This window comes from Gordonia sp. KTR9 (genome assembly GCF_000143885.2).
Classification (GTDB): domain Bacteria; phylum Actinomycetota; class Actinomycetes; order Mycobacteriales; family Mycobacteriaceae; genus Gordonia.
The window spans coordinates 5389845-5441391 of record NC_018581.1 but is presented as its reverse complement, the minus strand read 5'-3'; the positions used below and the strand labels follow the sequence as shown (position 1 = coordinate 5441391).

Genomic DNA, 51547 nt, shown 5'->3' with positions numbered 1-51547 from the left:
CTGGCCTCCTGGTCCGGAAAACTACCAGCGTTGACGAGACTGGTGACATCGGCGCCGGGAGACCGTCTCTTTCCACAGGGTTATCCACACCTGTGTACAAAGGTGACGACGAGCTGGGGACTTCGGTCTGAAGCCAGGTCCCGAGGAACTTCGTCGACGGGACGGGTGGCCGACGCTGTGAGTGAACGTAACAGAGGTCGCGGAGGGTCACAAAGCGATCGGGACGTTTGACTCGAATCTGCTGAGAATCTTGCTTTCGTGGCCCAGAACACACTGGTCGGGAGCGGTGTCGGCGGGGTGACGACGTCGTTTGATTTGAACGCTCGGTGTCAGTAGTCTCGACTGGTCATCCAGGTTGCGGATTTGCGCGGCGATCTTTCATGTTCGCCGAGTCATCACCGACACCAGTTCGGCACCGTCCTGGATCAACAGACCAACGACAACATGTGGGTCATGCCCGGGTAACCGGTGTGTGCCCACAGCGAGCACAAGGAGTCACCGTGGCCAAGGGCAAGCGTACTTTCCAGCCGAACAACCGTCGTCGCGCACGCGTGCACGGTTTCCGTCTGCGCATGCGGACCCGCGCCGGGCGTGCCATCGTCAGCGGCCGCCGTTCCAAGGGCCGCGCGAAGCTCACCGCCTGATCGTCGGCTCTCACCGGATCCCGGTTGCGGATCCGGTCAGCTGTTCGATGACTGCGCCCCTTCATCGGATCTCACGGGGATCCGACTTCTCTCGCACCCTCAAGTCCGGTGCGCGGGTGAACAGTCGTGACTTCGTCGTCCATCTCGCGATGGTCGGTCGTCACTGGCCGGACCCTCGAGGTCTGCGTCGCGACGTGGCGATGTCCGGCGGCCCCTGGCTCGGCCTGGTCGTCAGCAAGTCCGTCGGCAACGCGGTGACGCGCCATCTCGTCGCTCGTCGTCTGCGCGCGGCGTTCGCGGGTGCGTCACAGCTGCTTCCCGACGAGACCTACGTGGTCGTCCGCGCTCGTCGCAGCGCGGCAGATCGATCCAGCGACGAGCTCGCAGATCAGCTACGTGACGCGTTCACGAGCAGGCGGGTAGCCGGTCTGGCCGACGCCGTCTCGGCTCCGGCCGACGGGGCGAGGTCGCAGCGATGAGCGGCACCTCCGGCACCACGTCGTCGTCTGAGCCCCACGTCGGGTCGGCGGTGATCCACCCCGACCCGTCGATCGGACGCGGTGCTCGCCTGGTGCGCGGATTGCGTCTGCTCCCCAGCCGCACCGTCATCTTCCTCATCGAGCTGTATCGCACCTGGGTCTCCCCGATGCGCCTGCCGTCCTGCCGCTTCGAGCCCACCTGCTCGGGATACGCGGTCGAAGCACTCGACCGGCACGGCTTCTTCTACGGCTCGGTTCTGTCGATCATCCGGCTCGCCAAGTGCGGGCCGTGGCACAAACCCGGTTACGACCCGGTCCCCGAGCGCGGCTTCGGAGACCTGTGCCGCGACCTGTGGAATGCGGTCACCGGCACACACCGACCTCGAAACCATCAGCACGCGTCCGGCGAGACGCGTGCCCTGTGAGTACAACAAGTGAGGGGTAACTGACCCGTGCTCGACTTCATCTATTACCCGGTCTCCGGGATCATGTGGGTCTGGCATTGGCTCTTCAGCCATGTCACGCCCGACTCCCCCGGTGGCGACGGGATCGCCTGGGCACTGTCGGTGGTGTTCCTCGTGTTCACCCTGCGCGCGATTCTCTACAAGCCCTTCGTGAAGCAGATCCGCACCACGAAGAAGATGCAGGAGATCAACCCGCAGCTCCAGGCGATCCGCAAGAAGTACGCCAAGGATCGGGTCAAGATGACCGAGGAGATGCAGAAGCTCCAGAAGGAGCACGGGTTCAACCCGCTGCTCGGCTGCCTTCCGATGCTGCTGCAGATCCCCGTCTTCATCGGTCTGTTCCACGTGCTGCGGTCGTTCAACCGTATGGGCACCGGCATGGGCCAGCTCGGTATGAGCGCCGCGGAGACGCGTTCGCAGGGCAACTACGTCTTCAGCGCCGAGCAGGTGCAGAACTTCCTCGACGCCCGTCTCTTCGGTGTTCCGCTGTCGTCCTACCTCGTCGAGCCGGCGACCGAGTTCCAGGCGTTCGTCGAGCCCGGGTCCCCCATCGACTTCACGCGTCCGCAGATCGCGTTCGTCGTCGTGCCGATGATGATCGTCGCCTCGATCGCGACGCACCTCAACTCGCGGGCCTCGGTGGCCCGCCAGCCGGAGGCCGCGCTCGAGAACCCGCAGACCCGGATGATGAACAACCTTGCGCTGTACATCTTCCCGATCGGCATCCTCGTCACCGGTCCGTTCTTCCCGGTCGCCATCCTCCTGTACTGGATGAGCAACAACATCTGGACCTACGGGCAGCAGCACATCGTCTTCGGGCACATCGCCAAGGAAGAAGAAGAGGCCAAGCTTCTCAAGCAGGAGAAGCTCAAGGCGAATGCGCCGAAGCCGGGCGTGCGACCCGACCGCAAGAAGCGCCCCGCGGCCACGAGCGGCAACGGCGCCGAGCCGACGGGTGTGTCCCTCTCGAAGGACGGGTCCGCGGACAAGTCCGGCACCGATGGAGTCGAGCCAGAGGTGTCTGCGCCCGACGACGCAACCGCGGCAGCAGCGGACACCGGGGTGGGTGCCAAACCCAAGCCGGGCCAGAAACCGGCGCGCCCCGGCCCCGGCGCCGCACCGGGTAAGAAGCAGAACCACAACCGCGGAAGCCGTTCGACCGCCAAGCGCGGCAACAAACGCGGTGGCAAGCGTTGACCGCCCCAGACTTGTTCGATGAAGCACAGAAGTTAGGTGAATGAGATGACAGCAGAGACTGCAACTCAAGCCGGTACAGATGCCGAGGCATCGGCCGTGGCCCAGACGGAGGATCAGTCCGACGACGCCGCACAGACCGTCGCCGGTGACGGGGCTGTGGTGGAGAACGACGCCACCGAAGCGGACAACGGCGCGGACGACGCCGTCGAGGCCACGTCGGGTGAGACCGATGACGCCGCGGATATCGATGACGAAGACTCGGATGACGACTCCGATGAAGACGATGACGAGGACGAGGACGACGAGGACCGTCTTGTCGAAGAAGGCGAGATCGCCGGTGACTACCTCGAGCAGCTTCTTGACGTCCTCGACTTCGACGGCGACATCGACCTCGACGTCGATGGCGACCGGGCGGTCGTCAGCATCGACGGTGGCGACGATCTGACCAAGCTCGTCGGCCGCAAGGGCGAGGTCCTCGACGCGCTTCAGGAGCTGACCCGCCTCGCGGTGCAGCAGGCGACCGGCGAGCGCAGCCGCCTGATGCTCGACATCGCGCGCTGGCGCTCGGATCGCCGCGATCGGCTTGCACGCCTCGGTCGCGAGATCGCCGAGCGGGTGCTGGCGTCCGGTGAGCGCGAGGCGCTGGATCCGATGACTCCGTTCGAGCGGAAGATCGTGCACGACGCGGTGGCCGTCGTCGACGGCGTCGTCAGCGAGAGTGAGGGCGCGGAGCCCAAGCGTCGCGTGGTGGTCCTTCCCTCCTAGTCCGCACTTCCCTCCCCGCGGAGGCGATCAGGCCCCGACCGATGGTCGGGGCCTGATGTGTTTCCGGGACCGGACTCGCGGGGGTTGGCAGGCTGTCACGGAGAGTTACATGGTTGTTGTTTCACGTGAAACAGGGTGGCTCGGAGAGGCGCCGATCTGTTGTCCGTCCTCGTGGCCCGTCGTCGCGAGGGACTCTCGGCTACCGGGGTTCTATTGCCTCAGCGCTACCCGCCGCCCGATCGCGCTGCCCGCGGGCCGGTTGCGGGCGTTGTCCTGACGCGATGCGGTGAGTGGCCAGGCTTGGGTTCTTGCGGACGCCGGCGGGACCATCAACTTCTCTGGCAAGGGTTGGTGGGGCCGTGGGTACCGCGGGAGCGAGACTTCGGCGCGTCCCGGTCAGGTGGAGATGTGTTCCGACCGCTGTAGTCGCCGCTGCCCCGTTGGGCACCTGGCCACCGTTCGTTCGCACGAACCAATGCCGCCGAACCACCTCAGGGCGGCGGCCGAATGCGCGAGCCGGAACCTGCGCTGTGGATAGGTGTCCTCGGCGGGGCCGGCCCAGGTCCTGTGAGCGGTCGCGGAGCAAGGGCTTCTCGTCGGCTCGCGGGCGCGCTCGTAGAGGTCGAACGCGCGTGACTGCGGTCGGCGCGGAGGCGAGCGGTACGGTCGGTGACTCTGGTGGGCCACGCGGACAGCGTCGCGATGATCCGGGCCGCATCGCCGATCCCTCGACCGTCGGAGAGCTGCGTCCGCTCTCGAGAACCCGAGCCCCACGCTTAGCGCCGCGCGGCGAGGGCGCTGAGGGTGACCGTCCTCGGTTCGCGCCGCTGATACATGCGTCACTAGATCAGGGCGGCGTGGCTGTCACGACAGAGCTGTTCGGACCGGGGCTGAGACTGAGACCGCTTCTGGCGAGGTGGCGTCTACTTACGCCGTGCGATGGATCGCCTGCCCGGCTGGCTCCACCGAATAACAACGATGTTGTTTCACGTGAAACAGCGCCCGGACGTCCGATGTGTACCGACCCGACGGGCGCATAGGTTTCACGTGAAACACTAGATACCGAGTCCCACCCGAACGGAGGCGAAGTGCCGTCTGACGCACAACCCGAGCACGAGCACGATCTGGATGCGTTGGCGGTTCCGCCGGCTGCGGCCGCTGACATCTTCGGCGAGCGGTTGAACCTGGCGGTCGACTACTGGCGAATCCTCGCAACCGATGGAATCGATCACGGCCTGATGGGTCCGCGGGAGGTACCTCGCTTGTGGGACCGGCACATCCTCAACTGTGGAGTGCTCGGTGAGCACATCTCGGACGGCGCGCGGGTGATCGACATAGGCAGCGGTGCGGGACTGCCTGGAATCCCCCTCGCCATCGCGCGCCCGGATCTGTCGGTCACGTTGATCGAACCGCTGCTCCGACGCAGCACGTTCCTGGAGCGCACGATCGCGGCGCTCTCGCTCGACAACGTGACGGTGGTTCGGGGGCGCGCTGAAGAGAAATCTGTTCGTGCCGCAGTCGGCCTGGCGGACGTGGTCACGTCTCGGGCGGTCGCTCCCCTGGAGCGACTGTCGAAGTGGTCCGGTCCCCTGGTTCGCCCGGGCGGTCAGATGATCGCGATCAAAGGTTCGTCAGCGGCCGAGGAGATCGAGCGTGACCGCGCGATCGTGGGCCGCTCTGGAATCACTGACCTGACGGTGCGCGCGTGCGGTGATCGGTTCCTCGAGACGCCGACGACCGTGATCGTCGGGACGAAGAACGAACGGTCGCGGAGCGGCCGCTCCGGACGACGCTGAGGAGGCGATCGGATTGGTGTGGAGTCCGCGGAGGGCGCAGAATAGGAGGCGTTCTGTCGGCACCTCTGAAGGTGCTGCAATCGACGCTTCCGCGGCAGTGGGATCGGCGGCTCCAGCCGCCGACGGTACTGGCGCGAGTCCTTACGAGGTCGGTCAAAGGAGTCCACGCGTGGTCGATCAAGACCCGAATGTTTCACGTGAAACCTCGGCAGGGGGCCGCCCCGGTACGGACGGACAGCCGTTCGCCGACGCCCCTATCGCCATGGCTGCGGAACGCGCGAGCCAGGTCCTGACTCCGGGGGGCGCCGGGCAGCTCCCGAAACCTCCCCATACCCGAATCATGACCGTTGCCAACCAGAAGGGCGGGGTCGGAAAGACCACCACCACGGTGAACCTGGCAGCGGGTCTCGCACTTCGCGGACTCCGGGTTCTCGTCATCGACCTCGACCCGCAGGGCAACGCCAGTACCGCACTCGGCATCGATCATCGCGCGCAGGACATCGCTTCGGTGTATGAACTGCTGCTCGGTGAGGTGACGCTGAAGGAAGCGATTCAGGAGTCGCCGAGTCAGCAAGGTCTGTTCTGTGTACCGGCGACGTTGGATCTGGCCGGAGCCGAGATCGAGCTGGTCTCGCTCGTCGCCCGCGAGAACCGTCTACGTAATGCGCTCGCCGATGACATTCTCGCTGAGTTTCAGATCGACTACGTATTCATCGACTGTCCCCCATCGCTCGGGTTGTTGACCGTGAACGCGATGGTGGCCGCTCGTGAGGTCCTCATCCCGATCCAGTGCGAGTACTACGCACTTGAAGGGGTGGGACAGTTGCTGCGCAACATCGAGCTCGTGCAGGCACATCTCAACCGCGAACTCCACGTCTCCACGATCGTGCTGACGATGTACGACGGCAGGACGAAGCTGGCCGATCAGGTCGCCGAGGAAGTGCGTCGCCACTTCGGCGACAAGGTCCTGAGCACGATCATCCCCCGTAGCGTCAAGGTTTCGGAAGCACCGGGATACGGGATGACGATCATCGAATACGACCCAGGCTCCCGTGGTGCGATGAGTTACCTCGATGCGGCGCGCGAGCTGGCACTGCGCGCGTCCCGGGAAGCGTCGGCGTGAGCCGGTTCGTCGACGGTTCACGTGAAACGCTGACCGAGCACCACCACCGCGAAAGGGAGTACCAATGAGCCAACGGGACACCGCTCAGCGTCGGGGCGGACTCGGTCGTGGACTGGCCGCACTGATTCCGACCGGACCGGCCGAAGACCAGTCGGACGCCCCTCGCCTCGGCAACGCTGCGGCCGATGTGGTGATCGGCAGGGGTCCGACGGCTCCGACCGGCGACGCGAAGGACTCGTCGACCACCCCCCCGACAGCTGCGGGAACGCAACCCCTCAGCCCTGAAGAGGCGGGCGCGGTGTACCGCGAACTCCCCCCGAAGGAGATTCAGCCGAACCCGAGCCAGCCCAGAACGGTCTTCGACGACGAAGCCATGGCCGAGCTGGTGCACTCGATTCGGGAGTTCGGGCTCATGCAGCCCATCGTCGTGCGACGCCTCAAGAAGCCCACCGCCGACGGAATCGGCTATCAGATCGTCATGGGTGAGCGCCGTTGGCGGGCAAGCCAGGAGGCCGGGCTCGAGGCGATTCCCGCGATCGTCCGCGAGACACCTGACGGCGACATGCTGCGGGACGCATTGCTCGAGAACATTCATCGAGCACAGCTCAACCCCCTCGAAGAAGCGGCGGCCTATCAACAGCTGCTCGAGGAGTTCGGTGTCACGCACGAGGAGCTGGCTACACGCCTTGGTCGCTCCCGGCCACTCATCAGCAACATGATCCGGTTGCTCAAACTGCCGATCCCGGTCCAACGACGTGTCGCCGCGGGGGTGTTGTCGGCCGGCCACGCCCGTGCACTCCTCTCCCTCGAGACCGGGAGCGACGCGCAGGAGGCACTCGCCGCGCGAATCGTCGCCGAAGGTCTGTCGGTACGGGCGACGGAGGAGGCGGTGATGCTAGCCAATCGTGGAGATGGGCCCGACGCCAAGTCACCGACTGCACCGAAACGCCGTCCGATGCAGATGCCGGGACTGCAGGATCTCGCGGAGAGACTGTCCGACAGTCTGGACACCAGGGTTACAGTCAGTCTAGGGAAGAGAAAAGGCAAGATCGTGGTGGAGTTCGGCTCGGTCGACGACCTGGAACGCATCGTCCAGTTCATCGATCCGAAGAAGTGAACTCAGGCGCGAGATTTTCGGTACCACCTAGACGCGGAAGTAATGTCACTGTGACGATAGACGAACCCGACGGGCAAGTTTCCATCGAAAGGTGTTGTTGCTCAGACACTTTGGTGGTCTCGGGCGCGTTCACCCGGAGTGCGCTGACATGAGTGTGTCCGTCACCCGCTTGGATCTGGAATCTTTCGCCTCACTCCCCCAGCACACACGCAAATGTGTCTTCTGGGAAGTCGAGCCGGCGACCGACACCAATCGTGCCGCAGGAATGACGGCGGCGGGCTTCAGCGACTTCGAGCCATACGAGAGCGAGTTCGACAAGGAAGCGTGGATCTCGGGTCTGCTCCTCGACTGGGGTGCCTGCGGTCAGGTCGCGATCGAGTCCGGTACGAACAGTGTCGTCGGCACAGCGTTCTACGCACCCCCGAATCGAGTTCCTCGATCACAGCACTTCCCCACCTCGCCGGTCAGTCACGACGCAGTGCTGCTCACCAGCATCCGTACCGAGCCCGGTTTCGACGAGGTGGCCACGATCCTGCTGGACGCGGTACTGGGCGATCTCATCCGGCGCGGTGTCCGTGCGGTCGAATCATTCGGACTGGTGCGGAACGGGACGGGGACCGACCTGTTCGAATCAGCCGGCGGTGCAGCAGGACTGGCCGATGAGGTCGAGTTCTGGTCGGATGAGGCCATCGCCGAAGTCACGCGCGAGATCCTCGACGATCCGCAATCCGATCTCTGCACGTCCTGTATGAACGATGCGTCGTTCCTGAAGGACTCCGGATTCGACGTCGTGTCGTCGCATCAGCGATTCCCGCGTTTCCGGCTCGAGCTCGACGAGGGTCTCGGCTGGAAGTTCGAAGTCGAGAGTGCGCTGCAGAAGCTGGTGGTCATGGCCCAGATCGATCTGGCCGGCCGGCAGCAGACGGCGGTCCCGGTGGGAACCGGGCCGCGTCCGATCAGCGAGCGCCGTTCTCCGCTGCCAGCAGATCTGCGAAAGTGTAGGTGCCCGTAGGACGATCGTCCTGGTCGAGCAGGTACAGCCGTTTCACGGCGACGACGATGGCGTCTGCGATCACGTTGCGCCAGTTTGAATCCCCAAGCACCGCAGCGTCGTCGGGGTTGGTGATGTATCCGATGTCGATGAGGGCGACGGGCATCTTCGTGAGGCGTAGAAGGTCCCAGGTGCGCTCGTGGGTTCGGCAGTCCGTCAACGGCGTCCGCGCCGCGATCTCGCGCTGGATGAAGCCGGCGAGGTTACGGCCGATCGTCGAATACGAGTTGTTGTTGCCGAAGTAGAACGACGCGACGCCATTGGCGCGCGTGTTCCGGTAGTGCCCACACCGCAACGAGATCATCAGGTCGGCGTCCATCAGGTTGGCGACACGAGCACGCTCGTCGTCTCCGGGACGTCCACGCCCGTCGTGGGAGAGGAACGTCTGCATCCCCGTGGCGGCCATGCGACCTTCGAGGCGAGCACCCAGGTCCCAGAGCAGTTCGGACTCGCGGTCGGCGACCTCATCGGTCGACAGCGCGTGAAGTCCGCCGGATCCGGGGTCGATGAGAATCCGCTTGCCGGACAACTGGGGTCCGGATCGTCGGACATGTTCTTCCTCGCGGATGGCGTAGGGAGAACCGCCGGTCACTCGCGTACCGAGACGCTCGAGCGAGCGCAGCGTGGCCGGGCCGCAGATCCCGTCGGAGGCGAGACCGTACTCGCTCTGGTACAGGCACACGGCGTTGTGCGTCGTCAGCCCGAAGACGCCGTCGACGAGAGAGGTGAAGTAGCCGAGATTCTGCAGCCGGCTCTGCAGGGTGGCGACGTCGTCGCCGACCATGGGCGCCGACAGCTGATACGACAGCACACGGGCCCCGAGACGGTAGGACGCCTCACGCAGAACCCGGTAGGTCGCCGGCCCGACGATGCCGTCGACGATCAGGCCGCGTTCCTGCTGGAATGCACGGACTGCCCGGTCACAGGCTTCGTCGAAGACGGCGTCGGGCGGATTCCACCCGTTCGTCGTACTGCCGTTTGTGGCGCTCGAGGTTCCGTCGGCGGGCAACAGTCCGCGTCCGACCAAGATGGCGCGGATCTCGGCTACCGCCGAGCCGTGATCACCAAGTCGGAACACTGGCATCTCGTCACCCCTCGTACGAATCGCGGCAGGTGCGGTTCTGCGCGATGTGCGATGTACGCGAAGCGGTACACCGTTCAAACGTCAGCCTGCATTCTCGCAGCTGGACTTCACTACACCAAACTGCCCGCGGTCGGATCGTCCCGGCTCAGAGCACAGGGGTCTCGGGTCGAGACCACGGCCGACACTACCAACGCGAACAGTCCGCGGGTGGAACGGCAGCGTCGTTCACCCGTCGGACTGTCGCGACGATATGGAGATAACGGCAGGTCGTCAGGCCGACTGGCCGACGATCGAATCCAGCTCTCGGAGCAGGGCGGCCTTGCCCTTGGCGCCGACGATCGTCTTCACCGGCTGACCCTTGTCGAACAGGATCATGGTCGGTATCGACATGATCTGGAAATCACGCGCGGTCGACGGGCTCTCGTCGACATCGAGCTTGGCGACGGTCAGTTTGTCGGCGTGGTCACGCGCGATCTCCTCGAGGACCGGGGCGACCATGCGGCAGGGCCCGCACCAGGTGGCCCAGAAGTCCACCAGGACCGGCTTGTCGGCGCCCAGAACGGCGTCCTTGAACGTGGTGTCGGTGACTGCAACGGTGTTTGCACCCATGATGTGACCTCCTTGGTCGAACCGGGCTGTGATGCCCGGGTGGAATGTGGTGTGACGCCTCAGGCGTGTGCCTGAACTGCGTCGATCTCGGAAACGGCGGCCGCTTCGGCATCGTCGACGGTGAGGTCGGCCGCTTCACCCTGCTCGGCCAGCCAGCGCTCGGCGTCGATGGCGGCCGAACATCCACTGCCCGCGGCGGTGATGGCCTGGCGGTACGTGTGGTCGACGAGGTCGCCCGCGGCGAACACGCCGGGCAGGGAGGTGAGCGTCGTACGTCCCTGAACCAGGACGTAGCCCTCGGGATCCAGATCGACCTGCCCGCGGACCAGCTCGCTGCGCGGATCGTGGCCGATCGCGACGAACATGCCGGTCACGTCGAGAGTGCTGACCTCGCCGGTCCGCGTGTCCTCGACCTTCAGGCCGGACACCGACCCGTCGCCGACGACGGAGTGGACGGCGGCGTTGGTGACGAAGCGGATCTTGTCGTTGGCGCGTGCGCGCTCGAGCATGATCTTCGATGCCCGGAACTCGTCGCGGCGGTGGACCAGGGTGACGCTTCGCGCGAACTTGGTGAGGAAGGTGGCCTCTTCCATCGCCGAGTCGCCACCGCCGATGACGGCGATGTCCTGGTCCTTGAAGAAGAATCCGTCACAGGTCGCACACGCCGACACTCCGCGCCCGAGGAGTTGCTGCTCCCCCTCGACGCCGAGGTAGCGTGCCGCGGCACCCATGGCGAGGATGATCGCGCGGGCCCGGTAGACCTCGCCGCCGACCTCGACCTCCTTGATCCGGCCGGACAGCCGAACGGTGTCCACGTCCTCCATGCGCAGGTCGGCGCCGAAACGGATCGCCTGCTCGCGCATCTCGTCCATCAATGCGGGACCCTGGATACCGTTCTGGAAACCGGGGAAGTTCTCCACCTCGGTGGTCGTCATCAAGGCGCCGCCGAACTGGGTGCCCTCGAAGACGATGGGAGATAGCTCGGCGCGCGCGGCGTAGATCGCTGCGGTGTACCCGGCAGGACCAGATCCGATGATGATCAACTCGTGGATCTGCTGGGTCTCTGGCTGGCTCACTTGTCCTCCGTGCTGTGGGTTGAGCGAGACCCGCCCAGTCCAGGCGGGTCACGGCTGCTTCAACACCAGGGTAAGCGGAGATGTTCCCAGGGACGCGCTACGTACCCCGGCCGGTCCGCCCCCAGCGTGTGGACACATCGGTCACCCGCCGACGATGCCGCGCGAGATCAGCGCCGGGTTTCCGAGGTCACAGTCGAGGCCGACGATCAGTGCGTCGAAACGTCCCGCGATGCCGGTCGAGAGGAGGATCGCAGCGGCCCCGGAACCGTCGACGAGGATGCGGCCGGAACCCACGATCACGACATCGGCCGAGACACGATGGGCGGCGGTACAGCGGCGGAGCGCCTCGACGGACCCGAATGGTGCGCCATCGGTCCGGCCGAGAACCGCGAGTGCGACCGCGACGTCGGCGGGCCCGCTCCCGGCCGGGGCCGACGACGACTGTGCTCGAGGTGTCCGGTCGGGAGTCGCGTCGGAATCCGAGACCAGCCGCAGGACTCCGAGGGACCCGGCCGCCACGACGACGACCGCGGCGGCGGCCACGAGCATGCGGGTGGCCGTTCGGCGGTGGGTGCGTGCGGACGGATCGCCGCTCCGGCGCCCGCGGCGTGCGGCGGCCAGGTCGACCGGTGCGGGTGCCTCTCGTCCCAGCGCGGCGAGAGCGGCCGCGACGTCGTCACGCACGTTGTCGGGAACGGGAGCCGGGGCCGGTCCGGCGGCGCGCAGGTCGAGGGCGGTGCGGTCCAGGGCGGCCAGGACCGATTGCGCAGCAGGGTCATCCGCGATCTGGGAACGAATGTGGGCCGCCACGTGGTCGGGCAGCGCACCGGCGTGGAGGTCGGCGAGGATGTCCGCCGAGTACGGCGGATCGGGCAGATCACTCGTCTCGTGGTCATCGGGTCCCCGAGGGGTCATGGTGTCAGTCTTCCATTCCAGGGGTCGCGGGCGTTCGTGGTGTTCGCGTCGGGTCGGCGTCGGATACTTGGACGCGTGCCGCCCCGATTCGGTTCCCCCGTGATCGCGATCGGCCGGATCGCGGACGACGCCGTCCGGTGGGACCGGTCAACCGTCACGCAGATGGCCGAGGACCTGCGCGAGCTTGAGACGGCCACGCGCGCATCGACTCTTGATCGTGCCCTCGGCGACCCCCAGGATCGTCGCCGCCTCCGCGACCGTGTAGCCCTCGATGTCGACGGCGACGATGGCCGCTCGCTGGCCTTCCGGGAGGACGTGCAGGGCACGCCCGATCGACACCGACAGGTCGACCGCGGCGATGTCGTCGGTGGTGGCGGCGATCGACGCCACATCCCACTCCGGGAGCGGCACGGTCCTGCGAACCCGGTTGCGCCGGATGCGATCGAGCCCGGCATTCACGACGATTCGATGAAGCCAGCTCGTCACCTTTGCATCGGACCGGAAGTCATGCGCGGTCCGGTGGGCTGCGAACAGGGCGTCCTGTAGGGCGTCGGCGGCATCCTCGGGATTCTGGCTCGTCCGCAACGCCACGGACCACAGGTACTCGAGGTGTCGGTTGATCAGATCAGAGAAGGCGTGTGGGTCACCGGCGAGGTGGGCGTGCAGGAGTTGCTCGTCGGTACGCGTGTCGGTCGCGTCGTTCCCCCCGGGCATGGGCTGAGAGTAGTGGAGCCGACACCGGGTCATCCGATGGAGCGACGCCTGTGCACAGATGCCCGTGAAATGCGGATTCTTCCTCAGGTCGCGCCGGTCAGGCCTGCAGGCGTGCCCGTACCGCGTCCATCTGTGACCGCAACTCGCCCTCGTCGATGACACCCCGGTCGAGCAGGGTGTGTGCCAGCGCGACGAGCTGGTTCTCCGGGTAGGGCAGGTCGGCGTAGATCGTCGACGACAACCGGTCCTCGTCGTCGCGTCGTTCGACCGCACCGGGGGTGTCCGCGCACGCCGCCGTGGAGTCGGCGACCCGGTCGAGTGCATCGCAGAGTCCGTCGAGGCTCGTCTTCCACGGCGGAACCGGGTTCTCCACACCGTATTTCGCCGCCATGCGGTGCCACACCTGGTTGCGCTCGACGATCTCGTCGAGCGGGCGATGGGAAGCGGCGTGTCCGTCGTCGGTCATGTGGCTACTCCCCCGCCGGGTGGACGGCCGGCCTGATGGTGGAGACGACGTTGGTGGTGACGCCCGGTTTCGGCAGGGCGACGCCGATGAGGCAGTCGCGGGTGATGATCTCCGACAACTGCTGCTCGGTCCATCCTTCGGTACCCTCGGGGCGCTGCGGCATCACCATGAACCGATGCTTCTGATTGGAGTCCTGTACCCGCACCGAGACGCCATCCGGGAGTTGAAGTCCGAACTCCGACAGTACTTGTCGGGGCCATCGCACCATCCGGCGACGGTAGTTCGGGGTTCGGTACCACTCGGGTGAGTTCCCCAGGATGGGACGCGGGTAGCACGAGCACAACGCGCACACGATCACGTGGTGCACGGTGGGGGTGTCGGCCAGGATCTCGAAAGCCGTGAAGTCACTGGGTGTTCCGAATCCGGTCGGTTCCAGCCAGTCGACTCCGACCTCCTTGCTGGCCGCCATCGGGTCGTCGAGTGCGAGCTTCTCGAACTCGGGATCGAGCCAGGCCCGGGCGACGAGTTGCGCGGCGGGCGTCGGTCCGATCTGCTCGGCGAACTCGGTGAAGCGTCGATGTTCCTCGGCGGTGAAGAGCCCCTTCTCGATGCAGAGCTCACGCAGCGCGATCTCGAGCACCTCGAAGTCGGTGATCTCGTCGACCATCGGCTTGACCGTACGGTCGTGGTCGTGGTCATAAGAGCCGTGGTCGTCGCTCATCGGTCTTCGTCCTCTCCATCGGCCGATTCGAGCCAGCGTTCGGGGATCTCGGTCTGCAGGGTGTCGTCGGCGGGCCCGGTGTAGCCGTGCCAGAGGTCACCCATGACGAACCGGATCACGTAGAACCACTCCGGTTGGGCATCGGAGAGACCCCAGGTCTCGTCCTCGGGCGCGGGGCTCTCGTACGCGACGGCGGCGACCTCGCCGATGGCCCCCCGGACGTATTCCGGTGTGCGCGTGTACAGCAGGACGGGAAGCTCGCGTACTCGGACACGGTCGCCGATCGCGAATGCGGCGTCGCCCGCCCGTCCGGCGTAGATCTGCGGGTCGCCGACCCCGATCGCGTGGCGGTGATGGGTGTTCCGGGGAACGTCGGATCCGTCGCCCACGCTGCGGGGCCGGGCTTCGAGGCGCCGGCCCTCGAGCCCCCCGGCGTATCGCTGTCCGACGTCGAGCATGCGCTCACTGAGCTCACCGAGCGCGATGTGGTGTTTCTCGACGAGAATCCTCGCGACGGCCAGCAACCATCGTCCGTAGTAAGGGATTCCGAGATAGACGGCTCGACCGACGTCGACGTTTCCGATTCGACGCCGCTCCTCGGACAACCAGATCCCGCGCCAGGCCAGCACCTCACACATGACGTAGGTCATGTGCTCCCATTCCTCGTAGGCCTTGCCCTCGTAGGTGATCGGGGCGTCGGGCTCACCGCCGACATCGTGCACGGGCTTCATGTAGGCGACGAATCGGCTGTGATCCAGGAGATCGGGCGTCGGCGCATCCGGCAGCTCGGGATACGAGGACTTCAGTCGCGCAACGAGATCGAGTTGCCTCGCACGTTCTTCGGCAGTGCTCACCGGACACCTCCCGGACCCCATGTCCGATATTGTCGAGCGCAGTTGCGGGAGAATTTACACGCAGTCAGCAGGATCCCGAGGCGTTTTCTCCGACCCCGGCGGCACCCGGCGAGCCCGGTGTCCCCTGAGGTGTGAGCGAAGCGAGCGCCCCGTGCCCCCTGAGGTGTGAGCGAAGCGAGCCTCGAAGGGTCAGGTGAGGAGCCGGCCGTAGGCCGCGACGAAGAGCTCCACGCACACGTCGAGGATCTCGTCGAGTGCGAAGCGCTGCGCGTCGGACTCCCCCGCGCCCGCGACGTACCAGTCGACGAGCAGCTGGGTGACCGCTCCGACGAGGCCCACCGACGCCAGTCGCTCGCGGTCGGACGGCGGTCGCGCACCACGGGCCAGCGCCAGGATGAGTGCCGCCCAGTCGTGGATGGCGCGCATACGGACACGTTCGATCTCCGGGGACACACCCACCACTTCGACGAGCATCACCCGTGCGCGTCGGGGATCGTCGGCGAGGCATGACATGAAGGCGCCCAGGGCGGCACGAGCGACATCCGGAACACGTTCGGCAGCAACGCCTTCCGAAGAACCCAGGAATTCGGGATCGGCGTCGGCGATCTCGGCGGCGGATCGTACGGTCGCCGCCCGGACGAAGGCCACACAGTCGTCGTACACGGCGACGAGCAGATCGGCGCGGTCGGTGAACGACTCATAGAAATATCGCTGCGTCAGCCCGGCGTGGTCGCAGATGCCCTTGACCGAGACCTTGGCGTACCCGTCGGTGCCGAAGGTGTCGAGTCCGGCCGCGATCAGAGCGGCGCGACGACGTTCCCGGCGCTGCGTCGGGTCGGCCCCGCCATACCGACGCCCGGGCGAATTCTCCGACGGCGATGGCAATGGCTGCGTCGACGGGGACGGCTCCGGCACGGACGCCACGCGATCTCCCTCCGACTCTTTACAGCGCTACTTCTGACACGTTACCTTGTCAGAACGAACTGACATGACGTCGTGTCAGATGAGGTCGTGAGGGGTACACCTTGCTGGAGTTCTTGCCGGAGCCGATGCGTGAGCCGACGGTGCTCGCGATCCCGTTCTTCGTCACTCTGCTCGCCATCGAATGGTTCGCCGCGGCCAAACTGGAGCACGACGAGCACGCGCTGACCGCGGACGGTGCCGCCGAGTCGGACATCGCCGGACGACCCGGGCAGGCGCCGCCGGGCGCCTACGACTCCCGGGACGCGCGGTCGAGCGTGTCGATGGGATTGGTGTCGATCGTGACCAGCGCCTTCTGGAAGTTCCTCGGTCTACTGCTGTACACCGCACTGTTCGCCTATGTCGCCCCGTGGCAACTCCCCGCGGACGAGTGGTACACGTGGGTGATCGCGTTCGTGGGCGTCGACTTCCTCTTCTACTGGAGCCATCGCGTCTCCCACCGGGTCCGCCTGGTGTGGGCGACCCACCAGGCCCATCACTCCAGCGAGTACTTCAACTTCGCGACGGCCCTGCGGCAGAAATGGAACATCAGTGCTGCGGTCCTGATGTGGATTCCACTCCCCCTGCTCGGCGTCCCGCCGGCGCTGGTGTTCGCCGCCTATTCGCTGAACCTGATCTACCAGTTCTGGATTCACACCGAGCGGATCGGAACCATGTGGGCGCCCTTCGAATTCGTGTTCAACACACCGTCGCACCATCGCGTGCACCACGGCTGCGACCCCGAGTACCTCGACCGCAACTACGGCGGCGTCTTCATCGTGTGGGACCGCATGTTCGGCACGTTCGCCCCGGAAGTCCGGCGCCCGCGCTACGGATTGACCAAACCCGTCGACACCTACAACATCGTCCGCCTGCAGACGCATGAGTACGCGGCGATCGCGCGGGATGTCCGCGCCGCGGCGTCGTGGCGTGCCCGCCTCGGCTACGTCTTCGGACCACCGGGGTGGACGCCCCGCGATGTCGGACCGGACGCACCGGCCCCGGCGTCGACCCCGACGGCCGTCAACGGCTCGACGACGGCGGAACCGGCCGCCTGAGTTCGGCCGCGCGGCACCACGATCGGCGCGTCAGCCCGCCATCGTGATGCGAGAGATCTCGGCCTGGTAGCCGCTTCCCGAACTCGGCAGACTCGTGAGCCAGACCATCACGTATCGGGTGGTCGGCGCCTGCGCGATCGGAATCGTGGTCGACGCCTGGTCCACCTGGCCCGACGCCACCGTCGTGGTCCGGGCGAAGGCCGGGCGGGCCGACGGCGCGGTACGGATCTCGACACCGATGCCGGGCGTCGGACTGTCGATGGTGACCGACCGGACCGCGCGCTCCGTGCCGAGGTCGAACATGAGTCCCAGCCCCGGCTTGAGTCCGCCGAAATCCGGTCGGCCGCGGTAGTTGTCGGTCTGCCACGGCGGCGCGGCGCCGGTGATCACATTGCGCACGTTCGCCGAGTTGTCCGGTGTCTGCGCGGAGAAGTCGACCACCGACACCGATTGCAGCGCGATGGGCTGCGGTGCGGCCGGTGTCGCGGGGGTCGGTGGCGGGTTGGCGCCGGGCGTGGGCGCGGGTTCGCTGGTGGTGAGGATCGAGTCGATGTCGCTCGGCCCGCTGCTGCCCCCGAAGACGTTGGTGGCACCCACGATCAGCGCGATGACGATGAACAGCGCCAGAAGTCCGGCGCCGATCAGCAATGCCAGATTGCGGCGCGGCGGCTTCTCACCGCCGCCACCCAGACGCGGTGTCACCGTCACCGGCGGCGGGGCGTCGGCGTCGGTGATCGCCGGCAGCATGTCGGTGTTCAGGTCGACCACGGTGGCCTGATCGAGGACGTGCTGCACGGTGGCAGCGGTGCGGATGCCGCGGGATCCGTCGAGTGCGCGCGCGGCGACCGCCGAGATCTCGAACGGGATGTCGGGCTTGGCGACGCGCGGCTCGACGGGTTGTCCGTCGTCGCCGGGGGTCGCGACCGGAATCCCGCCCACGGGTTCGGTGCTGTCGGCGGTGGTGATCAACCGGGAACCGTTCGCCGGGTCGAGGGCCCAGCGGTTCAGCAGCAGCGCGTACAGCACGGCTCCGAGTCCGCGTACGTCGGACGCCTTGTCGTCACCGGCGAGGGTGCCCGGGAAGGCGAGAACAGCATTGCCGTCGTGGCTGATGCGGATGCGATCGGGATGGTCGATCGACAGCGCACCACCGGAGCGGTGGGCGATCTCGGCGGCCGCCGCGAGCGAACGCACCGCACGAGCGGCCCCGATCGGCGACGGTTCGGACCTCGCCACATCGGCCAGCGACGACCCCGGCACCCACTCGGCGACGACGATCCCGCCCGACGATCCGCGGACGACGTCGAGGACGCGTGCCACCCCGTCGGAGTTGATCTGGCCGAGACGCAGGGTGCGCGACAGCACTGCCTGGGGTCCCTGGTCGGAGATCCTCGCGCCCTGGCCGCGTTCGGGTGGCGGAGCCAGTTGCTCGGCGTCGACGAAGGTGAGCGCGACCTCGCGGTCGAGATTGATGTCCTGCGCCCGCCAGAACTGGAGTCCGCGGGTGCCGCCGTGTTGCTCCAGCAATCGGTATCGACCGCCGGCGACCGCCGCGCCGGGGACGAGGCGGGGTCCGCGGCGGCGTGGGCTCGACGAGTCGTCGGTGGTACCGGTCGTGCCGGTATCGGCAACGGCGGGAGTCGGGATCGGCGGAGTGGGTGCGTCGCCTGCTCCGGGCTCGGCGGGCGGCCCGGTGGCAGCAGTGGTGTCGATCTCACTGTCACTCACGCGACGGACTCCTCTCCTGCGGTATCTGATGTCGCGCGGTACCGGCGCGCGCTCCGGGATGGGACGCACATCCCGCGTCGCGCCGATGGCGCCACCGGAGTGTACGGAGTACGACTGCCACGTCGCGGTACCTCTGTCGAAGCGGCGCAGCACCTGTACCTGACCAGAGTACGGGAGCGATTCGTCGCCGGTGACCCGCGGAAACTGAACTGTGATCGCCGGTGACTGTTCACGTTCGGGCTGCGGCGGCGGTGCGAGGGACGGGATGAACCGGCCGAGGAGTCGTCGTACCGCGAGTCCGATCGCGACGACGTCGGGCACGCGGGCCGCGGCGAGGCCCGCGTAGGTCACCGCGAGCACCACTGCCGCGGTCAGCCCGAGGTAGAGAACGGATCCCACCTTGCCCAGCCAGCCGATCATTTGGTCGAGGCCGGTCAGTTTCGCGACGGCCCAGACCGTCGCGGACACTCCGATCGAGACGGCGAGGGTGACGACGGACGTGCGTGCCACATCGGAGAGCCGTGCCCCGTGGAGCCGGCTGCGGAGCAGGAAATGACCGACGACGGCACCGACGAGATAGCCCAGGCCGTTGGACAGCGCGAGCCATCGCACGATGAGTTCGGGATCGTCGAAGAGCACCGGCCCGAGGTAGGACGACGCGACTTTCACCACCGTGATGCCCAGCGCGATGAATGTCGGGGTCCACGCGTCCTCGCGCGCATAGAACACGCGGAGCTGGACGAGTGTCATCGAGTACGGGATGAGCGTGAACGCGCCCCAGGACAGCACCGAGCCCAGCTGCGACGCGGACGCCGCGTCGAACTTGCCGAAGTTGAACACCGCGATGGCGATGGCCGGTCCGAAGAACGTCATGAAGGAGACGACCGGGACCAGCGCGACCATCGTGAGCCTGGTGGCCAGCGACAGGTCGTCGACGACGGCCTTGGTGTCGTCCGCGGTGGCGTTGCGGGACAGCCTCGGCATGATCGCGGTCAGGATGGTGACGCCCAGCACGCCGTACGGGAGCTGCAGCAACTGCCAATGGGTGAAGTAGATGCTGACGCCCGACGCGTCGGCCGACGACGCGATCCGGTAGGTCACGATCAGGCCGACCTGGAGAAGCGCGACGTACGCGACGATGGCGACCGCCATGTTCCCGAACTGGCGAAGCCGGGCATCGATGCCCCATTGGAGGCGGAGACGCACCCCTGACTTGCGCAGGAACGGCACCAGGATGAGCGCCTGCAGGACCACACCGGTCGTGCAGCCGATGCCCAGCACCAGGAGCTGCGGATCCGACATCCGAACGGGATTGAGTGTGATCTCGCCGGGCACCACCGCGTAGAGCACGAGCGTGCTGATCTGCACGACGTTGTTCAGGACGGGCGCCCACGCACCCGGCTTGAAGTGCCCGCGCAGGTTGAGGATCGCGATGAACAGCGCGGACAGTCCGTAGAACAGGATCTCCGGCAGCAGCAGGTAGGCCAGCGCGGTGGAGAGCTCGCGATTGACCTGCCCGTCTCCCAGATTGAGGTAGGTCAGCAACGGCGCAGCGATCACCGCCACCACCGTCGCGGTCCCGAGGACGACGACGGTGATGGTGAAGATCCGGTTGATGAACCCCTCCCCGCCGTCGGGGTCCTCGGCTTCGGCCCGGGCGAGCAGCGGGATGACGATGGCGGTCAGGACGGCACCGAGGACGACCTCGGCGATCATGTTCGGCAGCACGTCGGCGGCCTGGAACGCCGACGCGATCGCGGGTCCGAGCATCGCGAGGATGAGCACCGTGCGCAGGAAGCCGGTGATCCGACTGAACAGGGTGGCGATGGCGATCGACCCGCTGGTGCGCAGGATGCTCGAGTCTGAGTCGCGCGCCAGCCCGGTCGACGACGCCTTCTCGTCCGGCGCCTTCCCGTCCGACGCCGCGACGTTGGTCACCGGGCCGCCCGACGGCCGGTCGGGCGCGGGCGCGGTCATGACCCGCGTGTGGCCCTGAGCGGGTGACGCGACGGGTCGGGCCGGCGTGGGTGGGGGCGCTGCCGGCGCGGGCGGGCGGGGCGTCGGCGGACGGCCGGCCGAGGGAGCAGGCCGACCGGGTCGTGCATTCGCCGACCGCGGGTCGGCGGCTCTTGGCGTGTCGGTCCTCGGGTCGGGAGCTCGCGGCGGGGTCGATCGCGGGTTCGGGGAACCCGGCGGGATCCTCGTCGGGGGAACCCGGTCACCCGGTGTCCGGTCCGGCGGGATCCGTCGGGGTGCGGCGCGCTCGGGACGTTGGTGCGGCGCCGGGCCGGGTTTCCCCGACCGCGGCGCGCGCGGCTCATCGTTCCAGGTCACGTCGCTTCTGCCGCCGTCCTCGGGTCGTCTGATGTCGGTCATGAGGGGTCATCGCCCGGTTCCTCGCCAAGCATCCGACCCTCGCTCTGCAGGGTACGGCGTCGTTCCTGATACCCGCTTCCGGCGAGCATCCGCTCGAGTTCGTCGGGTTCGGGCCGATCGGCATCGGCGGGATCGGGCTGGCCGCGGAAACGATGCCACAGTCGGCGGGCGGTGAGCAGGACGAGCGCCGCCGCGGCGAGAATCGTGATGTAGAAGAGCGGTTTGCCGTAGGCGTTGGTGTGCACGGACAGACTGATCGACTCACCGAGCGGCACACCGGTGACCGTCGACAGCCGGATCTCGACACTGATCGCCTCGGACGTCTCCCCCTGTGTGGGCAGCTGGATCTGTCGGGTGCCGCGGGCCGGGATCTCGATGACGCCGAGGTCGCCGATCTCGATGTCGGCCGGCTCGGACGTGGTGATCCGGGCACGCACCGGCAGGGCGAGGTCGTTCTTCACGACCAGCAGCAGCGGACTGCGTTCGGAGGCCAGCGTGTAGCGGCCGCCGGGATCGAGGATCGTGACCGACTGGGCCATCCGATGCAGGGTCGACGACACCGCGTCGATGCGTTCGGTCTGCGTCCGTCGCAAGTGCGTGTAGACGGCCGAACCCCATGCGTCCGGCGAGCGGATCGCGCGCAACTGGTCCTCGCGCAGCGGGGACATGTAGCGCTCGGGGGTCGCGGCGACGTCCGCCGAGCGCACCAGGGCGCCCTCGAACTGCCAGCTGTCCTCGACATTGCGCCGGATCGATGCGGTCGCGTCGGTCGTCAGCACCGACCCGATGCGACTGATCGGTCCGACCCCGGGCGGGTCGATCAGTCGTGCCTGCTCGGGCGCGGACCCGAGTTCGGACACGAGCATCGCGAGCGGCGTCGGGGTCGCCGCACCGGACTCGAGCAGCAGGCGCGCGGTGGTGAACAGGGCTTCGGCGTCCGCGCCGGTCGGTGACCAGTACGTCGGCGGCACGAGAAACGCCGATCTGCCGACGACCGGGTCGCGGGGCGTCGGCCGGGCATCTGACCCCGCCGGATCGGACTCCGGAGCGGCGATCGCCGGATACGCCAGCGCGCCGATCGCACTCTGTCGCCGGCTCCCCTCGGACTCGTCGGACAGGTCGACGCGCTGATCGGGCGGCGTCAGCGCGGGGGTGGACGGTGCGGTACCGATGGCCGCGAAGGACGCCGTGACGGGTGCGTCGTAGGTCTGCGCCGCGAGTTCACCGATCCGGTAGCGGCCGGCGTCGTCGCGGCGACCGGTCGGTGCGACGGAGTTCGACGACACCGCGGTCGCGGCGAGTTGTGCGGCGGTCAGCGTCGCCGCGCCGTCGGAGTCGATGGCGCCGAGGGCCGGTATCGACAGACCGCGGACGCTCCGGACGCCGAGCACGGTGTCGACGATGTCGGCCGGCGAGCGCAGCGCGGCCTCGATGAGTCCGGCGTTGCCGATCCGGGACAGCGAGTTCAGGTCCGCCTGCGCATACGGCAGCGCCACCACGCACATCCGCTGTGCGGTCCAGCGCAGGGTGTCGAGCCAGCGGCCGGCCGCCTCGGCGCCGCTGCCCGGGCGGGTCGACGACCTGGGGTCGGCGGGATTGTCGGACACCTCATATCCCAGTGACATCGCGCGCACCGTGACGAGGAGGTCTGGGTCGATGGCGAGGCACATGCTGTCGGCGAGTTTCTCCGACCCCGGCAGGGCACCGGGTTCCGGGCTCTCCGACGTCTCGGACGGGGGAGCGTCCGACGCGACCGAATCCGACTTCGCGGGCGGGGGTTCGCCGACGACCTTCTGCAGGGAGGTCAGCAGCTCGTCGAGCCGCCCACCGTCGGCGACGGATCGCGCCAGGTTCTCGTTGATCAGCCGGACCGGTTCGGTGTTGCCGCCGAGCACACCGGGTGCGAGCTGCGGCGGCGCGGCCAACGGCCACAGCATCGTCATGCGCGCCGGACTCGACAGGTTCGCCGACACCGAGCCGTCCGGTCCCAGACCGGTGACCGGGTCGGTGTCGGAGTACTCCGTGGACGGGTCGACGTACCCGGCGGCCCGGGTGTCGTCGGGCGGCAGGGACAGTACCGGCAACAGCATCCGTGATCCCGCGACCTGCGCGGTGTCGCCGTACTCGGGGGTGCCGTTGACGTTGACCTGCATCGGGTACACCCCGGTCCGGGAGATGGCCAGGCCCTGACCGTCGGGACCGTTGCTCGACGAGAGCGCCATCGACATGCGGAACCCGACGCTCTCGCCGGGTGCGAGCGAGTCGGAGAGGTTCTCGAACGGACCGGCCACCGCGACCGCCGGATCGTCGTCGGCCAGATCGGTGCGCAGTCCGGCGGCGGACGCGACCGGGTCCCCGCGCTCGAGCCGGATGGTGAGGTCGGTGATGGACCGGTCGCCGACGTTGTCGACGCGGCCGCTGACGGTGACGACCGGCCGGCTCGTCGTGGTCACGATGCTCGGCGTCATCGAGTCGATCACGATGCGGGCGAACCTGCTCGGAGACTCCTGATCCGGCGTGTCGGAACCGGTGTCGGACCCGCTGGTGCTCGTCTCCGGTGCTGCAGACGCCGGTCCCGTCGCACCGGACAGGACCGTCAGACCGAGGACGGCCAGGACAACGGCCAGTGCCGCGGCCGCGCCGGACCGCGTCGCACGCGACAGCGCGCAAGGTCGGGACGAACGGGGTGCGGCGGAGGACGGGCGCGGGTCAGCCATCGCCTGCCGCTGGCCGTCGAGGACGGCGTCGGCGCCGACGAGGACGAGCCGGGGGCGGCGGCTCGTTACGGCGCTGGTTGCGCGCGGCGGCGGCTTTCTCATAGGCGTTGGGTTCGGTGCGAATGCTCTCGGCCTCGGACTGGGCCAGCCGGGTCGGGTCGGCGGCGAGTTCGGCGATCACGCCGCGGGCCATCCGGGCGAGTCGTCGCTCGTCAGAGTACGTGAGGCGACGCGGGAGCTCGTGCAACGGCACCCAGGCCACCTCGGACACCTCGTAGTCGGCGTCGGAGAGTTCGCCGCCGATGCACCGCAGAAGGTAGTGGTGCACCGTCTTGTGGATTCGACGCCCCTCGCTGACGAACCAGTAGTCGATCTTGCCGAGCGGGGCCACCACCGTGCCCTGGATACCGGTCTCTTCCTCGACCTCGCGGATCGCGGTCTGCTCGGCGGTCTCGCCGGTCTCGATGTGGCCCTTGGGCAACGACCACATGGTGCGACCCCGCCGGTCGACCCGGCCGATGAGCGCAGCCGACAACTGATCGACGGGGAGGTCGAGGTCGGAGATGACCAGACCACCCGCAGAGGTCTCGCGCACCGTCCGGAGCTTCTCGTTGCCCGCGCGGTCGGAATGCGCGCGCTCGGCGGCGGGACGCTCGGATCCGCGGTCGGTTCGCGACGCGCGTCGTCGTCCCTTCGACGCCTTGCCGCCGGCCTGAGCCGACCCCGCCTGGGCCAGGCCGGTCTTGGTCAGCTTGGCGCTGACGGCGACCATGTCCGAGGGCTTGGGTGGCGTGACGCGGGGCCGCGCGCGGTCGGGATCGACGGGGAGTTTGTCGACGGGTTCGGCCTCGACCGGGTCCGGGCATGCGGGATCGGAGGCGCGGGCGCGTGCGAGGTCGTTGGGTGTCGGGTGGTGCGTCGAGGGCGCCGGTTCGGAGGCCGGATTGGGCGAACCCGGTTTGTGGCCCGGCCGGGAACCCGCCTGAGCGGGATTCGGCTGTTTGTTCTTCGGCTGTGTATTCGAGGACTGCGGATGACCGCTCTGCTTGTGCGAAGCCGGGGTGTGCGCCGCCGAGGTACCTCGCGCCTCGGATTTGCGACGGCCCCGGCGTCGACGGCCGCGCCGGGCACGGCGGCCCTGGCCGGCGGGGTTCTGATCGCCCTGTCCGCCGCCCTCGCCGTGCGCACCCGACGAGACGCCGCTGACGTCTGAAGGGTTGGTCGAGGAATCGGTGGACACTCCACGATGCTAGCGGCTGGTCACCTGCAGTTTGTCCGGACGCCTCCCAGGACGCGTAGGTTGTGGAATCCCGCCTCGGGGGTGCGCCGGAGGTGTATGAGCGGTCGGCGACGAACTGTGCGGCGTCGTCGGCGCGGGTCACGACGGTAGGGTGACAAGCCGTGAACGACACATCCTCGTCCGGGGCGGCGGCGTCTGGGCCCTCACCGAATGGGGCGGTCCCATCGGACACGGCGCGCTCGGACGGGCGGACCGGTGCGAGCGACCCGGAACGGCGCACGCGCCTGCTCGCCTCCGCCGCGATCGCGCTGCGCGGACTCGACGATGTCCTCGTGCCCCTCGGCGAACTGTTCGAGACCGCGGGCCACGAGCTGTACCTGGTGGGCGGCTCGGTGCGCGACGCCGTCCTCGGCCGTCTCGGCAACGACCTCGACTTCACGACCGACGCGCGTCCGGAAGCGGTCTCCCAGCTGCTCCGGGGCTGGGCCGACGCGTTCTGGGACGTCGGCATCGAGTTCGGCACGGTCGGGGTCCGCAAGGGCGATCACCTGATCGAGATCACGACGTTCCGGGCGGACTCGTATGACCAGGTCAGTCGTAATCCCGAAGTCACCTTCGGCACCTCGCTCGAGGACGATCTGATCCGACGCGACTTCACCGTGAACGCGATGGCGGTGCAGATCGGTTCGTCGGGGGCCCAGGATTTCCGGGACCCGCTGGACGGTCTGACCGCGCTGCTGTCGGGGATCATCGACACCCCGGCAACCCCCGAGCAGTCCTTCGGCGACGACCCGCTCCGGATGCTGCGTGCGGTGCGGTTCGTCTCCCAGCTCGGATTCCGGCTCGCTCCGCGGGTGTGGCAGGCCATCACCGAGATGAACGGTGAGATCGATCGCATCACCGTCGAACGCATCCGCACCGAGCTGGACAAACTGATCTGCGGCGAGTTCCCGATCGAGGCGATCGACGCCATGGTCGAGACCGGTCTGGCCGAGCGGGTGCTGCCCGAGGTGCCGGGGATGAAACTCACCATCGACGAGCACCATCAGCACAAGGACGTCTACCAGCATTCGCTGACCGTGCTCCGCCAGGCCATCGACCTCGAGGACGGCGATCCGGACCTGGTGTTGCGCTGGGCAGCCCTGCTGCACGACATCGGCAAACCCGCGACGCGCCGCCACGAACCGGGGGGCGGCGTCAGCTTCCACCACCACGAGGTGGTGGGCGCGAAGATGGTGCGCAAACGGATGCGGACGCTGAAGTACCCGAAGGCGGTGGTGGCCGACGTCGCGCAACTGGTCTTCCTGCACCTGCGGTTTCACGGGTACGGCGACGGCGCGTGGACCGATTCGGCAGTCCGTCGGTACGTCACCGATGCCGGTCCCCTGCTGGACAGACTGAACAAACTCGTGCGCGCCGACTGCACCACTCGCAACAAGCGGCGCGCCCGGCGACTGCAGCAGAACTACGACGATCTCGAGCAGCGGATCGCCGCCCTGCAGGCGGCCGAGAACCTCGAGAAGGTCCGACCCGACCTCGACGGCAACGCCATCATGGAACTCCTCGGCGTGCCGCCCGGCCCGATCGTCGGCCAGGCGTGGCGTCACCTCAAGGAACTTCGACTCGACCGCGGCCCCCTGAGCCGCGACGAGGCGGAGGACGCCCTGCGGGAATGGTGGGCGGCCCGCGGCGGGAAGTGACCAGTCTGTGCCGACGGTGGACCCGCCGCGCTCAGCTCGCGGGTGCGAACACCTCGATCGCGTGGGGTACCGCCTCGAAGACGGCAGGCAGCTGTCCGACGAGGTCACCGTCGACCGACACAAGGGCCGGCGGGTCGCAGTAGAGTTCGACCTCCGCGCCGCGCATCGTCCGTACGTTCGGGCTGTCGATGTGCTTGCCCGAGAACACCTTCGGGAAGACGCGAGCGATCGTCCAGCGGGCCATCCGCGGCGGGGTCAGCGCGAGTGTCACGTCGAGCTGGCCGTCGGTGATGGAAGCCGCAGGCGTGATCTTCATACCGCCGCCGTATGACGTGGTGTTGCCGATCGCGGCGAAGATGAGGTCGGATTCGACGGCGTGGTCGTCGACGCGGACCTGGTAATGGCGCGACCGCAGCGCGAGAAGTTCGAGCAGTGCGGCGATCGTGTACCGGGACTGTCCGCGCGGGCGGCGCATGTCGATGGCCCGCGCGGTGACGGCCGCGTCGAATCCGGTGGCGGCGACCGTGCTGAACAGCGCGGTCTGACCGTCCGGGAAGCTGACGCGTCCGAGGTCGATCGCTCGCCGGTGACCGGCGAGGATGACCTCGACGGCGTCCGCCGGATCGAGCGGGATGCCGAGGTTGCGGGCGAAGTCGTTCCCGCTGCCGGCCGGGATGACGGCCAGTGGTTTGCCGGAGCCGATGGTGGCCTCGACCGCCAGACGCACCGTGCCGTCGCCCCCCACGACGACGATGACGTCGGTGTCTCCCCGGGCTGCCTTGCCCGCGAGGTCGGCGGCGTCGGCGACGTCCTCGCCGACGATGATCTCCACCTCCACGTCCCGGGCGCGCAGAAGTTCTGCGGCATCATGGGCTACACGGAGTCCTGCTCCGTGACGCGCGTACGGACTGGCCACGAGTGTGGCGTGTTCGATAGTCATATGAGTCGGCCCCCCGCCGTTCAAGTGATCCGTTACAGTGTTACACATCATGGCAATCCGTAACGAGGAGATCGGCGATCTCGTTCTGGATGCAGCACGGAGCTGTCTGCTGCGCAGCGGCGGACGCAAGGTGACTGTCTCCGAGGTGGCCCGACAAGCAGGCGTCAGTCGACCCACCGTGTACCGCCGCTGGCCCGACATCACCGAGATCATCCGCGCTCTGTTGACCCGCGAGGTCCTCGGGGTGGTCGAGGAGGCCATCGGCGGGGCCGGCGAACCCGCCGACCTGGAGGCGCTCGTCGCCCGGGTGGTGTCGGTGGTCGGCGCGCTCCGGGACGACGAACTGATCGCCTCGCTGTGGCGCGAGCAGCGAGACTTCATGTCGCCGTACGTCTTCGAGCGTCTCGGTACGAGCCAGCAGGGGATTCTCGCGATTCTCGCGGACATGCTGTCGGCGGGTCAGGAACGGCGTCAGGTGCGTGCGGGCGACGCCAAGCGCATGGCGGCGATGGTGCTGCTGATCGCGCAGTCGTTCCTGCAGTCCGGAGCGCTGGTGTCCGACATCCTCGCGGAGGGGTGGAGCGTCGAACTGCACGAGATGCTGGCCGGTTACCTTCGACCGGTCGGTCCGGGCGCCAACGGATGACGGCGTGAGTGCCGATGTCACGGTGGTGAGTTCCTGATGGCGACCCTGTCCGCCGCCACGCGCCGCCGTGCGCTGGACCGTCTCGCGTCCGATGAGGCCCTCGACCTGCTGGTCATCGGAGGTGGCGTCACCGGCGTCGGTGTGGCGCTCGACGCCGCCACCCGGGGGCTGCGCGTGGCTCTCGTCGAGAAGGACGATCTGGCAGCGGGCACCTCGCGATGGAGCAGCAAGCTCGTCCACGGCGGCCTGCGCTACCTGGCGAGGGGTGAGCTCCGGATCGCGCGCGAGAGCGCCATCGAACGTCACCACCTGATGACCGCCATTGCCCCGCATCTGATCGCCCCCCTTCGGCAGATCATCCCCGATCGCGGCGGCCGGCACAGCTCGATCATCCGTTTGGGACTCCGAACGGGGGACATCCTCCGACGCAACGCGGGTACCCCGGACTCGTTGTTGCCCCCACCCTCACGGCTGTCGGCGCTGGAGACGCTCGGCCGTTGCCCGGCCGTGTCGCCCGACGGCTTGCGCGGCGGGATCTCCGCCGCCGACGGTCAGCTCATCGACGACGCGCGGCTGGTCGTCGCCCTCGCGCGGACGGCCGCGGGTTACGGCGCGTCGATCTGCACCCGCGTCCGGGCCGACCGCGTGGACGGCCGCGGGGCCACCCTGACCGACCGGGAGACGGGCGAGAGTTTCGACGTCGGCGCCCGGATGGTCGTGAACGCCACCGGCGTCTGGTCCGGTGGCGTCGACGATGCCATCGCCGTACATCCCAGTCGCGGAACGCATCTCGTCATCGACGCGGCCAGGCTGGGGTTTCCCGACGCCGCCCTGATGAGCCCGCTGGGCACCTCGGTGTCGCGGTTCGTCTTCGCGATACCGGCCCAACTGGGACGTGTCTACGTCGGTATCACCGACGTCGCCGCGCCGGGGCCCATCCCGGACGTCCCGACGCCGGACGAGTCGGAGATCGACTTCCTTCTCGATGCGATCAATCCCGCGCTCGCGCGACCACTCGACCGCTCGGACATCGTCGGCACGTTCGCCGGTCTGCGACCGCTCGTCGACACCCGCGGCGGCCGTGACGCCGACGCCCTGGCCGATGTCTCGCGGCAGCACCACGTCGGTGTCCGCGGCGATGGCCTCGTCAGCGTCCTCGGCGGCAAGCTCACCACCTACCGGCGCATGGCACAGGACGCCGTCGACGCCGCGCTGGCGACCACCGATCTGTCCGCCGGAGACTGCGTCACGACCACGACGCCGCTGGTCGGGGCGCTGCGGAGTCCGCGCGAGCACGGTCTGCCGTCGTCGTTGGTGCAGCGCTTCGGCGGTGAGGCCCCCGCGGTCGTGGACGCCGCCACACTCGACCGTCCCCTGGACCCGATCGTCCCCGGCATCGACGTGACCCGCGCCGAGATCGAGTTCGCGATGACCCACGAAGGGGCTCTCGACGCCGACGACATCCTGCACCGGCGCACCCGGATCGGACTCGTCCGCCGCGACGCCGACGCGGCCCGCCCGGAGATCGAGCGGATCGTCGGCGAGGTCCTCGGGTGAGGAGTCCGGTGTCGAGGCGTTCCCGGGTGTGTCAGTAACCCATCGTGCGCAAGGTGTCGGCTACGCGGTCGAGGTCGGCTCTGCGCACGTCGAGATGCGGGCTGATCCGGAGGACCGGGTGCTCGGTCGCGAGCGGCGCGCGCCAGGTGTCGGCGGCGGTGACCAGGACGCCGAGTGAGAGCAACTTGTCGCGGGCGGCGGCGATGTCGTCGAACTGCCACCCGGGCGGCGGCGCGAGGGTGACGATCGCGGACGGCTCGTCGAGTGGTTCGAGCACCTCCCAGCTCGCGATGCCGTGGAGCCGTTCGCGGGTGGCCTGACCGATCTTCGCGAGTTCGCGGAAGACGCGCTGCTGACCGATCTCGAGCAGCTCGCGCACGGCGACACCGAGTCCGAGTCGTCCGGCGATGAACGCATCGGAACCGTCGATGTGGACCGGCCGCAACGAGTCTCGGCGTACCGCGACGAACCCGACGCCACGCGGGCCGGTGAGCCATTTACGGCTGGTGCCGTAGACCACGTCGGCGCCGGTGACGGTGGGGACGTGACCCACCGACTGCGCCATGTCCACCACGACGGGCACGCCGGCCCGGTGTGCGAGTTCGACGATCCGCGTGACCGGCTGCACCACACCGGACATCGAGCCGATGTGGCAGACGTGGATGAAGTCCGGCTGATCGAATTGCAGCATGTTCTCGAGTGCGTCGGTGTCGACGTGACCGTAGACGTCGCCGTCGGGCATCGTCCGTACCGCGTAGCCGCGGCGCTCGAACTCCTCGAGGTTGGGCCCGAATTCGTTCTTGGCCACCCACACCGTCGAGGTGACGGGGAGGCTCCAATGGGTGAGAAGGGCACGCAGCGCGGCACGGGCGCTCTCGCGGAAGACGATTTCGTCGCCGGTGTGGCCGATCAGAGCAGCGAGATTCCTTGTGTCGCGCGCGATCTCGTCGGCGCGGTCGTCAGCGGCGACATAGGAGCCGCGTTCGGTCTCCCGCCACAGGTGCGCGGTCATCGCGCCGATCAGCGCATACGACGAGCGGCCCGCCGAAGCAGAGTCGAGATGTGCCAGGGCTGGTTCGAGCCGGGCCGCGTGCCACTGCTCGCCGAGATCGCTGACATACATGGGCCACAACCTACCGGGTGGTCGTGTGCTGGGTCACCACGCGGGTGGTGTGGGTGACGCGCTGTCCGGGGTGTGTTCCGTCCCGGGGGAACCGGACAGGGTCCCGCTGCGTCCAAGAACCCATGGAGCCGGTGATCGAGTACTTCTTCGGGCCCGGCGACGGTTCGATGACGCGCTGGTCCTCGCCGGCCGACCTCATCCTCGGGGAGACACCGGGCGGGGGCACCGAGAATGCCGTCGCGCTCGACTTCGACGGCGACGGACGTCGTGACGACGCGATGTGGGACACCGACGCGGACGGTGTCGCCGATGTCGCCGCGCTCGACGTCGACGACGATGTCGGACCCGAGGCCTTCTACCGCGACTCCGGGGCCGGTCTCTGGGACCGGTTTGTCGACCGGTCCGAACTCGGCGAGCCGGTACCGCGACACGACGCGCCCGAGCGGACCACGGAGTCGCCGGCGGCGCACGTCACCCGGGTCGACCTCGACGACGATGGTGACCCCGATGCGGAGATCGTGGGAGCCGATCGGGGCGGCCGGATCGTCGGCGAACGCCTGTACGTGGATGCCGACTCCGACGGCGGTCACGATGTGGTGCTGGTGGATGTGAACGGAGACGGGGTCGCCGACGCTGCCTACGACCGACGGGATCCGCGGTTCACGCGGCGGGGTCGGTGACGGTCGTCCGCACCGTCGTGGGATCGGCGGACCAGTGCCCGCGCGGATGGAGGAGGCGCACCACGAGCATCCCGACCAGGTACAACACCACCCCGAGCACCACCAGCCCGACCGCCTGGCCGTCGTCGGGGATCGCGAGGGCCGCGACGGTCACCGCGCCCACGTAGGCGATGTTGAACACCGCGTCCTGGACCGAGAAGACCTGGCCGCGCACCGCGTCGCCGACGTCGACCTGCATGGCCACGTCACCACACAGCTTCGCGACCTGGCCGATGAGCCCGAGCACGAACGCCGAACCGCAGATCACCGCGAACTCGAAGCTCAGCACCGACAGCTCCGCGACCGCCCCGACGCCCAACGCGACGAGGAGCGTTACGTACCGACCCACCCGTGCCACCGCGATCGGCGTGATGACGGCGGCGAGAAGCGCCCCGGCGCCGGTGAACCCGATGACCACGCTGACCCGGTCGACACCGTCGCCGGGACCCATCTGGCGCGTCAGAACCAGGATCATGAGTGTGTTCATCCCGAACACGAGCCGATGGGCTCCGATCGCCGACAGTGCGGCGGCCACGGTCTTGTGGTGCCGGACGGCTCGAGCGCCGTGCCACAGCCCGACGGAGACCGCGTGCAGCGCCGATCGGCCCGGATCGTCGGGCTCGTCGGGTCCGAGCTGCAGCGGACGGAACCCGTGTGCCAGCCCGCCGGAGACGACGGCCAGCACGATCCCGGCGAGCATGGTGAGTGCACTGCCGACGTTGTCGTCGCCGAAGATCGCGCGCAGCCCCAGTGTGACGCCGAGCCCGACGGTGAGCATCGCGCCGCCCAGTGTCGTGAACAGCGCGTTGGTTGCCACGAGCACCTCGCGCCGCGCGACGTGCGGCAACCCGGCGGACAGACCGGCGGCCACGAACCGGCTCGCGCCCGTCGCGGCGAGCGCGGAGATCAGCACCACGACGTCGGGTGCGCCGGAAGCGACCGCCAGTGCGACGAGCCCGATGATCAGCCCGCGCAGCAGGTTCGCGTACAGCAGCACGTTGCGTCGATCCCAGTGGTCGAGCAACGCCCCCGCGAACGGGCCGATCAGCGAATACGGCAGCAGGAGAACCGCCAGACCGCCGGCCACCGCGAGTGGGTCGGCGTGACGCTCGGGGTTGAAGAGAATGCTGCCGACCAGCGCGGCCTGGAAGATGCCGTCGGTGATCTGACTCGACAGACGGACCGACAACAATCGGCCCAATCCCGGTGAGGATCGGAGGGAACGGATGAACACCGACCACCCGCGTGGGTCGCGGGTCACCTGGGCGTTGCTCACTGATCCAGGGTACCGAGCCGACGATGGACCTCGTCGGGCACGGACGTGCGATGATGGTCGGGTGGCCGGAGGTGAAGACGCAGACGATCCCACACCGGAATTCCGCCCCGGAGAGCACTCGGCGGGCAGCGGTGGTGGTGCACGTATGCCCGGAGTCCCCTGGGACGCCGACCCCACGCCGCGGGTGCGTCCAGGTACCGCGCTGATCGCGTCGACCGACCTCGTCGAGCCCACTTTCGCGCGGACTGTCATCTACGTCATCGAGCACAACGAGTCGGGCAGCCTGGGCGTCATCCTCAACCGGATGAGCCAGACCGCCGTGCACAATCTGCTGCCGCAATGGACCGACATCGCGGCGTCGCCGCGCGCCCTCTACGTCGGCGGACCCGTGAACCAAGAGGCCGCGCTGTGCCTGGGTGTGGTCAAACCCGGCACCGACATCGACGACGTGCCTGCTCTGCGCCCGGTGGACGGCCGGGTCGTACTCGTGGACCTCGACGCCGACCCCGAACCTCTTGCCGACGTCCTGGAGGGCGTCCGGATCTTCGCGGGGTACAGCGGCTGGGGAATCGGGCAGCTCGACGACGAACTCGACCAGTTCAGCTGGATGATCGCGTCGGCACTCCCCCGCGATCTGCTCGCGCCGCCGGCGTCGGACGTGTGGTTCGACGTCCTGCGCAGGCAGGCCTGGCCCAAACCCCTCCTCGCGACCCACCCGATCGATCTCAGCCTGAACTGAGCCCCGCACGGCCGCGTCGGTGATGCTGAGCATTCCCTGAGACACCCCGTGATCCAGGTCACGAACGAGGTGTTAGGTTGTTGTCGGCTTGGTCACAAGCTCGCTGGATGAACCGTTTGTTTCTCCAGCGCATGACATGCGGGGGTGTGCATGAGCGGGTCGAAGAGTGCTCGGGTTCTGGTCGGGGTGGTCCTCGCGGTGGTCGCGCTGGTCGCGGTGGCCGGCGCCGCGCCGGCCGGACCGAGCGGCGGTGCCGATGCGGCGCGATGGGCGGCGAGCCATGACGGCCCGCAACCGTACGCCGGCGTCAACGTCACCTGGGACGTGCCGATCCGGATGAGCGACGGCACGGTGCTCCGGGCCAACGTGTACCGCCCGGCCGACGTCCGCGAGCGCCCCACGTCGACGAGGACGCCGGTCATCGTCAACATGACGCCGTACACCAAGCTGATCACCACTGTCGGATCAGCGGTGCTGCAGAACCCGGTCCTCGAGCCCTACCTCCTGCAGATCGCGCGGTCGATCAACCTGTCCGGAACGCCGATCGACGGCATCAACGACATCGCGCACACGATCCGCGACGGCGGCGCGAAGACCTTCCTCGTCGACTTCGACCTCGTGCGCAGCGGGTACACGCAGGTCGTTGTGGACGTGCGGGGCACCGGCTTCTCGCAGGGGGTCTGGGATGTGTTCCAGTCGCGGGAACAGCGCGACACCATCGAGGTGATCGACTGGGCGTCGAAGCAGCGCTGGTCCAACGGCAAGGTCGGCATGTCGGGGGTGTCGTACTCGGCGATCAACCAGATCCAGGCCGCCAACAAGAACCCGGCGGCACTCAAGGCGATCTTCCCGGTCGAGCCGGGCGGCGACCTCATCCGCGACATCGTAGCCCCGGGCGGCGCACTCGGCGTCGGCTTCCTGCCGCTGTGGCTGACGCTGGTCAACACCACCAAGATGATCCCGAACGTCGCGTCGATGCTGAACGGCACGTTCGACTGGAAGTGGCTGGCGGACCGGATCTCCGACCCCTTCACCTTCTACCCGCAGCTGTTCGCCGCTCTCCTGACCCCCGACATCCCGTCGGTGCCACCGAATCTGAAGGCGTTGCTGGACACCGATTCCGAACCGCGGTCGTCCTGGCTCGACCACGCCGATCGCATCACCACCCCGACGCTCATCTACGGCGGCTGGTTCGACCTCTTCACCAACAGCGAAGTCCGGATGTACAACAACATCCCGCTGCCGCCCGGCAAGAAGCAACTGATCATGGGCGACGGCTATCACCTCACGATCGGCGGCGGCCAGCAGGGTCGAGCCAACACCCCGCCGCGGCTCGACGTCTTGCAGAAGGCGTGGTTCGACAAGTGGCTCAAAGGAATCGACAACGGGGTCGACTCCTACGGGCCCGTCAACCTCAAGCAGGTCGGCGACTCGTGGATCACCGCCCAGCAGTTCCCGCGTGCCGGTATGGAACGTCAGCGGCTCTATCTCGGTGACCGGCGCAGCGGTACCGCGGCGCATGCGGTGCGTGACGGCAGCCTGACGCCCGCGCCCTCCCCATCGCGGGCCCGGATGACCATCGCGCCCGGCCTGGCACCGATGTGTTCACGCGACGCCGCACAGCAGCTGGCCGGTGCACTAGCGATCTTCCCCTTCTGCGCCGACGACGCACGCATCTCCGAGCGCGCCGCTTTGTCGTTCACCACTCCCCCGCTGACCATGACGCGCAGCGTGTCCGGGTACGCCAACGTGCGGTTGAACACCGTCCTCGACGCCACCGACGGCTACTGGACCGCCACCCTGAACGATGTCGCCCCCGACGGGACGTCGAAGGTGCTCACCTCCGGTCAGGTCATGGCGTCGCTGCGCGGGTACGACGAGGCGGCATCGCAGTTCGCGCCCAACGGCGACGTGATCGACCCGTTCTACGAGCTGACGCTGGCGTCGCGCCAGCCTGTCGTGCCGGGCCGTCCAGTCAGTGTCGACATCGGTCTGCTGCCGACGGAGGCTCTCATCAAGCCGGGGCACCGTCTGCGGGTCGACGTGTTCGCGATGAACTTCCCGCGAGGACTGCCGCTGCGTCCGCTGCTGAACGAGTCGGGCCTACGGCCTCAGCACATCCAGCTCGACCCGAACCGGCCGAGCTTCGTGAACCTGCCGCTGTCGACTCCGGTGGGCCGGCCCGTCAATTGATTGGAGCCGTCTGACCCTGACGTGCGCGGAGCGCAAGCGACCGCCCCTTAGCTCCCTGAGGAGCGCCCGGAGCTTGCGGAGGGTCACCCCTCTGCTCCCTGAGGAGCGCCCGGAGCTTGCGGAGGGCGCGTCACGAAGGGTCCGGCGACCGATCAGCGAAAACCGCCGCCGCCTCGCAAGCTCCCTGAGTACCCGCATGTCAGCTCGCTGGTGCGTTCAGCCATCTCGCGACCGAGTCCGCCGGTGGTTGCCAGTCGAAGGTTCCCTACACATAGTCCCTCATACATAGGTATTATTGGCACCTCAATGAGGCTGGGGGAGAACGGTTCTCAGCGCTGTCTGACGTAAGGTTGTTGGTCGCGACCTGAGGATTTGATGTCGGACCTTCATGAGGTCGGGGATCGATCAGTCGGAGTAGCGGGGCACGACGGCGAACACCTCGATGTCGCGCGGTACCCCCTTGGCGCGGAATCGCCGGCGACGAGTGGCATACCGATCGGCGCCGGCGGCCTCGACGGTCGCTCCGCTGGCCAACAGCTCACCGGCTCCTGCGGCTGCCGCGACCCGAGCGGCGACGTTCACATCGACACCGAGGAAATCGTCACCGACCGCCCGCGGTTCGCCGGTGTGGAGACCGGCTCGCAGCTGTGGCCGGTAGTCCCCGAACGTCAGGGCACTCACGGCGACGATCACCTCGTGACCGGCCTCGATCGCCTCGACACCGTCGACGAACACGGCCATCGTCCCGTCGCCGAGATGTTTGACGATGCGTCCGCCGCGGCTGCGCACGATGTTCTCGGTGACGTCGTTGACGTCGCGCAGGAGTCGGAGGACCTGGTCGTCTCCGGCATGCAGGGCCCACGTCGAGAATCCGACGAGATCGGTGAACAAGATGGTGGCGGGGACTGGGGTGCGATCGGATCGACGACGTCGTGTGGTCACCAACGCCTGCCACACCTGGACCGATGCGAGGCCGAGCTCTCGTATGGCACTGGGTTTCTCGGGCCGGGACTCGCTGATGAGGCGTGCCACGCGGTCGGATGCACGCGGCCCGGTGATCGGGTTCTCGTTGTGCGGGATCAGATCTCGTGCGGCGCGAGCCGCCTTGACGACCCCGGCGCTGGAGTCGGTGCGGGCCAGCAGGTCGGCCATCCGGCGCCCGGGTCCGGGACGGTCGGGATCGTCGCGTCTGACGGGAAGCCGGTCGCCCCGACGACGGGTCGACCCACCGGTCCTGTCGTTCGCTGCGGAGGGTTCGTCCGGGCCGTCCGCGGCGGATGTCGCATCGTCGTCGGTCGGACCGGGATCCGTAAGACCGTCGCGGTCACGTGTCGAGTCGTCGGCTCCGGTCACGCCTTGAGTCTAGTGGCCCCGCTCATCGCGAGACCGACACCGCCGCGTCCTCGGTGACACCGTTCCGCAAACGCTGTTGTAACGGCCTTTGTACCGTGCTGTATCGCCAAGACGCTCGACCGAACGGTGTTCGTACTTCACGCCTGGCCGAGTACGTTGTCACCGCTGTGCCTACGACAGCCATGACCGCCCACGTCAGAGTCCAGTAGGCGCGCGAGCGCCTGAGGTGGGACGTGTTTCGCTCTGGTACGTGGCTTCAGGCGCGGCGCCGGTGACGGTTCCATCGGTCTTCACGATCGGCGGCGACGGAACACTGACGGCCGAACCTCTCGCGATCAGCCTTGGTCAAAGTCCCAGATCGGGGGATACGCGGTGTGCGGTGTACTGGCCCGTGCCATCGAGGAGGTCGCTGCGGCTAGAAGTCGACAGACCGATCTCGGAGCGAGAGGGCCTGATTGCTACAGCCTCTCGGTCACGCCGGCGTCGTTGTCCGGTCGCCTTTCCGCGGTGGTCGGGTCGCCAGGTGAGCAGAAGTGCCAATGCCAACAGGATCTCGGCGATGTCGCCCCAGTAGTACATGAGCGTTCCGCCGGCGCGTAGCTCGTCGAGTGGTGCGCCGACCCTGACGAACAATCCGGCGTACAGCAACTGGGCGATGACGGCGTGTCCGAGGATGGCGAGTCCGAGGACCGCAAGTCGCGTATGCACCGACGGACGTTCGGGTCCCGGATCCGGGCCGGCGATCATCCACGCGAACAGATAGCCGGACACGAAGAAGTGGACGTGCATCACCATGTGGAGGGCTTCGTGGCGTTCGGTGAGAGCGAACAGCGGGGTGAAGTACAGCGCGGCGAGGCCGCCGATGGTCGATGTGAGGAGCACTGCGGGATGTGTGGCGATTTGAGCGGGACGTGAGCGTAGCAGGTGCACAAGCGGTTTGGTGACCGAGACCGGCGCAGTCCTCAAGATCAGAGTCATCGGCGCGCCCAGCGCGAGGGCCAGAGGCGCGTACATGCCCAGCAGGAGGTGGCCCAGCATGTGATCGGGGAATGCATCGGACGTGCTCGGCCGAAGTGCGAGACCCAGAATGATCAGCCCGACGATGAAACTCGCCGTGTGCCAGTGTTTCCACCCGCGTGGCTGTCGGCGGCATCGCTGAGCGGCGACAACATAGATCACTCCGACGAACACGAGTGCGGTCATCGCCACCAGGACACCGGCGGAAGCGGTGCCCGCATGCGATTGGTGAGCGACGGTCACGGCGTCGAGATGCGCTGGTCGGCCCGCGGCGGCGCATCATCGTACGGCTCAGCGGTTCGTTGTAGCGCCCACCCGATGAGCACGAGAGCAACTCCGAGTATCAGAAAGCCGATGTCCCAGAGGGTTTGGTGGTCACCGCTTCGGACGTGGTGAATTCCGAGGATGTGGTGGTCGATGATGCCCTCGACCAGGTTGAACAGCCCCCATCCGACAAGGACCCAACCCCATAGTGATCGTGACGTCCACAACCGCTGCCGTGCGTGCGTGACGCGTGAATACAGCAGCGCCAAACCGATCAGCACGGCGAGCCAGGTGAAGGTATGGAACAGCCCGTCCCAGAGTGTGTTGATCTCCAGGCCGTGGACGGTGTCGGCGGGGTAGTGGTCGATCCCGATACGGTCGGTGTCGGTGCTCGTCAGCATGTGATGCCACTGCAGTATCTGGTGGAGCAGGATGCCGTCGACGAAACCGCCGAGACCGACACCGAGGACCACTCCCGGCAGGGCGAGTGAGGTCTCAGTGTCTTGACGATTGGTTACCCGCGGGCTGCTGCGCATTCCATCGCGATGCCCGGGCGTCGTCCGGTCTAAACGTCACCGTATTGACCACGTGCCTGCACCCCATACCGGCTTTTGCCTGGCGAGAAAAAGGGTCTCCACCAGGCCCGGTACGGTTCAGTGCAATGCCTGCGACGATGCGCGGGCCCTCTACTCCTCGATGCCGGTGAGGGGCCGGCGCCTCGCCCAGTACGTTCTGCCTGTGCTGGTGCGACGCGCGCAGCGGGTCGTCGAACGACTCGTCGAGATTCCGAGCCTCTCAGCACCCAGGTGGGGAATCTCAACCGTTGTCGCGAGCGTCTTCGCACCACCAGCTTGGCGTGTCGGGGTTTCCCTCCTCCGACTCACTGCTGCTGCAGCTGGCGAAGAACAGTCCTCCGATTACGAACATCGCCACAACGACGCCGAACACCGCGCCGAAGACGGTGATCAGACCGGCGCGCCGGCCGCCTCGGCGTCGTCGGCCTCGCGCCCGTACCGGGTAGCCAGCCACGAGCAGATCATGAGCTGGATCTGGTGGAAGATCATCAGCGGCAGCACGATGAGGCCGACGGTGGTGCCGGCGAAGAGGACGGTCGCCATCGGCAGGCCGGTGGCCAGGCTCTTCTTGGTGCCACAGAACTGGATGGCGATCGTGTCGGCGCGGTCGAAGCCGAGACGCTTCGGAACCCAGCCCGTCACCGCGAGCATCACCAGGACGAGCAGCAGCGAGATGACCGTGACCGCGATCACCTGACCCACGCCGACCGTCGACCAGATGCCCTGGACGACCCCCTCGCTGAACGCGACGTAGACCACGAGCACGATGGCGCCGCGGTCGGCCAGCTTGGTGATCTTCGCGTGTCGGGTGAAGAACGGGCCGACCCATTTGCGGGCGAGCTGCCCGAGCAGGAACGGCACCAGGATCTGCGCGACGATCTTCAGGACTGACGTCGCGTCGATGCTGATGTCACCGGCGTTCTGCATCAGCGCGACCACGAGCAGCGGGGTCAAGAAGACGCCGAGGATGTTCGACGTGGATGCGCTGACGATCGCCCCGGCGATGTTGCCTCTGGCCATCGAGGTGAAGGCGATCGAGGACTGCACGGTCGAGGGCACCAGACACAGGAACAGCAATCCGGCGTAGAGCTCCTCGCCGATCAGCGGCTCGACGATCGGCTTCAGCGCGAGTCCCACGATCGGGAACACGATGAACGTGAACGCCAGGATCGTGACGTGCAACCGCCAGTGCCGGAGACCTTCGAGGGCCTCGCGTGGATGTAGCCGCGTGCCGTACAGGAAGAACAGCGCGGCGATCGCGACGATCACCACCCAGTCCAGTGCCTCCGCGGCCGCGCCGCGGACCGGCAGGAAAGCGGCGACGACGACGGCGATGATGATGGCCAGGATGAAGCCGTCGATCGGAGAGCGATCGAGGAGATTCTTGAGCGTACGCATGGATGTGCCCCGAGGTCAGAGGTGTGAGACGACGCCGGCCGGCTCAGGCCGGGGTGGAGTCGCCCGCGCAGACGCCGCGCAGCGAGCAGGCGCCGCAGCTGCTGGTGCCGCAATCGGCCGCCGGGCCGGAGGGGTCCTCGTCGGCGGCGTGGCTGTGGGCTTCGTCGCCCGAACAGCAGGAGCAGCCGCCGTCGTCGACGGGTACGGCTGCGGCGGCGCGTACGCCGATGCCGCTGACCAGCCCGATCACCACGAGCGCGGCGACCAGCGCGACGAGTCCGAAGGCCAATGCCCATCCGCCCGGGACGGCGAGGGTCGCGATGCCGCCCAGTGCGAGGATCAGACCGGCGCCGAGGGTGCCCGGGCCGGCGATGCGGTTGGCGATGCGGAACGCCTCGTCGGATCGCATGGTCTCCGCGGAGCGGACGCCGATCCAGCGATTGCGCGGGAGGGTGCCGCGCAGTCCGCGGATTCCTACCACCGCCCAGAGTCCGGCCAGCACGAAGAGCAGTACGGCAACGGCGACGGACACGGCATTCACGACCCACAGCATACGACCGTGCGTCGTACCCGCCGAATCGGCGTACGGCGGCCGTTGCCGGCGGCGGCCGAGGCGACCGGATTGGGGAGCTGCGACCGACAGGATTTACCCTGGTCGCGTGACTTCAGCCGAGAAGACGAGCGGCGACACCGCCGGCACGACCGCACACCGATACACGGCGTCGGTCGCCGGCGAGATCGAGCAGCGCTGGCAGCAGACCTGGTCCGACGAGCGCGCCTACGAGGCGCCGAACCCCGTCGGGCCGCTCGCCGGTGACCTGTCCGCCTTCGGCGGCGGCGACGCCGACGCTGCCGAGAAGCTCTTCGTGCAGGACATGTTCCCCTACCCGTCCGGGGCGGGCCTGCACGTCGGCCACCCGCTCGGCTTCATCGCGAGCGACGTCTTCGCCCGCTACCAGCGGATGACCGGCAAGAACGTGCTGCACACGATGGGCTTCGACTCTTTCGGTCTGCCCGCCGAGCAGTACGCCGTGCAAACGGGCACCCACCCGCGCACCACCACCGAGCAGAACATCGAGCGCTACCTGGGCCAGATCCGACGCCTCGGGTTGGGCCACGACGAGCGTCGTCGGGTGGCCACCACCGACGTCGACTTCTACCGCTGGACCCAGTGGATCTTCCTGCAGATCTACAACGCCTGGTACGACGCCGACCAGGGCAAGGCCCGACGCATCTCCGAGCTCGTCGACGAATTCGCTTCGGGTGCAAGAGCATTGGGTGTCAAGTACGAGGGGCGCGACTGGGCCGACCTCTCCCCCGCCGAGCGCACCGAGATCCTCGACGACCATCGCCTGGTCTACCTGAGCGATTCGCTGGTCAACTGGTGCCCGGGACTGGGAACCGTGCTGGCCAACGAGGAGGTCACCGCCGACGGCCGCAGCGACCGCGGCAACTTCCCGGTCTTCCGGAAACACCTGCGGCAGTGGATGATGCGGATCACCGCGTACTCCGACCGGTTGCTCGACGATCTCGATCTGCTGGACTGGCCGGACAAGGTCAAGACCATGCAGCGCAACTGGATCGGCCGCTCGCGCGGCGCCCAGGTGCGCTTCGACGTGCCCGGCGTCGGCGGCATCGAGGTCTTCACGACCCGTCCCGACACGCTCTTCGGCGCCACGTACATGGTCCTCGCGCCCGAGCATCCGCTCGTCGACGAGCTGACCGCGGGCCAATGGCCGTCCGGCACCGATGACCGCTGGACCCGCGGCGGCGCGGATCCCGCTGCTGCCGTTGCGGAGTACCGCGCGTCGATCGCCGCGAAGTCCGACCTCGAGCGCCAGGAGAACAAGGAGAAGACGGGCGTCTTCACCGGCAGCTTCGCGGTCAATCCTGTGAACGGCGAGCAGGTTCCGGTCTTCGTCGCCGACTACGTCCTCATGGGATACGGCACCGGCGCGATCATGGCGGTCCCGGCGCACGACGCCCGTGACCACGAGTTCGCCACCGTGTTCGGACTGCCGATCCGCGAGGTGATCGGCTCGGACACCGACATCGCCGCCGAGGCCTACGTGGGCGACGGTCCCCTGGTGAACTCCGGGTTCCTGGACGGTCGCAACGTCGAGGATGCGAAGGCGGCGATCGTCGAGCGCCTCGAGGCCGACGGTGTGGGCACCGGGAGGATCCAGTACAAGCTGCGCGACTGGCTGTTCGCGCGCCAGCGCTACTGGGGCGAACCCTTCCCGATCGTCTACGACGCCGCCGGCCAGCCGCATGCGCTGCCCGAATCGATGCTGCCGGTGGAGCTTCCCGAGGTCGACGACTATGCGCCGGTGTCGTTCGACCCCGACGACGCGGACAGCGAACCGTCGCCTCCGCTGGCCAAGGCCACGGAGTGGATGACGGTCGAACTCGATCTGGGTGACGGTGTGCAGACCTACACCCGGGACGCCAACGTCATGCCCCAGTGGGCGGGCAGTTCGTGGTACCAGCTGCGCTACATCGATCCCACCAACTCGGAAACCCTGTGCGCCAAGGAGAACGAGGCGTACTGGATGGGTCCTCGCCCGGCGCTGCACGGCGCGAACGACCCCGGTGGCCTCGACCTCTACATCGGTGGCGTCGAACATGCGGTGCTGCATCTGCTGTATTCGCGGTTCTGGCACAAGGTCCTGTTCGACCTCGGCTACGTCACCAGTCGCGAGCCGTATCGAAAGCTGTTCAACCAGGGCATGATTCAGGCGTACGCCTACACCGATTCGCGCGGCATCTACGTCCCGGCCGAGGAGGTCACCGAGGAGAACGGCGAGTTCTTCTACAACGGTGAGAAGGTCCGCCAGGAGTACGGCAAGATGGGCAAGTCGCTGAAGAACTCGGTGGCGCCCGACGACATCTGCCGTGATTACGGTGCCGACACCCTGCGCGTCTACGAGATGTTCATGGGTCCGCTCGACCAGTCACGGCCGTGGGCCACCAAGGACGTGGTGGGCTCGCAGCGATTCCTGCAGCGGATCTGGCGGCTCGTCGTCGACGAGGAGTCCGGCGCCCTGCGCGTCGCCGACACCGAACTCGACGACGACACGAAACGGTTGCTGCACAAGACGATCGCGGGCGTCCGCGAGGACTACGACGCGCTGCGCAACAACACGGCGGTCGCCAAGCTGACGGTGCTGACCAACCATCTCACCAAGAACTTCGAGAAGTCGGGCGCGCCGCGGGACGCCGTCGAACCTCTGGTGATCATGCTCGCTCCCCTGGCGCCGCACATCGCCGAGGAGCTGTGGCACCGGCTGGGTCGTGACACTCTCGTGGTGCGGGCCTCGTTCCCGGTGGCCGACGAGGCGTGGCTGGTCGAGGACACCGTCGAGATCCCGGTCCAGGTCAAGGGCAAGGTCCGCAGCCGGATCACCGTCGCGGCCGACGCCGACGAGGACACGATGCGCGCCGCCGCGCTCGCCGACGAGAAGATCGTCGCGATCCTCGACGGCGCCGAACCCCGCAAGGTCATCGTGGTCCCCGGCCGGATGGTGAACATCGTCCCCTGACAGCGCCCCCGCTCCCTGAGGCCTGGCGGCCGTCGTGGACTGCGAAAGAGCACTCGTGAGCGTCCGAATTCCATGCTCCCTGAGGTGCGAGCGAAGCGAGCCACGAAGGGTGTCGCAAGGGAACTCACCAGGCCCTTCGTGGCTCGTCGCTTGCGCTCCTCGCACCTCAGGGACCAGGGGGTATGTGGTTCTTTCGGGTTAGGGAGCGGGTTGGGCTCGCAAGCTCGCTCGTCAGGGAGCGGAGGCCGGTCGCTATCTACTTCTTCGGCAGTTTGCGCGCGTAATCGGAACCGATGGCGATCCAGCGGGAGAGTTGACGATCGGTGGCGATGCCCGCGTCGTCGACGCGAAGCCACCCTCGGGTCTCCCGGCCGGACATCACCATCGGTCGGGTGTGCGGATACTCGAGAAAACCGGCCGTTTCCTCCGGCGCGACGCGGACCAGGATGCCGCCTCTGCGGCTGGCCGCGACGGCCATGTTGCCGTTGATCAGGAACGCCAGCCCGCCGAACATGGCCTTCTCGTCGAGGCCGCACTCCGTCGCCAGTAGAGCGCGGATGCGGTAGGCCAGGTCCTCGTCGTACGCCACCGGTCCAGGCTATTCGGCTTCGGTCACGAACCGGGACTTGGCAACGAACTTACCGGGCAGTAAGGTACTGTCATGGCGATCAACCTGGAGCTCCCGAAGAAGTTCGATTCGACGGTCGAGCGCACCCACATGGCTGCCGAGCACCTGTTCCGGCCGATCTCGCGCAAGTACGACCAGGCCGAGCACGAGTACCCGGTGGAGCTCGATGAACTGGCGAAGCTCGCCAAGCAGGGCCGATCCTCAGAGAAGTCGGAGGACAGCGAGAGGACGTCGTCCGACGCGCCGTCCGCGAACGGCGCCAACATGCGCGCTCTGCTCTCGGCGCTGGAGATGAGCTGGGGCGATGTCGGTCTGCTGCTCTCCATCCCGGGTCAGGGTCTCGGCAACGCGGCGATCGCGGCGGTGGCCAACCCCGAGCAGCTCGAACGCTTCGGCGATGTGTGGGCGGCGATGGCCATCACCGAGCCGAGCTTCGGCTCGGATTCGGCGGCGGTCTCCACGACCGCGACCCTCGACGGCGACGAGTACGTCCTGAACGGCGAGAAGATCTTCGTGACCGCGGGCTCGCGCGCCGACCACGTCGTCGTGTGGGCGACCATCGACAAGAGCGTCGGCCGCGCGGCCATCAAGAGCTTCGTCGTGCCGATGACCACCGACGGTGTCACCGTGGCCCGCCTCGAGCACAAGCTCGGCATCAAGGCTTCCGATACTGCGGTGGTCCGGTTCGAGAATGCTCGGGTTCCGGCCGAGAATCTGTTGGGTTCGCCGGAGATCGACACCAAGAAGGCCTTCGGCGGGGTCATGCAGACCTTCGACAACACCCGCCCGGTCGTCGCCGCGATGGCCATCGGACTCGGCCGCGCATCTCTGGAGGAGCTGCGTCGAATGCTGGAGGAGGCGGGCCACGAGATCGATTACGACCGCCCCGCCTCGTCGCAGCACGCCACCGTCGCCGAGTTCATCCGACTCGAATCCGACTGGGAGGCATCGTGGTTGCACACGGTGCGGGCAGCGTGGATGGCCGACAACAAGCAGCCGAACTCGACCGAGGCGTCGATGTCGAAGGCGAAGGCCGGCCGTACGGTCACCGACATCACCAACAAGACCGTCGAGATCGGAGCCACCGCGGGCTATTCGGAGACGTCGCTGGTGGAGAAATGGGCTCGCGACTCGAAGATCCTGGACATCTTCGAAGGGACGCAGCAGATCCAGCAGCTGATCATCGCCCGACGTGTGCTGGGCAAGACCTCCGCGGATTTGAGGTAGTGGTTCGCGGTTGGCGAACTCTAATGCGCAAACCGGACACATCTCGGATGTCCGAGTGTGACGATGGGGAAGGACGAGGGCCGAACCAGGCGCCCTGACCGAGCACCCATCCATCGGAGGTGGTGTGGCATGACCGCACCCGACAACATCACGATCGATCCGTCACTGATCGACCTGTACAAGGACCTGCACCGTAATCCGGAGTTGGGTTTTCGAGAAGGTCGGACCGCTTCGATCGTCGTGGATCACCTCCGCGCATCGGGATTCGAGGTCACCACCGGGGTGGGCAAGACAGGTGTCGTCGGTGTCCTCCGAAACGGGGACGGGCCCACCGTGGTGTCCCGGGCGGACATGGATGCGCTACCCGTGCGAGAGGACACCGGTCTCGACTACGCCAGCACCGCCACCGCCATCGACGGCGACGGTGAGTCGGTTCCGGTCGCGCACGCCTGCGGTCACGATCTGCACACCACCTGCCTTCTCGGTGCGGCTGCTGTCCTGGCGGGTGAGATATCCGCGTGGTCGGGCACCTTGATCGTCGTGTTCCAACCTGCCGAAGAGTTGGGTGCCGGAGCCCAGGCGATGGTCGACGACGGCCTGTGGGACAGGTTTCCGAAGCCGGATGTCGTTCTCGGTCAACACGTGTCACCACTGCCGGCCGGGAAGATCGCCGGTCACGCGGGCGCATCGTACGCCGGCTCGGATTCTCTGCGGATACGTCTGGTGGGTCGAGGTGCGCACGGCTCGATGCCGGAGGCCTCCGTCGACCCCATCGTGTTGGCGGCCTCGACGGTGCTGCGATTGCAGACCGTGATCTCGCGGGAGATCCCGAGCACGGCGACGGCCGTGCTGACCGTGGGATCCATCCACGCCGGGGATGCCGCGAATGTCATTCCGGGAGAGGCGGAAATACAGCTGAACATCCGCAGTTACGAAGAGAGCGTGCGCAGTAGGATCCTCGACAGTGTCGAGCGCATCGTGCGCGGTGAGGCTGCAGCATCGGGTGCACCGGAAGAACCGACCATCACCGAGATCGAACGCTTCCCGGTGGTGACGAACGACGCCGCTGCGCTTTCCACGACACTCGGTGCGTTCGCGGACTGGTTGGGGGAGAACAACATTCTCGATCCAGGCGCGGGCGCGGGGAGCGAAGACGTGGGGATCCTCGCGACGAGCTGCGGAGCGCCGCTCTCGTACTGGCTGCTCGGCGGAGCGGACCCGACTCTCTTCACGACCGGTGACATGACGGATCCGGCCCTGTTGAAGGTTCCGTCCAACCATTCGCCGCACTACGCGCCGGTCATCGATCCGACGCTGTCGATCGGGGTGCGCGCGCAGGTCGTCGCCGCGCGGACCTGGCTGGGCCCGGCCGCCTGATCGCGCACCGAGCCGGGAACCTCACACCCGGCCGATGAGCCAGTCGGCGATGGTCGCGGCGTTGCGGGGATCGGTCGCCACCCCTGGGTGTCCGGTGAAATGATCGGTATAGGTCACCGACACCCCCGACCGTCGGTAGGTGTCGACCAGACCGGCCACCAGCGGTTGCGGGGACACGGTGTCGACGGTGCCGGAGTCGACCCGGACCGGAAGAGCCTTCGAGAAGCGAAGTCGCGCAACATCGTTGTTGCGAAGGGTCGTCAGCAGCCGCTGCTTCATCTCCTCGCCGCGGGGTCCCAGCAGCTGGGTGGGTGCGAGACCGCCGAACGAATCCGCTGCCGTCAGGTCTGCGTAGCAGCGGGTCTCGACCTGAGGACGCAGTTCGCGCGCCCGGGCGCTGAGTCCGCCGTTGTCCATCAGTTCGTCGAACGCGGGATCAGCTGCAGCCGCACCGCTCCCGATCAGCGCGGCCAGTCCCATGAGTTCGTTGACGGCCGGCCCGGCGACGGGGACGTTGGACGCGCCGTCGAGCAGGCCGGCGACTCGTGTCGGTGGTGCCAGCGCCGACACGGCCCGTAACCGCAGGGGTCCCCACTCCGATGACGGACGAGCAGCGGCCGACAGTGCGGCGACGGCTCCCTCCGAATGGCCCGCCACGACGACGTCGCGACCGATGCGCGGATCGTGATCGGCCGCCGCGAGCGCCATGTCGATCGCCGACCGCGCCAACGAGTCCCCGATGAGATAAGGATGTGGCCCCGGCCCGCCGATACCCTCGAAGTCCGGGCGCACCACGACGAAACCGGCGTCGAGCAGCCGGGCGACGATGCCATCGCCGGACGTCATGCGGGGTAGTTCGCTGTGGCCGGCGTGGGCAACCGACGGGGCGCACGCGTCGGCTGCCCCCACGGTCATGTGGTTCCACACGGCAAGGGGCCAGCCACCTGCGGGTGGCGGCGTCGGCGGGGTGAGGAGGGTTCCGGACATGACCGTCGGCACGCCGCGGATCGAGGTCGAGGTGTATCGCACGCGCAGCGTCGAATCAGCCTGGGGTAGGGCGACAGTCCGGTCGGCCACCATCTCGGTGTCGATGATGCGAGGGACCACGTGCGAGACGGTCACCGATCCCTCGCTCGGCGCTGCCCACGACGGGGCGGCGCCGGTGAGGACTGCGGCACAGGCCATTCCGACAACCAGGAGGCCGGAGGCCAGTCGTCGGCCAGCGGCTCGGCTCTTGTCCTTCGCGGTCAGTGTCACCGTCACCCCAGCAGCCTAGCCGCGATGGATGGGTCGCGTGCCGGGCTGAGCCCTGCCGCGGCACGGATCAGCGCAGCAGACGTTCCCGCAGTTGGGCTTCGCGCACCAGGCGTTCGGTGTCTCGGCGCCGGCGCTCGGCCATGATCGCCGACAACACGTCCTCGAACTGGGCACCGGGCGGGGGAGCGGGGGCGACGAACGGTGCGACGTCGAACACGATCCGGCGGGCGGCGTACGCCCGTGGTTCGGGCTTCATGCCGTGCCGGCCGTTGAGGAACTGCCTGATGACCACCGCGAGCGGGTCGGGAAGTGCGGCCATGTCGGCGGAGACGGCCCATGACCGCAGACCCGGCGGCATGTCGATGGGGGCCTGTTCGACGAGCCGATGACGGTCGCGGATCACGTAGGTCCCGGCGAGCAGATCACCCAGGCGCTTGTTTCGTCGGGAGATGGCCGCCGAGATGAGCGCCGGGAGTCCCAGACAGGCGTAGAGCTCGATGAACCCGATCAGCGCGCGGGTCAGCGAGTGCCGGAAACCCGTCGGACCGGCGTCATCTCGGACCGTCCGGAGGCCGAGGACGAGGTGGCCCACGGACTTTCCCGGGGTGACGGTCTCCAGCAGTGTCGGAAGAGCGACGACGGCGAGGATGGGAATCAACGTGTTGATGGTTCCGCGCCACGCGTCACTCGCCTCGCCGGCGACCTTGAACGACATCCACCACAGGAACAACCACAGGCCGAAACCGAGCAGGACGTCGAGGATGCCCGACAGAATCCGGTAGCCGAGGTTGGCCGGCGGCAGTGCGAGAGCGACGGCTTCGCCGGAGACCAGGTCGTCGCGCCCGACGCCGACCGTCGTCGTGGCGCCCGCACCCCATACTGGGGGTCGCGGCGGCACGGGATGAGACATCACGCCTCACCCTACGACGCGATACCGCGACGCGGCGTCGGGAACACACACCCGCGAGGTCCCGCTGAATGACACGTGCCGCGGTCGCGCGAATGCCGGATACCCTGGCCGCGTGGATCTCGACGCCTATGTGTCCGCGCACCGCGCGACGTGGGAGCGGCTCGACGCGCTATCCCGGCGTCGCCGACTCACCGGTGCCGAGGCCGACGAGATGATCGACACCTATCAGCGCGTGGCCACCCATCTGTCGGTCATCCGGTCGACCGCCCCCGACGCGTCGCTCGTCGCGTACCTGTCGGCTCTCCTGGCTCGCGCCCGCGGCCGTGCGACCGGAACCCGCGTCAGCACGCCGACGACGGTGATCGAGTTCTTCACCCGGTCGTTCCCCGCCGCCCTGTACCGGATGCGCTGGTGGTGGCTGTCGGTGATGGGTGGGTCGCTCGGCGCAGCGGCGATCATGACGTGGTGGGTTCTGGCCCATCCGCGCATCGAGAGCTCGTTCGCGTCGCCCGCCGAGATCGAAAGCCTCGTCACCAACGACTTCGAGAACTACTACAGCGAATACGAGGCGACGTCGTTCGCCGCGCGGGTGTGGACCAACAACTTCTGGCTGGCCGCCCTGTGTATCGCCTTGGGGGTGTTCGGCTTCCCGGTGATCTGGATGCTTTATACGAACGTCCTGAATCTGGTGGTCGTGGCGTCGATCATGATTCGCCACGGTCGCGGCGACCTCTTCTTCGGACTGATCCTGCCGCACGGGATGCTCGAGTTGACCTGCCTGTTCGTCGCCGCGGGGGTGGGTCTGCGGATCTTCTGGGCGTGGGTGTCCCCGGGAAATCGGACGCGTGCAACGGCTCTCGGGGAGGAGGGCCGGGCGGCGGTCGGAGTCGCACTGGGTCTGGTGGTCGTGCTGTTGCTGTGCGGGGTCATCGAGGCATTCGTCACGCCGTCCCCGCTGCCGACCTGGGCGCGCATCGGGATCGGTGTGACGGCCTGGTCGCTGTTCATGGCCTACGTCTTCGTCGCCGGCCGTCGCGCTCACGAGTACGGGGACACCGGTGACCTCGACGAGGCCGACCGCGGACTCACGGTGCCGACGGTGAGATAGCGCCTGTCGGGGTCCGGTCGCGACGTGCCGGCGCTTACGATCTCCGGGAGAGTCGACGACGACGAAGGGAACACTCTGATGGCCACTCGCAAGGGATCACTGGACGCTGTCTCGCTGCTGGGCGGGGGACTGGCCGCGACCGGCGTGGCGCACTTCGTGGCGCCGCAGGTCTTCGCTCCGATCACCGCGCCGGTGTTCCCTGACGACACCACCACCTGGACCTACCGCAACGGTGCCTCCGAGACCGCGATCGGCCTCGCGCTGGTGTCGCCGCGGACCCGGCGGCTGGGCCTCATCGGCCTCGCCGGCTACCTGGGTTTCCTCGGGTACCGGGCGGCGCTGGCACGCGGCTGACGCGGGTCCGTTGACCAGAGTGCGGGATGCGTGCCGGAAACCGGTACGTATCCCGCACTCTGTGATCAGATTCGACCGAACTCCGCCATCGCGTCGGCGAGGGTCATGCCGTTGCGGATCGCGGCACGGACGTCGACCTCCTTCTCGGTCATGGCTTCGGCCGCCTCGAGCACGACGTCGACGACCCCACCGGGGATGACGATGACACCGTCGTCGTCGCCGAGGATGAAGTCCCCGGGTTCGATGACGACCGGTTTCCCGGACGCACCCGGCAGGGTGACGGTCGTCTGCCACGCACTGACGCGCCAGCGGCCGCTGGTCTGGACCGAGGCCGGATAGCGGGAGAACGTCGTGAAACCGATCTCGTGCAGCCACTTCTTGTCGCGCACACCGCCGTCGAGCACTGCGCCGGGGGAACCCCGCTGCATCATCCCGATCGCGACGAGTTCACCGAAGTAACAGACGCCGCGCCCGTTCCCCTGCCACACGG

Annotated in this window: 45 protein-coding genes and 1 pseudogene (1 of these 46 running past the window's edge); 21 read left to right on the top strand and 25 right to left on the bottom strand. The window is 67.8% G+C overall.

What is annotated here, in order from left to right:
- Positions 1-500 precede the first annotated feature (500 nt).
- Genes rpmH through KTR9_RS25060 form a run of 5 tightly spaced genes read left to right on the top strand, consistent with a single transcriptional unit; the run spans position 501 to position 3549 of the window.
- Positions 501-644: a 50S ribosomal protein L34 gene (gene rpmH / locus KTR9_RS25080; protein WP_004020968.1), complete on the top strand. Its 144-nt coding sequence runs from the start codon at positions 501-503 to the stop codon at positions 642-644.
- Positions 645-691: 47 nt separating this feature from the next.
- Complete coding sequence (gene rnpA, locus KTR9_RS25075) at positions 692-1123, top strand: ribonuclease P protein component (protein ID WP_014928732.1); 432 nt, start codon at positions 692-694, stop codon at positions 1121-1123.
- Positions 1120-1548: a membrane protein insertion efficiency factor YidD gene (gene yidD / locus KTR9_RS25070; RefSeq protein ID WP_014928731.1), complete on the top strand. Its 429-nt coding sequence runs from the start codon at positions 1120-1122 to the stop codon at positions 1546-1548. The genes rnpA and yidD overlap by 4 nt, the downstream gene beginning before the upstream one ends.
- Positions 1549-1575: 27 nt before the next feature.
- Entirely contained in the window at positions 1576-2784 is a 1209-nt protein-coding gene (gene yidC / locus KTR9_RS25065; RefSeq protein WP_010843060.1) for a membrane protein insertase YidC, read from the top strand.
- 45 nt (positions 2785-2829) lie between these two features.
- On the top strand, positions 2830-3549 hold the full coding sequence (locus tag KTR9_RS25060) for a Jag family protein (protein ID WP_014928730.1): 720 nt from the start codon (positions 2830-2832) through the stop codon (positions 3547-3549).
- A gap of 603 nt (positions 3550-4152) precedes the next feature.
- On the opposite strand, the pseudogene KTR9_RS28040 reads toward KTR9_RS25060, so the two are convergent.
- Positions 4153-4268, bottom strand: a pseudogene (locus tag KTR9_RS28040) (carbon-nitrogen hydrolase family protein); the annotation flags it as partial.
- 369 nt (positions 4269-4637) lie between these two features.
- Between KTR9_RS28040 and rsmG the strand changes: the two are divergent.
- From rsmG to KTR9_RS25040, 4 genes are all read left to right on the top strand, one after another.
- Entirely contained in the window at positions 4638-5345 is a 708-nt protein-coding gene (gene rsmG, locus KTR9_RS25055; protein WP_014928729.1) for a 16S rRNA (guanine(527)-N(7))-methyltransferase RsmG, read from the top strand.
- A 169-nt stretch (positions 5346-5514) separates the two neighbouring features.
- Positions 5515-6468: a ParA family protein gene (locus KTR9_RS25050; protein WP_014928728.1), complete on the top strand. Its 954-nt coding sequence runs from the start codon at positions 5515-5517 to the stop codon at positions 6466-6468.
- 64 nt (positions 6469-6532) lie between these two features.
- Positions 6533-7585 (top strand): ParB/RepB/Spo0J family partition protein, encoded by a 1053-nt coding sequence (locus tag KTR9_RS25045; protein ID WP_014928727.1) that lies wholly within the window; start codon positions 6533-6535, stop codon positions 7583-7585.
- A gap of 148 nt (positions 7586-7733) precedes the next feature.
- Positions 7734-8597, top strand: coding sequence for a hypothetical protein (locus KTR9_RS25040; protein ID WP_044507465.1), 864 nt, complete (start codon positions 7734-7736; stop codon positions 8595-8597).
- Here the strand turns inward: KTR9_RS25040 and KTR9_RS25035 are convergent.
- From KTR9_RS25035 to KTR9_RS24995, 9 genes are all read right to left on the bottom strand, one after another.
- Positions 8542-9720, bottom strand: a complete 1179-nt coding sequence (locus tag KTR9_RS25035; protein WP_014928725.1) for an N-acetylmuramoyl-L-alanine amidase — start codon at positions 9718-9720, stop codon at positions 8542-8544. The two genes, KTR9_RS25040 and KTR9_RS25035, sit on opposite strands and share 56 nt — an antisense overlap.
- 270 nt (positions 9721-9990) lie before the next feature.
- Positions 9991-10329, bottom strand: a complete 339-nt coding sequence (gene trxA / locus KTR9_RS25030; protein ID WP_010843067.1) for a thioredoxin — start codon at positions 10327-10329, stop codon at positions 9991-9993.
- A 59-nt stretch (positions 10330-10388) separates the two neighbouring features.
- Entirely contained in the window at positions 10389-11405 is a 1017-nt protein-coding gene (trxB, locus tag KTR9_RS25025) for a thioredoxin-disulfide reductase (RefSeq protein WP_014928724.1), read from the bottom strand.
- Positions 11406-11546: 141 nt separating this feature from the next.
- Positions 11547-12320 (bottom strand): hypothetical protein, encoded by a 774-nt coding sequence (locus KTR9_RS25020; RefSeq protein WP_014928723.1) that lies wholly within the window; start codon positions 12318-12320, stop codon positions 11547-11549.
- 147 nt (positions 12321-12467) lie between these two features.
- Positions 12468-13034, bottom strand: a complete 567-nt coding sequence (sigM, locus tag KTR9_RS25015; protein ID WP_010843070.1) for an RNA polymerase sigma factor SigM — start codon at positions 13032-13034, stop codon at positions 12468-12470.
- 97 nt (positions 13035-13131) lie between these two features.
- Positions 13132-13500, bottom strand: coding sequence for a hypothetical protein (locus tag KTR9_RS25010; RefSeq protein ID WP_014928721.1), 369 nt, complete (start codon positions 13498-13500; stop codon positions 13132-13134).
- Positions 13501-13504: 4 nt separating this feature from the next.
- Positions 13505-14221: a thiocyanate hydrolase subunit gamma gene (gene scnC, locus KTR9_RS25005; protein ID WP_014928720.1), complete on the bottom strand. Its 717-nt coding sequence runs from the start codon at positions 14219-14221 to the stop codon at positions 13505-13507.
- The gene (locus tag KTR9_RS25000; RefSeq protein ID WP_014928719.1) at positions 14218-15075 is read right to left on the bottom strand and encodes an SH3-like domain-containing protein; all 858 of its coding nucleotides are present in this window, start codon (positions 15073-15075) and stop codon (positions 14218-14220) included. The genes scnC and KTR9_RS25000 overlap by 4 nt, the downstream gene beginning before the upstream one ends.
- 189 nt (positions 15076-15264) lie before the next feature.
- The gene (locus KTR9_RS24995; protein WP_014928718.1) at positions 15265-15999 is read right to left on the bottom strand and encodes a TetR/AcrR family transcriptional regulator; all 735 of its coding nucleotides are present in this window, start codon (positions 15997-15999) and stop codon (positions 15265-15267) included.
- 101 nt (positions 16000-16100) lie between these two features.
- Between KTR9_RS24995 and KTR9_RS24990 the strand changes: the two genes are divergently transcribed.
- Positions 16101-17093 (top strand): sterol desaturase family protein, encoded by a 993-nt coding sequence (locus KTR9_RS24990; RefSeq protein WP_014928717.1) that lies wholly within the window; start codon positions 16101-16103, stop codon positions 17091-17093.
- 30 nt (positions 17094-17123) lie between these two features.
- Here the strand turns inward: KTR9_RS24990 and murJ are convergent, their stop codons facing one another.
- From murJ to KTR9_RS24975, 3 genes are all read right to left on the bottom strand, one after another.
- Positions 17124-20798, bottom strand: coding sequence for a murein biosynthesis integral membrane protein MurJ (murJ, locus tag KTR9_RS24985; RefSeq protein ID WP_044507460.1), 3675 nt, complete (start codon positions 20796-20798; stop codon positions 17124-17126).
- Positions 20799-21193: 395 nt separating this feature from the next.
- Positions 21194-24016, bottom strand: coding sequence for a hypothetical protein (locus KTR9_RS24980; protein WP_238554000.1), 2823 nt, complete (start codon positions 24014-24016; stop codon positions 21194-21196).
- Positions 23907-25154: an NUDIX hydrolase gene (locus KTR9_RS24975; protein WP_014928714.1), complete on the bottom strand. Its 1248-nt coding sequence runs from the start codon at positions 25152-25154 to the stop codon at positions 23907-23909. Before KTR9_RS24975 ends, KTR9_RS24980 begins: the two co-directional genes overlap by 110 nt.
- A gap of 284 nt (positions 25155-25438) precedes the next feature.
- Here KTR9_RS24975 and KTR9_RS24970 point away from each other — a divergent pair, with 284 nt between their 5' ends.
- A complete protein-coding gene (locus KTR9_RS24970; RefSeq protein WP_044508290.1) occupies positions 25439-26854 on the top strand; it encodes a CCA tRNA nucleotidyltransferase in 1416 nt (471 codons plus the stop codon).
- Positions 26855-26885: 31 nt separating this feature from the next.
- Here the strand turns inward: KTR9_RS24970 and KTR9_RS24965 are convergent, their stop codons facing one another.
- Positions 26886-27794, bottom strand: coding sequence for a diacylglycerol/lipid kinase family protein (locus tag KTR9_RS24965; RefSeq protein WP_014928712.1), 909 nt, complete (start codon positions 27792-27794; stop codon positions 26886-26888).
- A gap of 49 nt (positions 27795-27843) precedes the next feature.
- On the opposite strand from KTR9_RS24965, the gene KTR9_RS24960 reads away from it, so the two are divergent.
- Positions 27844-28440: a TetR/AcrR family transcriptional regulator gene (locus KTR9_RS24960; protein WP_014928711.1), complete on the top strand. Its 597-nt coding sequence runs from the start codon at positions 27844-27846 to the stop codon at positions 28438-28440.
- Positions 28441-28476: 36 nt separating this feature from the next.
- A complete protein-coding gene (locus KTR9_RS24955) occupies positions 28477-29997 on the top strand; it encodes a glycerol-3-phosphate dehydrogenase/oxidase (RefSeq protein WP_014928710.1) in 1521 nt (506 codons plus the stop codon).
- Between the two features lie 31 nt (positions 29998-30028).
- Here the strand turns inward: KTR9_RS24955 and KTR9_RS24950 are convergent, their stop codons facing one another.
- Entirely contained in the window at positions 30029-31120 is a 1092-nt protein-coding gene (locus tag KTR9_RS24950) for an aminotransferase class V-fold PLP-dependent enzyme (protein WP_014928709.1), read from the bottom strand.
- Between the two features lie 122 nt (positions 31121-31242).
- On the opposite strand from KTR9_RS24950, the gene KTR9_RS24945 reads away from it, so the two are divergent.
- Positions 31243-31800 (top strand): hypothetical protein, encoded by a 558-nt coding sequence (locus tag KTR9_RS24945; RefSeq protein WP_014928708.1) that lies wholly within the window; start codon positions 31243-31245, stop codon positions 31798-31800.
- Here KTR9_RS24945 and KTR9_RS24940 read toward each other — a convergent pair.
- Positions 31781-33115, bottom strand: coding sequence for an MFS transporter (locus tag KTR9_RS24940; RefSeq protein ID WP_014928707.1), 1335 nt, complete (start codon positions 33113-33115; stop codon positions 31781-31783). The two genes, KTR9_RS24945 and KTR9_RS24940, sit on opposite strands and share 20 nt — an antisense overlap.
- Before the next feature lie 145 nt (positions 33116-33260).
- On the opposite strand from KTR9_RS24940, the gene KTR9_RS24935 reads away from it, so the two are divergent.
- Entirely contained in the window at positions 33261-33854 is a 594-nt protein-coding gene (locus KTR9_RS24935) for a YqgE/AlgH family protein (protein ID WP_010843086.1), read from the top strand.
- A 150-nt stretch (positions 33855-34004) separates the two neighbouring features.
- Positions 34005-36047 (top strand): CocE/NonD family hydrolase, encoded by a 2043-nt coding sequence (locus KTR9_RS24930; protein WP_014928706.1) that lies wholly within the window; start codon positions 34005-34007, stop codon positions 36045-36047.
- A gap of 405 nt (positions 36048-36452) precedes the next feature.
- Here the strand turns inward: KTR9_RS24930 and KTR9_RS24925 are convergent, their stop codons facing one another.
- The 5 genes from KTR9_RS24925 to KTR9_RS24905 form a co-directional block, all read right to left on the bottom strand.
- Positions 36453-37400, bottom strand: coding sequence for an adenylate/guanylate cyclase domain-containing protein (locus KTR9_RS24925; RefSeq protein ID WP_014928705.1), 948 nt, complete (start codon positions 37398-37400; stop codon positions 36453-36455).
- A 345-nt stretch (positions 37401-37745) separates the two neighbouring features.
- Positions 37746-38603, bottom strand: a complete 858-nt coding sequence (locus tag KTR9_RS24920; protein WP_238553999.1) for a cytochrome c oxidase assembly protein — start codon at positions 38601-38603, stop codon at positions 37746-37748.
- Between the two features lie 53 nt (positions 38604-38656).
- On the bottom strand, positions 38657-39217 hold the full coding sequence (locus KTR9_RS24915) for a DUF2243 domain-containing protein (RefSeq protein WP_014928703.1): 561 nt from the start codon (positions 39215-39217) through the stop codon (positions 38657-38659).
- A gap of 429 nt (positions 39218-39646) precedes the next feature.
- Positions 39647-40654, bottom strand: a complete 1008-nt coding sequence (locus tag KTR9_RS24910) for a bile acid:sodium symporter family protein (protein ID WP_014928702.1) — start codon at positions 40652-40654, stop codon at positions 39647-39649.
- 43 nt (positions 40655-40697) lie between these two features.
- Positions 40698-41207, bottom strand: a complete 510-nt coding sequence (locus KTR9_RS24905; protein WP_010843095.1) for an SdpI family protein — start codon at positions 41205-41207, stop codon at positions 40698-40700.
- A 106-nt stretch (positions 41208-41313) separates the two neighbouring features.
- On the opposite strand from KTR9_RS24905, the gene leuS reads away from it, so the two are divergent.
- Positions 41314-44196 carry a leucine--tRNA ligase gene (leuS, locus tag KTR9_RS24900; RefSeq protein WP_014928701.1) on the top strand — a complete coding sequence of 961 codons (2883 nt, stop codon included), beginning with the start codon at positions 41314-41316 and terminating at the stop codon, positions 44194-44196.
- Positions 44197-44452: 256 nt separating this feature from the next.
- Here leuS and KTR9_RS24895 read toward each other — a convergent pair whose 3' ends face one another.
- A complete protein-coding gene (locus KTR9_RS24895) occupies positions 44453-44785 on the bottom strand; it encodes a TfoX/Sxy family protein (protein WP_010843832.1) in 333 nt (110 codons plus the stop codon).
- A gap of 72 nt (positions 44786-44857) precedes the next feature.
- Here KTR9_RS24895 and KTR9_RS24890 point away from each other — a divergent pair, with 72 nt between their 5' ends.
- Both KTR9_RS24890 and KTR9_RS24885 read left to right on the top strand, forming a co-directional pair.
- Complete coding sequence (locus tag KTR9_RS24890) at positions 44858-46051, top strand: acyl-CoA dehydrogenase family protein (protein WP_014928700.1); 1194 nt, start codon at positions 44858-44860, stop codon at positions 46049-46051.
- 129 nt (positions 46052-46180) lie between these two features.
- Positions 46181-47428, top strand: coding sequence for an amidohydrolase (locus tag KTR9_RS24885; RefSeq protein WP_014928699.1), 1248 nt, complete (start codon positions 46181-46183; stop codon positions 47426-47428).
- Positions 47429-47449: 21 nt separating this feature from the next.
- Here the strand turns inward: KTR9_RS24885 and KTR9_RS24880 are convergent, their stop codons facing one another.
- Both KTR9_RS24880 and KTR9_RS24875 read right to left on the bottom strand, forming a co-directional pair.
- Positions 47450-48691 (bottom strand): lipase family protein, encoded by a 1242-nt coding sequence (locus KTR9_RS24880; RefSeq protein ID WP_083889010.1) that lies wholly within the window; start codon positions 48689-48691, stop codon positions 47450-47452.
- A 61-nt stretch (positions 48692-48752) separates the two neighbouring features.
- The gene (locus KTR9_RS24875; RefSeq protein ID WP_014928697.1) at positions 48753-49595 is read right to left on the bottom strand and encodes an RDD family protein; all 843 of its coding nucleotides are present in this window, start codon (positions 49593-49595) and stop codon (positions 48753-48755) included.
- A 112-nt stretch (positions 49596-49707) separates the two neighbouring features.
- Between KTR9_RS24875 and KTR9_RS24870 the strand changes: the two genes are divergently transcribed.
- Together KTR9_RS24870 and KTR9_RS24865 are read left to right on the top strand one after the other, a co-directional pair.
- Positions 49708-50703, top strand: coding sequence for a stage II sporulation protein M (locus tag KTR9_RS24870; RefSeq protein WP_010843837.1), 996 nt, complete (start codon positions 49708-49710; stop codon positions 50701-50703).
- Positions 50704-50781: 78 nt separating this feature from the next.
- Positions 50782-51057, top strand: coding sequence for a membrane protein (locus KTR9_RS24865; RefSeq protein WP_014928696.1), 276 nt, complete (start codon positions 50782-50784; stop codon positions 51055-51057).
- A 65-nt stretch (positions 51058-51122) separates the two neighbouring features.
- Here the strand turns inward: KTR9_RS24865 and KTR9_RS24860 are convergent, their stop codons facing one another.
- Positions 51123-51547, bottom strand: the 3' portion of a protein-coding gene (locus KTR9_RS24860) for an RraA family protein (protein ID WP_014928695.1). The gene runs 253 nt beyond the window's last position; only the last 425 of its 678 coding nucleotides appear in the window; its start codon lies beyond the right edge, outside the window; its stop codon occupies positions 51123-51125.

Coding starts and splice junctions, on each gene's coding strand:
- rnpA (WP_014928732.1), top strand. CDS start 692: ATGACTGCGCCCCTTCATCGGATCTCACGGGGATCCGACTTCTCTCGC.
- yidD (WP_014928731.1), top strand. CDS start 1,120: ATGAGCGGCACCTCCGGCACCACGTCGTCGTCTGAGCCCCACGTCGGG.
- KTR9_RS25060 (WP_014928730.1), top strand. CDS start 2,830: ATGACAGCAGAGACTGCAACTCAAGCCGGTACAGATGCCGAGGCATCG.
- KTR9_RS25045 (WP_014928727.1), top strand. CDS start 6,533: ATGAGCCAACGGGACACCGCTCAGCGTCGGGGCGGACTCGGTCGTGGA.
- KTR9_RS25040 (WP_044507465.1), top strand. CDS start 7,734: ATGAGTGTGTCCGTCACCCGCTTGGATCTGGAATCTTTCGCCTCACTC.
- KTR9_RS25035 (WP_014928725.1), bottom strand. CDS start 9,720: ATGCCAGTGTTCCGACTTGGTGATCACGGCTCGGCGGTAGCCGAGATC.
- trxA (WP_010843067.1), bottom strand. CDS start 10,329: ATGGGTGCAAACACCGTTGCAGTCACCGACACCACGTTCAAGGACGCC.
- KTR9_RS25020 (WP_014928723.1), bottom strand. CDS start 12,320: ATGACCCCTCGGGGACCCGATGACCACGAGACGAGTGATCTGCCCGAT.
- sigM (WP_010843070.1), bottom strand. CDS start 13,034: ATGCCCGGGGGGAACGACGCGACCGACACGCGTACCGACGAGCAACTC.
- KTR9_RS25010 (WP_014928721.1), bottom strand. CDS start 13,500: ATGACCGACGACGGACACGCCGCTTCCCATCGCCCGCTCGACGAGATC.
- scnC (WP_014928720.1), bottom strand. CDS start 14,221: ATGAGCGACGACCACGGCTCTTATGACCACGACCACGACCGTACGGTC.
- murJ (WP_044507460.1), bottom strand. CDS start 20,798: ATGACCGCGCCCGCGCCCGACCGGCCGTCGGGCGGCCCGGTGACCAAC.
- KTR9_RS24980 (WP_238554000.1), bottom strand. CDS start 24,016: ATGAGAAAGCCGCCGCCGCGCGCAACCAGCGCCGTAACGAGCCGCCGC.
- KTR9_RS24965 (WP_014928712.1), bottom strand. CDS start 27,794: ATGACTATCGAACACGCCACACTCGTGGCCAGTCCGTACGCGCGTCAC.
- KTR9_RS24960 (WP_014928711.1), top strand. CDS start 27,844: ATGGCAATCCGTAACGAGGAGATCGGCGATCTCGTTCTGGATGCAGCA.
- KTR9_RS24955 (WP_014928710.1), top strand. CDS start 28,477: ATGGCGACCCTGTCCGCCGCCACGCGCCGCCGTGCGCTGGACCGTCTC.
- KTR9_RS24950 (WP_014928709.1), bottom strand. CDS start 31,120: ATGTATGTCAGCGATCTCGGCGAGCAGTGGCACGCGGCCCGGCTCGAA.
- KTR9_RS24945 (WP_014928708.1), top strand. CDS start 31,243: ATGGAGCCGGTGATCGAGTACTTCTTCGGGCCCGGCGACGGTTCGATG.
- KTR9_RS24935 (WP_010843086.1), top strand. CDS start 33,261: ATGCCCGGAGTCCCCTGGGACGCCGACCCCACGCCGCGGGTGCGTCCA.
- KTR9_RS24930 (WP_014928706.1), top strand. CDS start 34,005: ATGAGCGGGTCGAAGAGTGCTCGGGTTCTGGTCGGGGTGGTCCTCGCG.
- KTR9_RS24920 (WP_238553999.1), bottom strand. CDS start 38,603: ATGACCGCACTCGTGTTCGTCGGAGTGATCTATGTTGTCGCCGCTCAG.
- KTR9_RS24915 (WP_014928703.1), bottom strand. CDS start 39,217: ATGCGCAGCAGCCCGCGGGTAACCAATCGTCAAGACACTGAGACCTCA.
- KTR9_RS24910 (WP_014928702.1), bottom strand. CDS start 40,654: ATGCGTACGCTCAAGAATCTCCTCGATCGCTCTCCGATCGACGGCTTC.
- KTR9_RS24905 (WP_010843095.1), bottom strand. CDS start 41,207: ATGCTGTGGGTCGTGAATGCCGTGTCCGTCGCCGTTGCCGTACTGCTC.
- KTR9_RS24890 (WP_014928700.1), top strand. CDS start 44,858: ATGGCGATCAACCTGGAGCTCCCGAAGAAGTTCGATTCGACGGTCGAG.
- KTR9_RS24885 (WP_014928699.1), top strand. CDS start 46,181: ATGACCGCACCCGACAACATCACGATCGATCCGTCACTGATCGACCTG.
- KTR9_RS24875 (WP_014928697.1), bottom strand. CDS start 49,595: ATGTCTCATCCCGTGCCGCCGCGACCCCCAGTATGGGGTGCGGGCGCC.
- KTR9_RS24865 (WP_014928696.1), top strand. CDS start 50,782: ATGGCCACTCGCAAGGGATCACTGGACGCTGTCTCGCTGCTGGGCGGG.